Below are 56,072 nucleotides of genomic sequence, written 5' to 3'. Positions count from 1 at the left end.
TTCAAGTGAGGTGACTGCTCCAGAGCATCTCGAGGGTATTGAACGGCAGCGGACGTGGTCCACCACTTCAAACACGCGATCCGTGCCTGCGGCGAGCAAGGCGATACAACACGGTGCCAGCCAGTACCGCGGCCACGGCCCCTGTCAGCGGTACCGATGCCAGCGTTGCATAGCTGATCGTAAGGCTGCCCATGGCGCCCCCGAGCGCGGTGCCCAGGTTGAAGGAGGCGATGTTCAACCCGGCCGCGACCGGGCTGTAGGCGGGAATCAAGCGCTGCGCCTGCTTGAGCAGACGCAGCGTCAGCAGCGTCACGATGCAGAAGAAACAGATGCCCAGCGTGCCGATCAGCAGCATCATCATGGCCGGCATGCTGGCGAACACGTAGAGCCCGAGCAGATTCAACGCCAACGCGCACAGTGCCAACTGAAGGCTGCGGTCCCCGTCCATCGCGTCGCCCAGCGCTCCCCCGAGCAGGTTGCCTGCGATCGCACAGACGCCGAACAACAGCATGCCCAGGCTCAGCCACTGCACGTCCACACCAGTGACCTGCTGCAGATACGGCGAGACGAAGGTGAAGAACGAAAACGTCGCGACGCTCACCAGCGCGCCGATGCCGGCCGTCGTCAGGAGCTGGGGATGGATGATGGCCTGGATGCCCTTCCATGCGCCGCCGCGGGACGGGGCCGAACCGGCAGCTCCCCTCGGCATGCACAGCGCCAGACCCAGCATGCCGACCACGCTGAGGACGCCGATGGACAGGAAGACCACGCGCCACGACCAGAGACTGCCCAGGTACGTGCCGATCGGAACGCCGAACGCCAGCGCGAGGGTCAACCCGATCCACACGACCGACAGCGCCCGGCCGGATCGCTGCGGGTCCACGAGCCGGGTCGCCGCGTCGGAGGCGACCGCCATGAAGACGCCGTGGCCGAGGCCGACCACGAAGCGGATGGCCAGCAGTGTGACCAGATTGGGCGAGGCGCTCATCAGCAGGCTGCCCAGTCCGAGCAACGCCGTGGCCAGCAGCAGGATCTGCCGGTCCCGCCAGTGCGCGACCAGCGCGGTGATGAACGGTGCGCCGATGGCCGCGCCCAGTGCATAGGCGGCAATGGCCGTGCCGACGAGGGATATCCGCGCCCCGAGGTCATCGGCAATGGTGGTCAACAATCCCGCGACCACAAACTCGGAGAGCCCGAACGCGAACGCGCACAGGGAAAACACATAAATGGCAGCAGGCATCGCAGGTCCTATCCAGCAGAGCTGCGGAAGCCTAGTGCCTGGCCATGTGCGGGTGAAGGACGGTTTACATACTGCAGCAAGACGCCGCGCGTCTTGTCACCTCAGGGCAGAGAACGGGTCTGCAGAATCGCCTGTATCAACCGGTCGCGGATCGCTGAGGTCCGGGTCTCGTTCCACGCCATGAACAGCTCCAGCCGTGACACGTCCTCCGCCGCTTCCACCTGGAGCGGACGGAACACAACGTCCTCGCGCGTTTCCGTCGCCAGCGAAGCGGGAAGCAGCGCGATACCGAACCCCGCAGCCACCAAGGCAATCAAGGTCTGCATCTGCCGGCCGTGCTGCACGATGTCGGGCACGAACCCGGCTGTCTGGCACAGGCCGATCAGCTGGTCATGAAATCCTTTGCCGAGTGTCCGGGGCGAGGCGACGAATGCTGCGTCCCTGAGCAATGCCAGGTCGATGCCCGCCTTCGCCGCCAGCGGATGACCGGCCGGCAGCGCGACGCAGATCCGTTCGCTCAGCAGCCTTTCCATGCGCAGGTGCGGCGTCGTGGTGCCCGGTGTCCGCATGAAGCCGATATCCGCCTCTCCCTGCTCCAGGGCGTTGACCTGCTCCTGGGTGCTGGCCTCCCGCATCGTGAAGGCGATGCCCGGGTTGAGCTCGCGAAAGTGGCGCAACGCCTGCAGCAACGAGGCATAGGGGGCGATGTTGATGAAGGTCAGGGTCAGGTGGCCCTCCATGCCCTGGGCCACGCGGCGCGTCTGGGCGACGCCCTCCTCCAGCGACTGCACGGTACGGCGCGCGGTCTCAAGGAAGGCTGCCCCCGCCGGTGTCAACGCGACGCTGCGAGGGGTGCGCTCGAACAACGGGGCTCCGACGGCGCCCTCCAGCTTGCGGATGGCCTGGCTCAGCGGCGGCTGCGCCATGTGCAGCCGCTCGGCGGCGCGATTGAAGTGCAGCTCCTCGGCCACGGCAATGAACTGTTGGAGCAGGCGGGTCTCTATCACTGAAACACCAGACCTCTGGAATGCCGGAATTGAGGGTGTTCAACATACCAAATCTCTACGTTGTCCAGAGCGCGCCAGCAGGCGCCTGCTGGAGGGACTGGTCATGATGCTGCTGCTCGTCAGCGATGCTCGACGAGGGGCCGGACAGCGTTACTTCGTGGCGTCGCGCGCCGTCGCGTCCGCTTCCATCAGCTCCCGGCGCTGGGCCTCGATCCAGGCGTCCCCGGCGGCACGTGCCTGGGCATCGAGTTCCTTGTTCTGCCGGTCGTTTTCCTGGTACTGCGCCCACACCTCGGGCGTGATCGTCTCCAGTCGATGATCGGGGCGCAGCTGGATCGAGGGGGACGCCCCCATGGCCACCGTGAAGTTATCGAACAGCCATTGGCGGCGCAGCTCAGGCGAGGCATACAGAAGGTCCGGCTCCGCATAGGTCCGCATCGGCAGTGCCTGCTCGGCGAGGGGCGTGTCGGACGAAATCCTCGCCAGCCTGACGACCAGTCGCTCATGGTCCCGGTCTTTGTGATACAGGGCGGCGATGTCGCCATCGATCCACAGGACGTACGCGTACCCCGCGATGGGATGGACCTGGAACGGGTGTTCACGGACCAGGATGAGATCACTGCGGTCTGTGTAGAGCGCCCGCCAGCCCGGCGGTGCCGGACGGATGCCGCAGTCGACGGTCCCTGCCGTGATCTTCTCCAGCGTCGCCCTGCCGCGGCTCGCGGAAAGCCGCGTTGTCCAGCAGCGTGAGCTGTCACGATTGTGCGATGCCATCAGAACTGCGTCTTCGTCCAGCACCACCGCATCGGTATGCACAAACGGGGCGTCTGTGGCGGCATGATCCTGCAGCAGCGTCGCGAAGTCCTTATCTGACAGCGCACTGCCATTCTCGTAAACGGCGTACGTGGTGTGGTGCTGGTACTTGCTGCTGTTGATATCCAGCCTGCTTTCCGTCACGGCCACGACCTTCAGCGTGTCTGACGAAAACACGGTCTCCCGCTGGGTGCGTGCACATCCAGTGGTGAGCAGCGCTGCACACAGCAGCAGCGCAGCAGAAAGCAGGACGGAACATGTTCTGGCGTGCATCGCGCTGCTGCCTGCGGGTCGGGATGGGATCCGTGCAAGCATATCCGCTTCGGCCACGGTTACCGGGCAGCACGGCCCCAAAGGGGCCGCACTGCCCTGCCCCGCTGGATCAGAAGCTGTAATCCAACGAAACACCCACGGTACGCGGCTGCATCATCACCGCATTCCAGCGCCGGTACTGCTGCGCGCCCGCGGCAGGAATCGTCCTGCCAGCGGCGACGTAGATGTCCTTGTTGGTGAGGTTGGTGATGAAGAAGCGCACGGTCGTGTTCTGGCTGCTCACTTCGGCAGTCAGGTCAACGGTGGTGTAGCTGGGCAGGTCGAAGGACTGCGTTGAGGCCACCGATGCCGCACGCTCGCCGTAATAGCGCAGCGCGCCACCGACGCTCCAGCCCCATTCGCCGCTCGTCGGGAACTGGTAGTCGGCCTGCAGGCTGCCGGCCCATTCGGGCACCTGCGGCAGCTGGGCGCCGGATTCGGCCTGGTTCGGGCCGCCCGGACGGGCCGGGGGAATCGGAGCCGTCAACGTGGCGTCGGTGTAGGTCAGGCTGCCGCTCAGGCGCAGGCCGTCGACGGGCATCAGCGCGCCGGTGAATTCAACGCCCTGGCTGCGTGCTTCGCCCCCATTGACACCATAGGAGATGCCCTGCGCCGTGAGCAGGTTCAAGCGGATGTCGTCCCAGTCGATCCGGAATGCCGCCACTTCCACCAGCGCACGACGATCCCAGAAGTGGCTCTTCAGGCCGGCTTCGTAGTTGATCAACGTATCCGACTTGACCTGCGCGGGCACCTCCGGGGCGGCCGGCAGGATGGGATTGGGGCTGCCGGCGCGGTAGCCGGTGGCGACCCGCACGTAGGCCATGGTGTCTTCGCCCAGGAACAAGCGCGGGCTGGCGCTCCAGGTGGTCACGCTTTCCGAGGAGTCGGTGATGCGCTGCACGCCATCGCCGCCCAACGGACCGCCGAGTGTCTGGCGGAATTCCTGGTCGTTGCGCGCATGGCGCACGCCCAGGGCCAGATCGAAGCGGTCGGTGAACTTCCAGGTGGCATTGCCGAACAGGGCCTTCTCTTTATACGTGGTCAGCACCGAGGCGGTGAACAGATCAAGCACCGGATTGAATGCCGGGCTCAGTGCACTGCCGCGCTCGATGTAGGCGGCATCTTCATCGGTATAGAACGCGCCGAGCTGCCATTGCAGGCGACTGTCGCCCTTGGAGGTCAGGCGGAATTCCTGGGTCCACTTCTTCAGCTCGATATCCGTGTCCAGGCCGGCGTACGCCATCACCGGGCCCACGCCGGGCTTCTGCCCCAGCAAGGGGATGTACTCCACCGACTGGTCCTGCAGGCGCCATGAATTGGATTTCATCCAGCTGCTGGCGGAGGTGAAGTCGGCCCAGCCCAGATCCCAGTCCACCGTCAGGCCGTACACGTCGTACTTGATCGTGCTCGGCTGCAGGAACAGATACTCGTTTGAGTAGCCGGGCAGCTTCGGCTTGAAGGTGGCCGGGTCGAGCGCGACCGTCGCGAAATTGTCGCCCTTGTTTTCCTGGCGCATCGCGGTGAGCAGCACGTCCACCGTATCGGAGGCCTTCCACAGCAGCGAAAGGCGGCCGGCGTTCTGGTACACATCGTTGGTGTCGCGGCGATGCAGGACGCTGTTGTCGATCCAGCCCGGACTGGTCTGCTCGGCGTAGCTGGCGCGCAGGGCCAACTGACCCTTCACCAGTGGCACATTGACGGCGGCGCGCTCGGAATGGCCCACCCGGCCGCCATCGTCGACAACGCGCATCGTGGCGCCGGCGCGGCCCGAGAAGTACTCCAGGTCCGGCCGTTTGGTGACGTACTTGACCACGCCGCCCAGCGCACTGGCACCGTACAGCGTGCCCTGCGGGCCGCGCAGCACTTCCACGTTCTGCACGTCGTACGGCAGCAGGTCGAACATGCCGGAGGTCGCACCGGACAGTGAGCCATTGGCGGTGAGCGGCACGTCGTCAACGTAGATCGAGGTCGAGGCGGTATTGCCCATCGGGGTGATGCCGCGGATCGAGATCGTCGAGCGGCCCGGCGCACCGAGGCTGGTGATCTGCAGGCCGGGAACCAGCCCGGCCAGGTCATTCATGTTGTTGACCTGGAGGCGGTCGAGCTGCTCTTCGCTGATGACGCTGATGGACATCGGGATATCGGTGACCACTTCCACGCGTTTCTGCGCGGTCGCGGTCACAGTGCCCAACGTATGTACGTCGTCGCGGTTGGGGTTCTCGGCGGCGACCTGTGCCAGTGCCGTGGCGCTGCAGCCCAGGGCCAGGATGCCTGCAGTGCAGGCCAGCGACAACGCGTTCATTCGGAGCGAACAGTGACTCATGTGATGAGACCTCGGTAGCGAAGCTGGACGCCCACGGCAATGGGCACGGAATGCGGCAGTCAGGGCACCCCGTCGTGCTGGGGTGGGGGCCGGCCTGGCAGTGACGCTCCTGGGATGAATGGCTATGCGTAAGCCCATGTAGGACACAATAGTCCTGTTCAGAGAACTGTCAATCCTGCGTCGCAGCATTGACATGAATTCATGCGCCAGGCCCGCCCCGGACCTCAGCGTCCGGCGCCCCAGACCGCTTCGTCACACCAGATCGTGCCGTCGCGATAGAGCACCCCGGGCGTGCGGTCCTGCTTGAGGAAGGTGGGCCCGTCCAGGTCGACGAGATCACACAACTGCCCGACCACGAAGCCCGGCGCAGCGCCCAGGCTGCTGCAGACCATGCACCCGACCATGACGCCCAGCCCGGCCTCGCGCGCCGCGGCGGCGATCAGCAGCGCCTCGGTCAGGCCGCCGCATTTGTCGAGCTTGATGTTGAATACGTTGAAGCGACCCTTCAGGCCGTCGACATCGGCCAGGGTGAGCGCGCTTTCATCGGCGGCCAGAGGAATCGGCGACACGAATCCGTCCAGATCGGCTTCGCGCCCCCGGGCCAGCGGCTGTTCGATCAGCGCTACATCGGCGTCCACCATGGCTGCCACCAGCCGCTCGAGATCGCCGACCTGGTAACCCTGATTGGCATCGACCCCCAGCCATACCTCGGGCCGCGCCTGACGGATCGCCGCGACGCGCGCGATGTCCAGGTCGAGATCACCGGTCAATTTGACCTTGATCGAACGCGCCTGGCGATACGCGACCGCGGCGGCCGCCATCGCCGTCGGCTCATCGGCGCCGACCGTGAAGGTCGTGGGGAGCGGCCGCGGCGGCGGCAGCCCTGCAAGCGCCCATACGGGCTTGCCTGCCTGCTTCGATTCCAGCTCCCAGAGGGCAGCATCAACCGCGTTGCGAGCGCCACCGGCTGGCAGGATCGCTCGCAGTTCCTCGCGCGTGGGGTGTGCCTCGATGGCATCACGCACGGCTTCGAGCTGGAGGCGCATGGTCTCGATGTCTTCGCCCAGGTAATAGACGCCGGTCGCCTCACCGCGGCCGACGTGCGTGCCGTCATCCAGGGTGACAAGGCAGGCCAGCCGGCTGTCGAAGACGTGGCTGGCGATGCGGAACGGTGCGGCCAGACGCAGCGCGTCGACGGCGATGCCGAGGGTGAGGCGGGCCATCAGGCGTTCACTCCGGATGCGGCCATGTCACGCGCCACAGCGGGCGTTGCCAACAGCTTGATCGAGCACATCTGCTTTCCCTGCCTCAAGGTGAGTAATTCTCACATCGAGACATTAGTTCTCCGCGCGGAGAACTGTCAATGGGCGCCGTGTCCGGCGCCCCTCCCTCGTGCCGCGTTACGGATTACTTCGCAGCTACCGGGGCCGGGGCCGGTGCCAGTGCGGCCGCGATCTGCGACAGATACTTGTTCCAGTCGAACTTCTGCCCTTCCGGTGTCCAGCCCAGACGCACGATCACCGCATCCTGCGAGGGAATCACCGCCATGATCTGATGGTTGTGGCCCATCGCCATGAAGGCATCGGGAGGCACGTCCTGCAGCACCTTCCGACCTTCTTCTGCAGCCGCGGCCCGGTTCAACCACAGCTGCGCGCCGTATGAGGGGCGCGGTGATGCTGGCGTGGGCGTCACCGCGAACTGGAGCCATTCCGGCGACAGCAGCCGCTTGCCATCGGCCTCGCCGTGGTTCAGATGCAGCAGCCCATAGCGCGCCCAATCCCGTGCCGTTGCATACCCGTAGGAACTGCCGACCAGGACACCGGACTCGTCCGGCTCGATCAGCGCGCTGCGCATGCCGGCCGGCTCGAACAACCGTGTCTGTGCAAATCGGGTCATGCCTTCCAGGGTGCCGCCGGTGGCCTCGAAGACGATCCGCGACAGGATGTTGGTCGTACCCGAGGAATAGCTCCAGTGCGTGCCTGGCGCATGTTCAAGCGGCATCGCGGCCGCCAGCGCGCCCATGTCACCGGCCTCGAACAGCATCTTGATCGATTCGTTCCCGGGCTTGTAGCTCTCCACGAAGGCCAACCCGCTCGACATCGTCAGCAACTGGCGCAGCGTGATCGCGCCGCGCGGATCGCCTTCGCCCTTCCATTCCGGCACCGGCGCGGGGTCATCCAGCTTGAGCACGCCGTCATCCACCAGCAGGCCAACCAGCGTGCCCATGATGCTTTTGGTAGCCGACCAGCCCAACATGCGGGTGTTCTGGTTGAAGCCAGGCGCGTAACGCTCGGCAACGATCGCCCCACCCTGCACCACCACGATCGCACGGGTGTCCGGGTAACCGCCCACGTTCTGCTCATCGAAGGCCGCACTCACGGCCGCGTCCAGTGCGGCACGGTCGAGCTTCGCTTCTGCGGCGGCCTGCAGCGCCGGCACAGGCCGGTCACCCTGTGGCCAGGGGCGCGCCGCCAGTGGCGATAGTGGCGTGAGCTGGGCCGCCTGGGCCTTGAGCGCCGCGAGCGGCACGTCGCCGGTGGTCAGCGTGCAGCCGACCGCCGGGCGATGCAACGCGGTCCGGCTGGCCGTCCCAGGCGCGGAGGCGGTGACCGTCCCTGCCTTGCGATCGACCGCCAGCGCCACCGTCCTGGTGAATGGCGCCAGTGCGTGGATGTCGTCGCGCAGCACGTCGGCCTCGGCGCGGTTGGCCACGAAGATGCCAGCGCAGGCGATCTGTGCCGAGACCGCGGTGCCCAGATCCTCCGCGCTGGTGATCGGTGGTGCGGCGGCCAGTGCTGGCGCGGAGGCGGCGAGCGCCAGAGAGAGAAGACTCCAGCCGGAGGCGTGTCGGATCATGAGGTGTGTCCTGTGTTTGTTGGAGCGCGCACGTGGATCAGCGCGTGCGGCATGGGTGGCGCAGCGCCGAGCCCGCCCGGGCGCCAGTGTGTTTGCCACCCTCGAAACTCACCACACCGTTGACGATCACGGTTTCGATGCCGGTCGGCGCGCCGGCGGGCGCGTCCCAGCTCGCCACATCGTCCAGCGTGTCCAGATCGAACAGCACGATATCGGCGCGCATCCCCTCGCGGATCAGCCCGCGATCGCTCAACCCCATCCGCTGTGCGGGCCAGCTGGTCATCTTGCGGACCGCGTCTTCCAGCGTCAGCACATGACGCCGCTTCACATACTCGGCGAGGATCCGCGGGAAGGTGCCATACGCGCGCGGGTGTGGCAGGCCGATGGCGCCGTCGCTGCCGTAGTTCACCGCGGCGGCCGCGTCACTGCCAATACTCACCCAGGGCTGGCGCAGCGCGAGCTGCACATCCTCTTCGCTGATCATGAAATACAGCGCGACCGCCCGATTGGGCAACCCTTCAAGCGCGATGTCCCAGGCCGCATCCGCCGGGTCCAGATTCAGTTCGGCACCGATCTCGGCCAGTGTCTTGCCATGGAAGCGCCGGTACTTCTCACTGAAGCTGTTGGCCAGGCGCACGTTCTGGAAGCCACCCGACGCATGCACCAGGTTGGACCAGCCGGGCATCGAACCGGCGGCAACCTCCTTTTTCATGCGCTCGCGCACCTTCGGATCGCGCACGCGCTCGATACCTTTCTCAAGCCCGTCGGCCCAGACCCAGCTCGGCGCGATGATCTCCAGCCCGGTGCCGCCGGCGGTGTAGGGATAGAGATCGGCGGCAACATCGACGCCGCGGTCCCGCGCTGCATTGATCGTCGCCAGTGCCTGGGGCATCAGCTTGCCCCACTCCGGCGCATAGGCAGCCTTCAAGTGGAAGATCTCCACCTTGACGCCGCCCTTCTCGCCGATCTCGATGGCCTCTTCAATGGCCTTGACCACGCCCTCGCTCTCGTCACGCATATGCGTGGCGTAGAAGCCGTCGCATTGCGCGGCCACCTTGGCCAGCGAGACCAGATCGGAGGTGCTCTGGAAGCTGCTGGGTGCATAGATCAAGGCGCTGGAGATACCGAACGCACCGGCCTCCATCGCAATCTTCACCTGCTCGCCCATGGCATCGAGCTGCTTCCTGGTCGGCGCACCAGCGGCATCGCCCATGACGTGCACGCGGGCCTGGGTGGAGGAGTAGTACGTGCCGAAGTTGACCGCGATACCCTGCGTTTCGAGCTGCTTGAAGTAGCCCGGCATCCCCGCCGCAGGCACCGGCGGTCCGCCCTCGCCGCCGATCAGCGTGGTCACGCCCATCCGCAACTTGTTCTCGGCCGCGCCGTCCTTGAGCAGCGCCGCGCCGGACTGATCCATCATGTCGATGAAGCCCGGCGACACATAGCGCCCCGTTGCGTCGATCTCGCGGGTGCCCTTGCCGGGGACCTGGCCGACCTGGACCACCCGCCCCTCCTTGACCGCCACATCGGCACGGACCCACGGATTGCCGGCACCGTCGAGCACGCGTCCACCGCGGATCACCAGGTCATAGTCGGCCGCGGCCGCGTTGGCGGCGAACAGCATCGATACGCCCGCCCAGAGCAGGGTGCGCTTCATCATTGCCTCTCCTTGTTGGTGCGCGCCTGCGCACGCACGTCATCCACGACCTCGCGAACCGCATCCACCACGCGATCAGGCTGATCGATCTGGATGTAGTGGCCGGAATCGCTCACGATCTGTTGCTGCCCGCGGCTGGACAGGGCGGCCTGCTCGGCATGCAAGGTGCGCCATTCCTGCTTGAACCGGGCGCCCTCCTCCGCCGTCAGGCCCATCTTCTTCAGCTCGTCGGGCTTGAACGGCTTCAACGCGGTCAGCACGATCACCGGGCGATCGCCAAACGACGTAACCGCGCGGGCATCGTCCATGGTGCTGTCGAAGCCGTCGAGTTCTGCGGTCGCGCCTGTGACCGAGGCACTGGAGAAGGCAGTGATCTCCGCGGCCTCATCCTTCGGGCGTGGACCATGATCGGCGCGCGAGAACAGGAAGCGCACCAGGCCGGTCCGTGACAGTGCCGTGGCGGTATGCATCAACAGCGACACCTTCTTCGGGTGGACATCGATGCTCACCACGCTGCCGAGCCGGGCGATCTGATCCGGGTGCGAGGGGTCGACCATCACCAGTCCGGCGACCTGATCGCCGTAGCGCCCCACATAGGTCCGGATGTACGGCCCGCCGATGGAATGGCCGACCAGCACCAGCGGATCGGTGATGCCCGCGCCTTTCAACAGGGCGTGCAGGTCATCGGCCACGGCCGACGCACGCTGCGGGGTGTCCTTCGCATCGCTGCGCATGATGCCGGCGCGGTCGTAGGCACAGGCGCGGGTGAAGCGGGCGATCCGGTCGTGCACCCGGGTCCAGTCCATCGTGCCGCCCGTGCCGAGGCCGGACTCGAAGATCACGGTCGGGGTGCCACTGCCGCGACACTCGATATGCATCTGGCGTCCGCCGACATCGACCATCTGGCCGCGCAGTGGATGATCGGTCGCCGCGCTCCGGCGTGCCAAGGCCTCGTAGACCACCCCGATGAGGGTGATCAGGATCACGACCGCCAGCAGACCCAACGCGATCCACTTCACCCACCGACGAAACCGCCGCCAACCCTTCACTGCTGTCATGTCGTGCTCTCTTGAATGGCGTGCTGAAGCCTGCGTTGCGCCGCAGGCGGTTGAGAATCCTCTGACCTGCCTGCCCGGCCAACGCAAACGACCGGGGACAGGTTTAGGCCCATATAGGATATAAGCGTCCTATTTGGAGAATTGTCAATGTGCAGTGCGGGGCGCGGGGCCAGCCCATGGGCCACTCCGGAGGCCACGCTACCCAGCGCCAGACTGCGACAAACCGTCGCAATCGAGCACGAACCGGGCATTTTCGCCGGGAATCCCGACAGACATGCCTTACCATCGGGCCGGTGCGTGCGTCCCTCCTCCACCGCTGGCTTCATGCATGGGCCTTGCTGGCGATTGCGCTGGTGATCGTGGCGCCCATGGTCAGCCGGGCATTGGCGCCGGTGAACGCGCCCGTCATGGAGGCCTCGCCGGCACCCGATCCGCATGCGGCGCATCACGCCATGACGGATGCCGACGCGCATGCGGGCCATCACGCGCATCACGATAGGGATCAGGGAAAGGCCAGCCCCGCTGCCGAAGCGCCTGCCGATCCGCATGCCAGCCATGAGATGGGCGTGGACTGCGAGTACTGCCTGATTGCGGCCCGTCTCATCAGCCTGCTCGTGGCGCTGCTCCTGCTGCTGACGCAATGGCCGGCCGTGTTTCGATCGCTGTCGGGTCTGGTCGACTGTCGCCGCGCCCCCGCACGGGGAACGCTGGGAGCTCGCGGCCCGCCGCTGCTGGCCTGCTGATCCGGTCCTGACCAGGTGCAGCGCTGCTGCGCCCTGCCCTGTCTGCTGATCCGCCGTGTTCGGTGGGGCCAGGCGATGCCGGATTGGAACCGATGCCCCGCGCCATCCGGCGTCTCTGCCGGACCTTGTTCCTGCCCCGGTCGATCTGACCGTGGCGACCGATGCTGTGGACCATGACAACTTCTTTTTCGTATCGACCTTTGGCCAAGGCCATCACGGCCGTGCTTGCCGCTGCCCTTCTTCTTCCCGCCACCGTCGCCGCCCAGAACGGTACCGTGCTGACCCTGGGCACCGTGCAGGCGCGTTCGGCCGCCGAGCGCGAGCTGTCGGCCCGCTCGGTCTTCACCTCGGTGGATCTCATCGGCGGCGATGTCCTTCAACCGCAGAAGGTCGACCATAGCTGGGAGCTGCTGATGAATGCCCCGGGCGTGCAGGTCACCCAGTTCAAGATGGGCACCGACGCCGGCCGCTTTTCCTTCCGGGGTTTCAACGGCGAGGGCCGCATCAACGCGGTCAAGCTGCTGATCGACGGCATTCCGAGCAATGACAATTCGGGCGGCATGCCTTACCTGGATGCGGTGTTTCCGCTGGACATCGCCGCGCTCGAGATCGTGCGCGGCACCAACGATGCCCGCTACGGGCTGCATGCGATTGCCGGTGACGTGAATGTGTTGACCCGCCAGGGCGGCACTGACGGCCAGCTGAGCATCACCGCTGGCAGCTTTGGCACGCAGGATGTGCAGTTGGCCAGAGGGTTCGAGCGCGGCCCCTGGTCACAGAACTATTTCGTCGGCTGGCGCACGTCCGACGGCGAGCGCGACCATGCCGATGGCACCCAGCGCAGCTTCGCCGGCAAGTGGTTCTACACCGACCCTGACGGCCGGTGGCGCGCAGGGCTGACCAGCCGCTACTACAAGAACGCCGCACTGGAAGCCGGCTACCTCAGCTATCCGGAGGTGCAGGCCAATCCGACGCAATCGCCGGCCTACGCACGCGATGACCGCAGTGAGCGCGAGACGGTCCAGACCGCCATGCACATCGATGGCGCACTGGGCAGCGACTGGAGCTGGAACGCCAAGGCCTACCAGAACGACTATCGCAACCAGCGCTGGGTGACGTTCACCGCGGGAGGCGCTCAACAGGAACGTTTCAACGATGAGACCCATCGCGGCCTGCTCTTGAACACCACCTGGCGCCCGGACTCGCGGCTGGCCGAGTTCGTCCTCGATGCCGGCGTGGATGGGCAGTGGCAGGACAACACGGCCCGCCGCTACAGGACCGTCGCGCGCGAGCGCCAGGCGACCCTGCGCGATTGGGACTACACCCTCGATACCCGGGGTGCCTACGTGCAGGCGGTAATCCGGCCGATGGACGCGCTGAAGATCGTACCCGCCTACCGGGTCGATCGCGTGTATGGCGACTTCCACAATGGGGCGACCGGCCTGCGCGCACCGGTCTACGACTATGGCCTGATCAAACAACCCAAGCTGAGTGTGTCCTACGATCTCAGCCCGACCACGGTCGTGTACGCAAACTGGGGGCGAACGTTCCAGATCGGCAGCGGCAATGGCGCGTATCGCACGCAGGTGAACGATCTTGCTCCCTCCCTCAACGAGGGCTGGGAGGCCGGTATGAAATGGGCGCCCGTGCAGGGGCTGCAGACCCGGATCGCGTACTGGGAGCAGCGGGCCAGCGATGAGGTCGCCACCGTCCTGGGCGTCAATGGCGTGGTCGGGGCCAATGAGGTCGGCAACGTGGGCCAGACGCTGCGCCGCGGTTGGGACGCCCAGCTGACATGGCAGGCCAGCGCCCAGTGGCGCGCCTGGGCCGCGTACTCGCGGCAGAAGGCGGTGATCGAGGTGCCCGACCCCAGTGCGCCGCAGACCCGCGGGCGGCAGATCGAGAACGTGCCGAACTGGCTGGCCAGCGCGGGGGTGGACTACGCCCCGACGGCCGACTGGGCCTTCAGCGCCTGGGGCAATGGCCAGGGCGACTACTTCGTGGAACGAACCAACACGCTGGGACGCTACGGCGGCTATGCACTGTTGAACCTGAGCGCCACGTACCGCCTGGACGCCCGCAACAGCCTGGCCCTGCAGTTGAAGAACGCGACAGATCGTTTCTACGTGTATGCCTGGTACGACAGCGGTTCCTCGGGCTACTCACCCGGTGATGGCCGGGCGCTGTACCTGAGCTGGACCCGGGAGCTCTGACATGCCAACCCCCGCTACCCCGCGTGCATCGGATCGCTGGCGTTTCTACCGCGCGGTGTGGCGGTGGCACTTCTATGCCGGCCTGTTCGTGCTGCCCTTCATCGCCTGGCTGGCGTTGACCGGGGCCGTGTACGTCTACCAGAAGCCGATCGATCGCTGGATCCATCACGATCTGAAGGTCGTGGAGACCGCAGCGCTGCCACCCTCGCCTGCCAGCGCCCAGCTGGCGGCCGTCAATGCCGTCAGTCACGGGGAGATCTTCCGTTACACCACGCCGGACTACGCCGACGGCACCATCGAGATCGGCGTCCAGGAGGCCGACGGTCGACGGCAGGTCTACTACGTCGACCCGGGCACCGCGCAGGTGCTGGGGCACCTGCCCGACAAAGGCACGTTCTCGGGCGTGGTGCGGCAGCTCCACAGCCTCGATCTGCTCGGCGATTACGCCAGTGCCCTGATCGAGATCGCCGCTGGCTGGGCCATCCTGCTGGTGGCGACCGGCGTGTACCTGTGGTGGCCGCGCGGGCAGAACGGTGGGATCACCACGGTTCGCGGGCAGCCGCGACAGCGGCTGTTCTGGCGCGATCTGCATGCGGTGACCGGCGTCTGGGTCGGCGGTGTGCTCGTGTTCCTGGCCGTGACCGGCATGCCCTGGTCGGTGGTCTGGGGCCATCAGGTCAATGCCTGGGCGAACGGTCACGACTATGGTTACCCGACCGGGGTGCGGGTGAACGTGCCGATGTCCGCGCATCGGCTTGCCGACACCACCACGCCAGCCTGGTCGATGGCGCAGGCACAGCTACCGGTCTCAGCGGTGCCGCATGCCCAGCACGCCGCTGTCGATGACGGGCATGCCGCACATGGCGGCGGTCCACTCGGGGATCTGTCGCCGCAGCCCGGTGCGCTCGGCATCGACGCGGCCATGCGCCGGTTCAGCGCACTGGGGCTGGCACCGGGTTACAGCATCGCGCTGCCGCGTGGGCCCATGGGGGTCTACACTGCCTCGGTCTATCCGGAGGATCTGTCGCGCCAGCGGGTGGTGCATCTGGACCAGTACAGCGGCCGGGTTCTGCTGGAAATGGGCTACGCCGATTACGGTGCGCTTGGGCGAGGACTGGAATGGGGCATCAATGTCCATCTCGGCAACGAGTACGGCACGGTCAACCGTGTGGTGCTGATCATCGCGTGCGCAGCGATCCTCCTGCTCTGCCTCAGCGGTGCGGTGATGTGGTGGAAGCGGCGGCCCATCGGCGGGATCGGCGTGCCGCCACTGCCGAAGCACGGGCGAAGCGTGGCGGGTGTCTTCGTGCTGCTGTGCATCGGCGGCGTGGTGTTCCCGCTGGTGGGCCTGTCGCTGTTGGTCGTGGGGCTGCTGGACTACCTCGCCACCCGTGGCTGGCGACGGACGTGAAGACCCGCACTTCACGCGGCGCACACTACCCTCTTGCCGTCACACCCCATGGAGCTGCCCCCTCGTGAGCCGGCATTGGCCGCCAACGCGCGCATTAAAAGGACTTACCTGTCTCTCCCTGCTTTGCATGAGTGGCGCTGCCATCGCCCAGCCCGTACCGGACGGCGCCGCTGTTCCCGCCTTGGATTGGCAGCAGTCCCAGCAGCGGCTGGAGCAGGTGTCCGATGCCCTGGCCGCGGCGGATGCGTCGGTGCGCAACAAGCAGGACCTGCAGGACGCCACCCGCCTGCTGCGCCTGCCCGAGATCACCGGTGAAGTGCGCCGGTTGCAGTTCCAGAAGACGCTCACCCTGCCGCTGGGGTCCTTGGCGCCGGTCGCTGAGGCCTTCGGCATCGACTCGCCGTTGCAGTTCACCGAGCGCGACTGGCGCACCCGCCCGGTGGTCACTGCGGTACTGCCGTTGTACACCGGTGGCTTGATCCCGGCCGCCCAACAGGCCGCTGCCGGCGCGACCGATCAGGCCAGCGCCGAGCGCGAATCGCAGCGCCAGTCACTGAGCGTGCAACTGGTCCAGGCCTATTTCGGCCAGCGCCTCGCCGAGCAGGCGGTGGACGTGCGCCGCGAGGTGCGCGATGGGCTGCAGCGTCACCTCGATGATGCCCTGAAGCTGGAACGCGAAGGCTTTGCCACCCGCGCGCAGCGCCTGCAGGCCAATGTGGCCCGCGACAAGGCCGAGCGCGAGTACCAGAAATCGCTGAATGATCTGCAGACGCTGAAGGCCGCATTGGCCACCCTGCTGCGCAGCGGTGGCGACGTCCGCCCGCTGTCGCCCTTGTTTGTGCATCGCGCGCCGATCGGTGCGCTGCCTACCTTCGAACGCGATGCACAGGCCCGGCAACCGCAGATTGCCCGCCTGCGGGCCCTGGTGGCCCAGGCCGAGCAAGGCGTGCGCGTGCAGCAGGCCAAGCTCAAGCCCACCGTGTTCCTGTTCGGCCAGTACGATTTCCGCCGCCGCGACGAAATGTTGACCGACCCGGACTGGGCGTTCGGCATCGGCCTGAAGTACACCTTCCTGTCGCCCACCTCGCGTCCTGCCCAGATCAGCGCCGCCCGCGCGCAGCAGGATCAGGCCGAAGCCGGCCTGCGCGAAGCCGAGAACCAGGTGACGCTGGGCGTGCGCAAGGCCTGGTACGAACTGGATACCGCCCGCCAACAGTTCCTGCTGCTGGACAGCAGCATCGAACAGAACCGCGAGAACCTGCGGCTGCAGGAGCTGGCCTTCCGCGAGGGCCAGGCCACCTCGCTGGATGTGATCGATGCGCGCCTGGGGCTGGGCGGCGCACAGGTGGAACGCGCGCAGGCCGCGTATCAGTACGACGTGGCGCTGGCACAGCTGCTGGAGATCAGTGGACAGATGGACCGATATGAAGAATTCCGCCGCCGGGGCGACGAGGTGATCGCGCATGAATGACACATTGCAGGCGCCGGCCGACGCGCCGCCGCCGAAGAAACGCAAGGCCGGCATCCTCATCGCGCTGGTACTGGCGATCGTCGTCGTGGTCGGGCTGTGGCTGGCCTGGCGCACGCCGGCCGAACAGCTGCAGGGCATGGCCGATGCCGACACCGTCAACGTGGCGGCGAAGATCACCGCGCGGCTGGCCGAGCTGAAGGTGCGCGAGGGCGACCGGGTCACCGCCGGCCAGGTGCTGTTCGTGCTGGACAGCCCCGAAGTGGCAGCCAAGGAGCAGCAGGCCCAGGGCGCGCTGGAAGCGGCACGTGCGGTGGCCGACAAGGCCGACCAAGGGGCACGCAGCGAGGACATCCGTGCTGCGCAGGCCAACTGGAAACGCGCCGAGGCGGGTGCCACCCTTGCCGATGCCACCTATCAGCGCGTGCAGAACCTGTACAACGAAGGCGTGATGACGCGGCAGAAACGTGACGAGGCCTTGGCCCAGGCGCGCAGTTCGCGCGAGCTGTCCAATGCCGCACGGGCGCAGTACGACCAGGCGCTGGCCGGCGCGCGCGACCAGGACAAGCGCGCCGCGCAGGGCCAGGTTCGCCAGGCGCAGGGCGCCGTGGCCGAGGTGGATGCGGCCCGCGACGAGATCAACGGCCGCGCGCCCATGGCCGGTGAGATCAACAAGCGCATGTCGGATATCGGCGAGCTGGTCCCGGCCGGCTACCCGGTCTTCACCCTGGTCGACATCGACCGCATGTGGGTGTCGGTGAACCTGCGCGAATCGCAGATGCGGGGCCTGAAGGTGGGTACCCGCCTGCGCGGCAACGTACCCGCGCTGGATCGTGATGCCGAGTTCGAGGTGTATTTCATCAATCCTGCCGGTGACTACGCCACGTGGCGTGCCACCCGGCAGTCGTCCGGCTATGACGTGCGCAGCTTCGAGATCCGGCTGCGCCCGGTCGCCCCGGTGGAAGGCTTCCGCCCCGGCATGAGTGTGCTGTTCGGGTGGCCGCAGGGATGAGCCGGTCGGTGTGGGCGAGTGCCACAGCCTCGTTCCAGCGCGAGCTTGAGCACCTGCGCCGCGATCGTGCCGATCTGCTGCTGGTCACGCTGCTGCCGGCCGTGATGCTGGGGTTGATGGCATGGCTGTTTGCCGCCTCGGTGATGCGCGATATCCCCATCGCCATGGTCGACCTCGACCGCAGCGCGGAAAGCAGACAACTGGCCCGCATGCTGGATGCCAGCCCCGGCGTGACCATTGCCAGCCAGCCGTCCACCCTGGCCGAAGCGCAATCGCAGCTGCGCCGGCTGGAGGTGTTCGCGGTGGTGCTGGTGCCGCGCGATGCCACCCGGCAGGCGCTGCGTGGTGAACAGGGCACGGTGTTCGCGTACTACAACGCCACCTACCTCACCACCGGCCAATCCGCCGTGCGCGATATCGTCGAAGCCGTCAGCGCCTGGAATGCGCGGCTGCTGGGCGAGCGCATCGGCAAGCAGGTCGGCCCGGCCACGCTGCGCGCCCCGCCGATCGCCGTGCAGTCGGACATCCTGCACAACCCGGCACGCAGCTATGAGCTGTTCCTGCTGCCACTGCTGTTCCCGGCGATCCTGTCGCTGGGGCTGGCACTGGCCGTGGCAGCCAGCCTGGGCCGTGAGGTCCGTGATGGGCAACTGCGCGATTGGCTGGGCGACACCCCGTGGTCGGCGATCGCCGGCAAGGTCGTGCCATACGTGCTGCTGTTCTCGATGTACGGTGCACTTGGGGTGCTCTACCTTGCCCTGCTCCGTGGCGATGGCATCGCCGGCAGTGCGCTGTTGCTGATGCTGGGGCAACCGGTGTTCTACCTGGCCTGTGCGGCGGTAGCCCTGCTGTTTGTCGGGCTCACCCGGGACATGGGCACATCGCTTTCCGCGATCGGCTTGAGCATCGGCACCGCGCTGGCATTTTCCGGCGCCACCTTCCCGGTGGTCGATGCGCCGCTGTTCACCCGGGTCTGGAATCTCCTGCTGCCACTGACCGCCTACGTGAAACTGCAGACCCAGCAGCAGTTCGTCGGCGCGCCTTGGAGTGTCTCGCTGTGGCCGCTGGGCACGCTGCTGCTGATGGGGGTGGTGGCCGGTGGCATCGGTGGCTGGCGGCTGATTGCTGCCGCGCGCAGCGCCGATCCAGCATTGCCGGGCGCACCGCGCGAGGCCGGTGCATGAGCCGCTTCGTCGACAGCCTGCGCCTGACCCTGCGCACGGTGCTCACCGACCGGTATGCCGTCGTGTTGATGGTCGGCGCGGTGGTGCTGTACTCGTTCTTCTACCCGGCGGCCTACCGCCATCAGGTAGCCAGCAACCTGCCCATCGTGGTGGTTGACCACGACCAGAGTGCCACCAGTCGAGAATTGCTGCGGCGGGTGGACGCGCTGCACACGGTCCGCATCGTCGATCAGCCGGCCAGCATCGACCAGGCACGCCATGTGCTGGAAACCGGCAAGGCCGAAGGCATTCTGCTGATCCCGGCCAACCTTGAACGCGACATTCTGCGCGGCAGCCACGGCTATCTGGTGTTGATGGGCAACGGCGCCTACCTGGGCCGCGCCAGTTGGGTGCTCGGCGGCGTGGCCGAGGCCCTGACCGCCTTCGCGCGCGAGGCGGCCGTGTCGCAGGCGGCGTTCATGGGGGCGCCGCAGGCACCGCCGATCACGTTGGTGCAGCGCCCGCTGTTCAATACGCAGGAAGGGTACGGCAGCGCCATCGTGCCCGGCGTGGCCGAGCTGATCGTGCATCAGACGCTGCTCATGGGCATCGGCGTACTGCTCGGCGCGCGACGGTTGGCGTTGGGCCGGCGCCTGCGCTTTGACATGCCGACACTGGCCGGCATGGCGATTGGCTTCGGTGCCATCGGCCTGCTCGGGCTGCTGTATTACGCCGGTTTCACCGCGTGGGTGCAGGACTACCCGCGTGGTGGCAATCCACTCGGGCAGTTGCTGGGCGGCACGTTGTTCATCGCCGCCACGGTGGCGTTCGGGCTGTTCATCGGCAGCTTTTTCGCGACCCGAGAACGTGCCTTCCAGGTGGTCGTCGCCTGCTCCATCCCGCTGTTCTTCCTGGCCAACCTGTCCTGGCCGGCGGTCACCTCCCCGCCCGTGCTGGTGGCCCTGGCCCACCTGCTGCCGACCACGCCCGGCATCAACCTGATGGTGCGGTTGAATCAGATGGATGCCAGCCTGGGTGAAGTCAGCCACGAGCTCTGGACCCTGCTCGCGCTGCTGGCGCTTTACGGTGGTCTGGCGATATGGCGGCTGGGCGCACGCAGGCCGGACTGACCTTGAGCCTCGCTGGTGGCCCAGCGCTGCTAGATCAGCACCTGCCGCGTGCTGCGAAGAAACTGATGGATCTCCTTCTCCACCGACTCATCCAGCATGTAGACCGGACGCTGGCCGTTGGGGCAACGCAGGCTGGGGGTCGTCCCGAACATGCGGCAGATCAAGGGGCGTTCTTCGTAGACCTCACAGCCCTGCTTGCCCAGATAGGGACAGCTCAGCTCCGCCAGCGCGGCAGCGTGCTCGGCATCGCTCTTGACCGGCAGCCGCGCCACTTCCTCACTTGAGGCGGTGACCGGGCCACAACAGTCCGTACACCCCACGATGCAGCGGAAGGTCGGGATCTGCTCGCGCAGCCGCTGGATCGCGTCGCGGGTGGTGTATGGCATTGCGATGGGCCCTGGAACGGCGTCGGCGGTGTGCCATTTTAACGCGTTGGCGCAGTGTTCACGCCGACAGGGTCGGTGGGCCGGCTTGCGGCCACCTGAACGCCGCGGGCGCGCCGCTTGAATCTGTGGCGGACAGACGCATTGAACCAGAGCGCCCGCGGTTGGGCGCTCTCAGGAGAAATGCATGCCGCACCATGAAAAGGTCGCCCTCGCCGGCGTCATCGAACACGTGTTCGCGCACCGCTTCACCCTGATCTGCAACGATCAGGCGTATCTGGCAGACCTCGGCCCCAAAGGGGCAGAGGCGTTTGCGCTCAAGGAAGGCGTTGCCGTCAGGCTGGAAGGGGAACAGCGTCCGTCGGAAATCAAAGTGGCCCGTATCGCCAGGAAGGGCGGCAGCTTTGTAGAGGTGGAGCACAAGAAGCCGCATCACGGCCCCAAGCATCGTCACCCGGAGGGGCCGGCGGATCCTCGTGTCGCCGTGGCCGCAGTGAAGAAGGATGGCTGGACGCCAACCGGCGAACCCGCGCGCAAGCCCAAGCACTTCGAAGTGCTCGCACGCCGTAAGGGTGGCGAGTGGACCGAGCTCCATGTGGACTTCTCGGGTGTGATCTACAAAGAGAAGCACGCCGACCCGGAGAAGTGGGGGCTGTAAAACCCGGTCGGTCTGAAGCACATGGTACCCAGAGCCCTGGAGATTCCGGGGCTCTTCTGCGTGTGGCGCCACACGACCATCACAGGCGGACGCGCATAACATGCGCGCCCCACCGGCATCGGGGCTGACCCAGCGAGCATCGAGCCAACGCACGTGAACCCACCTCCCCCTGCCCCCTTGCCCGTGCGCTCGGCTGATCGCGCGCTTGACGCCGTGAACTTTTTCCTGGCCGATGTCCGCGATGGATTGGGGCCGTATCTTGCGATCTACCTGTTGGCCGTGCACAAATGGGACCCAGCCAGCATCGGCCTGGTGATGACGGTGGCGGGACTCGCTGCCCTGCTGGCGCAGACGCCGGCAGGCGCGCTGATGGATCGGGTCAACGCCAAGCGGGCCACGGTCGTCATCGCTGCCCTTCTGGTCACCGGCAGTTGCGTCGTGCTGCCGTGGATCACCTCGTTCACGCTCGTGGCCGCGACCCAGGCTGTCAGCGCCGTCGCGGGTACCGTCTTTGCCCCGGCGATCGCGGCCATCTCGCTGGGCATCGTCGGGCCACGGGCGTTCGCGCGGCGCATGGGTCGCAATGAGACGTTCAATCACGCAGGGAACGCCGTTGCGGCGGTCCTGGCCGGGGGGCTGGCGTACATCGGAGGCCCGGTCGTGGTGTTCTACCTGATGGCCGCACTCACCCTGGCCAGCGTGGCCGCGGTGCTGATGGTGCCGGCCAAAGCCATTGACCATGAGCAGGCGCGCGGATCGCCGGCCGCACCGGAGCGACAGCCGGGGCCATCCTCCTTTGGCATGCTCCTGCGCGACCGTACCCTGCTCATGCTGGCAGCGTGCTGTGCGCTGTTCCACCTGGCCAACGCGGCGATGCTGCCCCTGGTCGGTCAGAAACTCTCCCATACCAACCCTGCGTTGGCCACCACCTTGACGGCGGCGTGCATCGTCGCGGCACAACTGGTCATGGTGCCGGCCGCGATGCTGGTCGGAACACGGGCCGATGTGTGGGGACGCAAGCCACTGCTGTTGGCCGGCTTTCTGATCCTGCCGATCCGTGGCGTGCTTTACCCACTGTCCGATGCGCCGGCATGGCTGCTGGGCGTGCAACTGCTGGATGGCATCGGTGCGGGTATCTTCGGGGCGCTGCTCCCCGTCATGGTCAGTGATCTGACCCAGGGAACCGGCCGATTCAACGTCACGCTCGGTGCAGTCTCGACGGTCTTCGGGCTGGGTGCTGCGCTCAGTCCGGGCTTGGCCGGGGTGATCGTGCAGTTCGCTGGGTATGATGTCGCGTTCCTGACCCTGGCGGCGATTGCAGCCCTGGCCTTCGTGCTGGCAATGGCCATGCCGGAGACCCGACCTCACACAGGCCGCGCTTCCACGGTGGCAGCACCGACGGACGCGACCTGACGCCAGCCACTGCGTTATTCCTGAGCCATGCATGCACGTCCCCACAACCTCCCTGATCATCTGGATGGTGACCGCCGTTGCCACCAGCGGTGTCATCTTTCGTCCTTGGCGGATCCCCGAGTATGTCTGGGCACTGGGCGCTGCCGTGGTGCTGGTGGCGACAGGTCTGGTGCCCATCCCCACTGCCATCGGGGCGGTGGCCGAAGGCGGCGACGTCTACCTGTTCCTGATCGGCATGATGGTGCTGGCCGAGCTGGCGCGTCACGAAGGCCTGTTCGACTGGCTGGCCATGTATGCCGTCCAGCACGCCAAGGGATCCGGGCGGCGCCTGTTTGATCTGGTCTTCCTGGTTGGCACGCTGGTGACCATTTTCCTGTCCAACGACGCCACCGCCGTGGTGCTCACACCGGCGGTTTACGCGGCCTGCAAAGCGGCCCGCGCCAATCCACTGCCCTACCTGTTCGTCTGCGCCTTCATTGCCAACGCAGCCAGCTTCGTGCTGCCGATCTCCAACCCCGCCAACCTGGTCGTGTTCGGCAGCCACATGCCCTCGCTGCCTGAGTGGCTGCGGCAGTTCAGCCTGCCGTCGCTGGCGGCGATCACCATGACGTATCTGGTGCTGCGCCTGGCTCAGCGCCGTGAGATCGCGCACCCCCTGGCGGAGCGGATCGAGCACCGCGCCCTGTCCGAGGGCGGTCGCCTGTGCGCCATCGGTGTCGGGCTCACCGGCATCGTGCTGCTGGTGACCTCGGCGATGAACGGCCCGCTCGGCGTGACGACCTTCTGCGCAGGTGCGCTCACCTTGGCGGCGGTTCGCCTTCGCCAGCGTCGCAGCCCGCTGCCGATACTGCGTCACGTCGCCTGGGGGGTGCTGCCCCTGGTGGCTGGCCTGTTCGTGCTGGTCGAAGCCGTTGCCCAGACCGGGGTGATCCGCACGGCGGCGCACGCATTGGATGCGCTGGCACGGACCTCGCCTTCGGAAGCCAGCTGGGTGGCAGGGATCGCGGCAGCGGTGGCGAGCAATCTGGCCAACAACCTGCCCATCGGGCTGGTGGCCGGCTCGCTGGGGCAGATGGCGGAGCTGCCGGCGCAGACCCGCGCGGCGCTGCTCATCGGTGTCGATCTGGGTCCGAACCTGTCGGTGACGGGATCGCTGGCGACGATGCTGTGGCTGGTCGCGCTGCGTCGGGAGGGCGAGAACGTCAGCGCGCTGCAGTTCTTCAAGCTGGGCATGCTGGTGATGCCACCGGCATTGATCGCGGCGTTGCTGCTGCTCTGATGATCGCGTGGCGTCGCGGCAATGCCGTGACGCCGACACGCTCAGGCGGCTTTAGGGGTCCACTGGCGCAGCGTGGCGGCTTTGAGCGACTGCTCGCCGCAGCCGGTCGGGCAACGCAGTACCCGCGCGGCCGAGGTACTGACAAAGCCAGCGCCTTCCTGCGCCTTGAAGATCACCTCACACGACAGGCAGCGCGCCACCATCGAATACAGGTGGACGATGCGGCCGCTGCAGGGGTCCTGCAGCGCGCTCACATCCAGCAGGTCGAAGTGGCAGCTGTCGGGCATCGCGCGACGGGGGAACGGAAGGGAAACGGTCGTCTGCAGGTTCACGCGTGCCAGCCTCGATGAAGTGGCACCCACTTTAGTGAGCCCGCTGTGGAGCGTGCGTGCACTGGACGACCGTGTCGTGTGATCAGAGCGTAGCCTGCGCCTGCAGCGTGAACACCCAGCTGTCCGGGCGGCTCTCATACGCCCCGGGACGGGCTACATACTGCACCGCAGGCCGCAGGATCAGCCACGGAGTGACCTGCACACCGTAATTGAGCTCCACGAACTGCTCGTTGCTCTGCACGTCCTTGCCGGTGATGCGCTGGTACTGGGCAAGGCGGTCGGAGATGTCCAGCCGGGTCCACGCCAGGCTCAGCACATCATCCTCGCGGGATGCCACCACACCGCGCCAGCTCAGGCCGGCTTCCCACGAGTACCGCATGAGGCCGGTCCTGGCATCCGCACGCGTGGCCACGCCGAATACCGACAGACCGCGCACGGTGTCGCCTTCGGGCTTCAGCACGCGCTGCGCCAGCTGGATGTACGAACCGCTGCGATGCGACGCGCGCGGTGCGGCCGGATTGCCGATGTCGTCCGCGTTGGACGTGTCCAGGTAATAGCCGACCTTGTAGGTGCCACCGTAATGCTCGCCGGTGTTGCCGTGGCTGTAGCCCACTTCCACGGGCAGGAACAGGCCGGTCTTGCCACGGTCGGACACGCGGAAGCCACTGCCCTCCTGCTTGCGCATCGGCACGACATCGTAAATGCCGGTCTGTGCGTACCAGCCCGAGGGATCAGCCCACTTCACCCGCAGGCCCCACTGGCCGGTCGGATTGTCCAGCCAACCGGAGCTGTAGATCGGGCCCAGCGGATGACCACACTGGCCGTTGTTGTTGAAATTGCAGGTGTACGGCAAGCCGCCGAAGTCGTTGCCCATCGAGTAGAAGCCGCCCTTCAGGCTCAACCGCTTGTCCAGCAGCCAGCGCTCGTAGGAGAGCTCGTTGAAGCGCAGGTTCTGCCCTTGGCCATAGAACGCCTGGTTCTGCACGTAGGAACCGGTCGAGCGGTCATTGACCGCATTGCCGAAGCGGTCGGAGAACACCACCCGCATCGTGCCGTCGAAACCGAAGGCCTTGCCGGTATCGATCATGGCACCGAAATCAACGTGCTCGGCCGTGGACCAGCCGGTACCCTTGTAGCCATCGCTGTTGACGCCCGTGGCGATCACGATGCGTGCGCTCGGGGTCACGCCACGGTCCTGCAGCCAGATGCGGGCCGCCCAGTCCGCACTGAGCGGTGTCTGGGCAATGGTGTCCACGGCCTTGGGTTTGGGGACCTCTGGTTCAGCCGCCCATGCCGGCAAGACGGCCGCGGAGGCCATCAGCCCGAGGCTTACAACGAAGGAGGTGCGCTTCATGCCGAAGCCCTCCGCTGCTTGCGCCTGGTCCACGCGCGTCGCACCAGCAGGATCACCACCACGAAAGCCGCAAGCCCCAGGATGAGCAACGGTAGCCAAAGGCGCGCGATCTTGGCCAGCAGCGGCTTCTCACCGCCGTCGCGGATCAACGCGACCTGCGCTTCGGTGACCTGGTCACCCGGGCCGAAGGTGGTCCGCACGTACGTGGCGACGGCCGCGATGTCCGCGTCACTCAGCGCCTGCACGTACGAGCCCTCGGAGAAATGCGGCATCAGTACATGTTCGCCATCCACTTGGCGGTCGATGCCGCCGATGATGGTGGCGACCAGATTCTGTGGCCGGACCATGCCCACGGTGCTGTTGTGCACCAGCGACGGGTAGTAGCCGTCGTTGCTGCCCTCGCCACGCGAGCCATGGCAGCTGGCGCAGAGGCCGGAATACAGCACCGCACCCGAGGCGATGGGCGCGTCCGTGCCGCGAATCGCGGGCTCGCCCGGCGCCGTGGCGGCATCGCCCCAGGCAAAGGCCGCGCGGGTGGCGTCCTTGTCGGCCACCGCCGGCACCGTCCGCAGATAGGTCACGATCGCGCTGATGTCTTCGTCGCGCAGTTTGGAAAGGCTGTTCGTCACCGCCTCGGCCATGCCGCCACCGGCCTGCCCCTTGCCTTCAGCTCGGCCGGTCTTCAGGTACTGGGCCAGTTCGTCATCGGTCCACCCGCCGATCCCGCTGATCGGATGCGAGGTGATGTTGGGCGCGTACCAATCGCCCAGCGAACCACCGGCAAAGGCCTTGCCGCCCACTTCCTGCATCATCAGGCCGCGTGGACTGTGGCAGCTGGAGCAGTGCGCCAACCCTTCCACCAGGTAGGCACCCCGATTCCACTGGGCACTCTGCGCCGGATCAGGTTTGAAGGGGGTCTTGTCGAGGAACAGCAGATTCCACACCGCCATGGACGAGCGCACGCTGAAGGGGAATGGCAGTTCGGTGGTACGTGCCTCCTCATCGACCGGGGCGACCGCCTGCATGAAGTAGACGTACAGCGCGTGGATGTCCTCGTCGGTCAGCTTGGCGTACGAGGTGTACGGCATCGCCGGATACAGACGGGCACCATCCTTGCGCACGCCCTCCCGGACCGCCTTGGCGAAATCGGCCTCCGTGTAGTTGCCAATGCCGTGGGACGTGGACGGGGTGATGTTGCTCGCCCAGATCTCACCCAGCGGCGAGGCGATCGCGTAGCCGCCGGCGTAGGGCTTGCCCTGCTTCGGGCTGGTGTGGCACGCCACGCAGTCCGCGGCCACGGACAGGTAGCGCCCACGTTCGACGGCGTCGTCGGCGCGCGCGGTGTGGCTGACGCCGGCCAGCAGGCCCAATGCGATGAGCAGGAAGGTCTTCATGCCGCACGCTCGATGGCATCGGCCGCGCGCAGGGCCAGCGCGGCCATGGTCAAGGTGCTGTTGACGACGCTGGCCGAGACCATCGCGCTGCCACCTGGGAGCCACAGGTTCGGGTGATCATGCGCGCGGCAATCGCCATCCACCACGGAATCGCGCGGGTCCGCGCCCATGATGGTCGAGCCCATGATGTGGTTGTTGGCATTGAGCGCCGTGGTGATCACGAATTCTTCGGCGTTGAACAGCTTGCCGATGTGCCGCAGCTGCTCGCAGGATTTGTCGTAGCCCTTGCGCGCGTAGTCGCCCAGCGAGTAATGGATGTCCGGGCACGCCAGGCCGTGGCCATCGACGCGGGTCGTGGACAGCGTCAGGCGGTTGGTCGGGTCGGGCAGCGGCTCCAGGCTGATCGACAGGTCCACGCCGTAGATCGCGCGCCGTCGGATTTCCGCGTCCAGCGCCTCACCGGCCAGCCCCATCTTCAACGCCTGGTCGGTGGCGATCGCCACCCGGCTGATGTTGTTGAGGATGATCTTGGTCGCCGAATACTCCGACCGGAACGCGCCATCGCGTGGCCCGACCATGCAGCTGGACTGCGCCGGGCCACGCCCCAGCCAGATCGGGCGGTCCGCAATGAAGGAGCAGTGGAAGCCGGAGTGGTCCAGCATGTTGCGCCCGACCTGGTCGGACGAATTGGCGATGCCGTTCGGGTTCTGTTCGTTGGCAGCGAGCAGCAGCAGGCGTGGCGTTTCCAGCGCGTTGCAGGCGATCACGAAACTGCGGCCGGTAGCCTTGTGGCTGACCTTGTCGCTGTCATACCAGTGGATGGCGGTGACCCGGTTCTGCGCATCGGTGTCGATTTTGTACGCTACGGCTTCGGCCAGCACCTTGGCGCCCAGCGCTTCGGCAGCATGCACGGTATGGACGCCGTTGTACATGGCGCCGATCGGGCAGATCGGCTGGCAGTTGTTGTTGCCACAGCACGCGGGGCGATCATTCCAGGGCTTGATCATGCGCCCCTGCGGAATCGGCACCAGGTTGTAGCCGTGCGGATTGACTACCTCGGCAAACACCTTGTCGCCGTTGCCCCACGGAATCATGTCGGCCAGGTACGGCCTGGAGCGCTCCGAGGGGCTCTGCTGCGCGGGGTCGTTCGGCCCGGAGACGCCCATGGCCTCTTCAGCGCGGCAGTAGTACGGCTCGATGTCCTCGTAGCTGATCGGCCAATCGCGCCCGACCCCGTAGGCGGACTGCATCTTGAAATCGACCGGCAGATGGCGCCAGCAGGAGGCAGCCCAATGCCAGGTGGTGCCACCGACCGCCTTGATGAAGCCCTGATGGAAGCTGCTGGCATCGGGGCCGGTCAGGCCGACGTAGTCGTTGGCGGGGAAGTACAGTGGCGCCGTGGCGAATTTCGATTGCGGGAACGGCCCTTGGAAATCGCTGCCGATGCGCCGTTCGAAGCTGACGTTGCGCCAGTTCTCGACCACGTCGGAACGGTTCAGACGGGGGCCGGCCTCAAGGACCAGGACCGATTTGCCGGCGCGCACCAATTGGTGGGCGATCAATGCACCGACAACGCCCGAACCGACGATCACGACGTCGGCATCGGCGTCGCCATCACGGAAAACCGGAGCTTTCATGGGAGGGGTTCCAGATCGATAACAGGGGAAAAAGGACCGCGCAGGCTCAGGCGTGGGCGCGAATCGGGGCCGGCGGCTCAGCGGTCCACCAGGCGGGGCCACCTTGGGCGTAGGTCGGCGGTGAAAGACCGTCATCCACGCAGCGCTGCATCAGCGCATCGCGGTAGGACACGGTCACGGCATGCACGCCTTTGCCAACGGTGCCCGTGTACCACGCGGTGATGATGGCCAGGGCCGCGGGCTTGGCATCGCCAGCGGCCGCGATCAGCGCCTGCGCGCCACTGACCTGTCCTGCCAGGGTGACCAAGGCGGGGAACTGCGCATGCAGCGCTGGCTGAAGGGTGGCAAACGCCTGTTCGATCCGGTCGGCCGTGGCCGGGTCCAGATCGGTCTTGCCGGTCAGGGCATGAGAGAGGTCGAGGAAGGCGGTGTCGGTCTTTGCCGCAGGCAATGTGGCAGCCGGCGCTGCCACCGCAGGCGCTTTGTCACGGCAGGCCGCGAGCAGCGACACCGAACCGACCGCAAGAAGGAAGCCTCGTCGTGTGAGGCCCTGCCCCCGACGACGCCCGTCCAATCCCTCGGGAATACTCATGATGTGAACTCTGCTCCGTAACACGCCGGCTCCCCGCCCGTAGACCACGGAACGGCTAAGCATCGACGGCGGCAAGGGTACTCCATGCGGTTGTCGTCAAAGAGTGATCAACGGGGTGATCACGCATCGCCAACGGCGTCGGCGCTACAAACCGGATTCGTCATCACTGCAGGAGAATCGCCATGCGAATCGTGTTGTTGAGTGCCCTCGCGACCCTCGCGCTGTCGGCCTGCAGCCAGGATGAGCGTAACGAGCAAGGCCAGCATGCCGATGCGATCGAGCAGCCTGCCGCCGCGACGGCGCCTGCGGGTGGTGAGGCCGCGCGTAACGTGCCCGGGGGTGGCAGCGGCACGGCGGCCTCCGAGGAGCAGGACTCCGGCCATGGCACCGAGAGCTCCGCGGAGCCGAAACACGCAGCGCCGCCGAAGCCGTAGCACGTCATGACGCCACTCGATAAACCACTGCGCCGGGAAGTCCAGATCGGCGACGAGACCTATACGCTGACCATCGATCCAGACGGGATGAAGCTGGTGTCCAAGGGCAAACGGAACGGCCTCACGTTGAAGTGGACCGAGCTGGTGAATGGTGACGCGGCGCTGGCGACGGCGCTGCAGGCTTCGCTCCAGGTGCGCTGAAGCCCCCAGGCCGGCGGCAACCAGCTGCAATGACCCCCATGGCCATCTGCACATCGGGCTGCATGGGTGCCGCCTGATCAGCACCAAATCCCAGGATCAGGGACAATAGCCTCCCACCGTATGCCCCGGGCTGCTGGCGGATGCCCCCTCAGGGGCCGTCGCGCGGCGCCCCATGCCCGTCATCCTGCCGCTTTTCCCGGATCTGAATTGAATACCACCGCCCTGCCCCCTGCCGACGACGACCTGCCCCTGACCGACCGCCTGCGCACCGCGCTGGACCTGCTGGAGGCCATCGAAGCCGACCGCAGCGTGCTCGATACGCTGCCCGAGGCTGATCGCGTCCGCCTGCACCAGGTGGTGGCCAAGGTGTATCACCCCGAGCCCAAGGCCCGCCGGGCCAAGCTGAAGCAGCAGGCCAAGGCGCGGCATCAGGAAAAGGTGGCCAAATCCGAGGCGCTGCTGGCGCAGACCGGTATCCGCGCCCTGCGCCGCAAGCCGGTATTCAGCACCCCGAACTACTTCCCGCCGCACGCGGCCGGTCTGCATGACGCCTCCAACGGCGAGAATGCGGCACCCACGCCGGAACCGGTGCATTCCCCGGAACTGCGCCACTGCTACGTGTGCAAGCAGAAGTTCACCCAGCTGCACCACTTCTATGACCAGATGTGCCCGGCCTGCGCCGAGCTGAACTTCGTCAAGCGCACCGAGACGGCGGACCTGACCGGTCGCGTCGCGTTGCTGACCGGCGGCCGGGTCAAGATCGGCTACCAGGCAGGCCTGAAGCTGCTGCGGGCCGGTGCCGAACTGATCGTGACCACGCGCTTCCCGCGGGATTCGGCCGCGCGTTACGCCGAAGAGCCGGACTTCGGCGTGTGGGGCCACCGCCTGCAGGTGTACGGCCTGGACCTGCGCCATACCCCGAGCGTGGAGGCCTTCTGCAACGAGCTGCTGGCCACCCGTTCGCGCCTGGATTTCATCATCAACAACGCCTGCCAGACCGTGCGCCGACCGCCGCAGTTCTATGCGCACATGATGGCCGGCGAAACCGCCGCGCTGCATGAGGTACCCGAGACGCTGCGCAAGCTGATCGGCGATTACGAGGGGCTGCGCAGTGCCGAACTGCTCGGCACCACCGCCTCGGCCGCGCTGCCGGTGGTCCAGGGGCGCGATTTCAACGCCGCCAATGGCCTGACCCGTGCCGCCGAGCTGTCGCAGGTGCCGCTGCTGGAGGACGAGCTGGTCGCCCAGCAGCACCTGTTCCCGGATGGCCGGCTGGATCAGGACCTGCAGCAGGTGGATCTGCGCGGTCGCAACTCCTGGCGCATGCTGATGGCCGAAGTGCCGTCGGTCGAGCTGCTGGAAACCCAGCTGGTCAACGCCATCGCGCCGTTCATCATCAATGCGCGCCTGAAGCCGCTGATGCTGCGCACGCCCGAGCGTGACAAGCACATCGTGAACGTCTCGGCGATGGAGGGGCAGTTCTACCGCAACTTCAAGACCACCCGCCACCCGCATACCAACATGGCCAAGGCCGCGCTGAACATGATGACGCGCACCTCGGCGGCCGATTACCAGAACGACGGCATCCACATGAACAGCGTCGACACCGGTTGGGTGACCGACGAGGATCCGGCGGACATCGCGGCCAAGAAGGTGAAGGAAGAACGCTTCCACCCGCCGCTGGATATCGTCGACGGCGCCGCGCGCATCGTCGATCCGATCATCCACGGGTTCAACACCGGCGAACACGTCTGGGGCCAGTTCCTGAAGGACTACGCGCCCACGGACTGGTAACTGCATCCGGAACCGCGTTCGGTGCGTATAGAGTGGACAGCGGGCCGCTTGCGCCCGGCCCCCAGTCGATACGAAATGAGCCCCCCACCCTCCCCCCTGGATGAAAGACGCGCGGTGCTTTGCGCCATGCAGGTCGACGGCGTGGCGTCGTTGCCCGCGCTGGACCGGATCACCGCGCTTGCCGGCTACACGTTCAACGCGCCGGTGGCCTTCGTCTCGGTCCTGGGGGATGTAAAGCAGCGCTTCATTTCCCGGATCGGTCTGCCCATGGCGCAGACCGACATCCGCTCGTCGATCTGCGCCCACGCCGTCACCTCCGGCGGCGTCCTGGTCGTCCCGGACCTCGAGCAGGATCCGCGTTTCCGCGACAACCCGCTGGTGACGCACAGTCCCCACCTGCGTTTCTATGCGGGCGCGCCGCTGGTGGCCAAAAATGGCGTGGCCATCGGTGCGCTGTGCGTCATGGACACCCGCCCGCGCACCTTTGACGAGCGGGATCAGGAGCAGTTGGCCACTCTGGCCGAGCTGGTGATCGCGCAACTCGAACTACGCAACCTCTCCGGCAACCTCGACCCGGTCAGTGGCCTGCCCAGCCGGCACCAGTTTCATACGGATCTGCCAGGCGTTCTTTCGCGCTGCGCGGAAGGAACGGCTTACGCCGTCGCGGTGGACGTGCTGGATATTCCGCGTGCCAGCCAGGTCGGCCAGGTGTTGGGCCTGCGCCCGTTGGAAGCACTGATCCGGCGTGCCGGCGTCCGGCTGCGCACCGCGCTGGAGGACGTGGCGACCGTGTACCACGTCGGAGTGACCCGGTTTGCCTTCGTGGTCGAGATGCCGACGGCAGGCCACGTCGAGAGCCTGGTCCTGGAGCTGAGGACGCGCATGTTGCGTCCGTTGATGGCCGCCGCCGTCCCGATGTCCCCCCGCTTCCATGCGGGTATCTGTGCGGTCGATACGGATGAGCAGGACAGCCATGACCTGCTGCGGCGGCTGCTGGTGAGCATGCAGGGCGCGTTCGATGCGCGGCAGCCATTCTGCTGGTATTCCGCACAGCGCGACGAGAAGATGCACCGCGCCTACCGTCTGGCCTCGGATGCCGAACGCGGCCTGCAGAACGGCGACTTCCATCTGGACTACCAGCCGCGCTTCACCCTTGACGGTCGGCGCCCGGTCTCGGCCGAAGCGTTGATCCGGTGGAACCACACCACCCTGGGGCCGATCAGCCCGGGCGAGTTCATTCCGGTTTTCGAGCGGACCGCACTGATGGATGAGGTGACCAACTGGGTACTGGACACGGCGCTGGATCAGGTCCGGGCGTGGCGCGCCCAAGGGCAGGACATTCCGGTCTCGATCAACCTGTCCAGCAGCTATCTGTCCAATGCCTCGGCCTGGCAGGACATCCGCAGCAAGCTTGAGCACAGGGCGCTGCCGTTCTCGATGATCGAACTGGAGATCACCGAAGGCGAATGGCTGCGTCCGGGGTCGCCGGCCATCGGCCACATCGCGGCGATGGCACAGGCCGGCATCACGGTGGCGATCGATGACTTCGGCAGTGGCTACAGCAATTTCAGCTACCTGTCCGACCTTCCCATCCACACCGTCAAGCTGGACAAGTCACTGGTCGATGGCATCGCCAGCAGCTCGCGCGCCCGCGCCAAAGTTTCGGCCATCCATCATCTTGCGCACGAGCTGGGCTATCTGACCGTGGCCGAAGGAGTTGAGCAGGAGGCGCAGATGGACGTGCTGGCAAACATGGGGATCGACGAAGTTCAGGGCTACCTGCTTGCCCGGCCCATGGCGCCGGCCGCGGTGATGCAGGTGTTCGAACAGGCCGCGATCACACCGCGCCCCGTCAGAGTTTGAACACCTGCTGCAGCTTGCGCGCGAACCACCCGCTGAAGACCAGCGGCGCATCCAGCGCTGACACACAGATGCACGCCACACCGGGGGTGGTCACGGGCTGATGCTCGACGTCGCTGTCCAGATCGGCCACATCGCCGGGGGCGAAATGCCCCAGGGAATCGTCATAGGCGCCGCGGAGAATCTGGGTCAGCTCGCTGTTGCCATGGCTGTGCATGGGCAGGCATTTGCCGGGGGCGATCTTGAGCATGATCAACGAGGGGTGCGCCGGTGCACGGATGCAGTGGACACCCGGGGCCATCCACCGCCATTTCAGCGAGCGGTAGGACGTCCCGAAATGCGGTGCCAGCGCGGCCGGCAGTTGATCCGGATCGTGACCAGCGGCGCTGCGGGCCACCGTTTGGTCATGCACGCCACCCGCAGGCGCGGCAGTATCCAGGCGCTCCAGCATGGTCTGCCGCAGTGCGGCCTGGCGATCCTCTGCCGAAGGCGGCGACAACTGCTGCTCCAGCAGCAGTCCGCCCACCCGTTCGGCCGAGCGCAGGTGCTGCCGGCAGTGCGCGCAGGCTTCCAGGTGCGCGGCAGCGACCACGGACATTTCCGGCGCCAAGGTGCCGGTGGCAAAGCCCAGGACGGTGGTCGGGTCCAGATGGTGACGAGGGTTCACTGCCGCTCTCCCATCAAGGACTGCAGCTGAAGAAACGCACGTCGGATATGGGATTTCACAGTGCCCAGTGGCATATGCAGCTCGTTGGCGATCTCGGCGTGGGTTTTTGCTTCGAAGTAGGACATCCGGATCAATCGGGCCTGCGTTGCGGAGAGTTCGTCCAGCCGCTGCTTGAGCCTGACGTGCTCGGTATGCCGTTCGGCCAGAGAGCCACTGCCGTCCTCTTCCTCCGCCGCCTGCTCGACCACCTCATGGGCATGCACCCAGATATGTTCGCGACGTACCCGGTCGATATGCAGATTGCGCGCCACCCGGTAGAGCCACGTGCCCAGGCTGCTGCGCGCCGGATCATAGAGCTCGGCCCGGTTCCACAGTTTCAGCAGCACTTCCTGGGCCAGATCCTCGGCCACGCCATCGGGCGCCCCCAGCCCACTCAGGTAGCGGCACAGGCGCGGCATGAAATGATCGTAGATGCGCATGAAGCACTCCCGATCGCGCGACGTGGCGACGCCGGCCATGTCGGCCGCCCAGGTTTTCAGCTCCGGGCCGGGTTGAGCGGGAACGGCAATCATCCGGGCTGCCTCGAAGGGCGTCATCCTGGCGGTGGACGGGTCAGTGTCCATCGTAGGCGAGTTCCGGCAGATCGGGGACATGGGCTTCATGGACGTGTGTACGGACGGCCGCGCGGTTTGGATGCAGCCGCTACCGGACCCGGCACCGCGGCCGGGCCAGAGGCGCCACTGTCGATACACCGGCTGCTGATATAGTCAGCCGAGCATGGCGGGCACGGTGCCCGGCCACGAATCGCAGGGAGTGGGTCATGGGTCTTCGTCAGGCAGTGGCAGGGGCAGTCGGTGGCGTTCTGGCCGACCAGTGGAAGGATTTCTACACCGTGCCGACGGGCCTGCCCTCCACGGCAGCGCTGTTCGCGGCGGTGCCGCGCGGCACCAATGCCGGTCGTGGCTCCAACACCAGCGCCTCCTCCAACATCATCACCAACGGCTCGAAGATCGTCGTGCCCGAAGGGTACGGCCTGCTGCTGTTCCAGGACGGCGCCATCACCGGCTTCGTGGCCGAACCGGGCGGCTATGAATGGCGCTCGGACGATACCAATTCGCAGTCGATCTTCGCCGGCGACGGTTTCGTCAGCCCATTGATCAAGCAGAGCTGGGAACGCTTCAAGTTCGGTGGCCAGCCGGGGTCGCAGCAGGCGGCGTTCTTCGTCTCCCTGAAGGAACTGCCGGACAACCGCTTCGGCACGCAGTCCGAAATCTACTGGGACGATGGTTTCCTCGGCACGCAGGTCGGCGCGGTCACGCGCGGCTCGTACACCCTGAAGATCGTCGATCCGATCCTGTTCGTGAAGAATTTCGTACCCGCCAGCTACCTGCAGCCGGGCCAGGTGTTCGACTTCACCGATCTGGACAACGCGGCCGCCAGCCAGCTGTTCAATGAAGTGGTGGGCTCGCTCGCGCCAGCCTTCAGCCTGTATACGAACGACCCGGGCAAGGGCAACCGCATCACCAAGCTGCAGCAGGATTCGCTCGGCTTTGCACAGAGCCTGTCCGCTGCCGTCGAGCAGGGCTACCAGTGGAAGTCCGACCGTGGCCTGGCCATCGTCAAGACCGCCATTGTCTCGATCGAGTACGACGCCAACACCCGCGAGCTGCTCAAGACCGTGCAGCGCGCCGATGCGCTGGCCGGCTCGCGTGGCAATTCCAACCTGCAGGCCAGTGTTGCCCAGGGCATCCAGTCGGCGGGCGAGAACGGCGGTGCTGCCGGCCTGGTCGGCGTGGGCATGGCCTCGGGCATGCTCGGGGTCGGCGGCATGCAGCAGCCGGTTGCTCCGGCGGCGGATGATCCGGTCGCCAAGCTGAAGAAGGCCAAGGAGATGCTCGACCTCGGCCTGATCACCCAGGACGACTACGACAAGCTCAAGGCCAAGGCGCTGGGGCTGTAAGACACCGAGCGCATCGACACCATGTCCGACCCCAAGATGCCACCGCCGATCCCGGCGGCTCCGCCACCGTTGCCGCCCTCTCCGGCGGCGCCGGTCTCCGGCCCGGGCTCGCCCCGGGAGGTCCCGCCGTTGCCGGGCAGTTTCCCGGTGGATCCGGCCACCCTGCCCCAGCCCATCCGCGATGAGGTGCAGGCCCCGGATCCGGTCGCGCTGGACACCGCCGCGGCCGAACTCAAGGACGGCCTCAACCGCTGCCCGAAGTGCGGCTCCAGCGATATCCGGCTCAAGCTGGGCACCGATGTGCTGGTCTGCCAGTTCTGCCGTCACGAATGGCACGGCGAGCGCGTTGAGGAGGCCTTCGGCTTTGGTGAAGGCATCGACCAGCTGCGCGGCACCGTCATCGCCTCGGGCGCGCGTGACATCGCCGCCGATACCGCCAGCCTGATGAGCTTCAAGTGCACCGGTTGCGGCGCCGAAGTCACGATCAATACCGAAAGCACGATGACCGCCCGCTGCCACTGGTGCCGGCATGTGTTCGGGGTCAACGAGCAGATCTCCAACGGCGCGGTGCCCGATGCGGTACTGCCGTTCCATATCAGCAAGGACGATGCGGTCGCGCGGATCCGCCAGTTCGTGGACAAGCGCCGCCTGTTCGCGCTCAAGGCGTTCAAGGATCAGTTCACGCCCGAGAATGTCTCCGGCGTCTACCTGCCCTACATGGTGGTGGACAGCAATGTCAGCGCCAGCGTCTCCGGCAAGGGCGAGATCCAGACGCGGCAGTACACCCGCGGCACCGAGAAGAACAAGAAGACGTATTACGACGCCGACGTGTACCAGGTGGATCGCCAGGTGGATTTCACCGTGGACGATCTCACCCTGGAATCCTCGGCCGAGCGTGGCAACCTCGATACGCAGACCAACACCAACAACATCATCAACGCGATCCTGCCGTTCGATACCAAGAATGCCCTGAAGTGGAACGCCTCCTATCTGGCCGGCTTCACCTCGGAAAAGCGCAACCTCGACGTGGAAAAGCTGCGCCCACGGCTGGAAGACCAGCTGCTGTCGATCGCCCGCGCCCAGGTGGAGGGCTCGGTACGCCGCTACGATCGTGGCGTGCGCTGGGAGCGCGAGCGCGTGGATGTGCACGGGACGCGCTGGGTATCGATGTACCTGCCCGTCTGGCTGTACTCGTACCACCAGCCGGGCCGCAATGGCGGCATGCTGCACTACATCGCGGTGAATGGCCGCACCGGTGAAACCATGGGCAGCGTGCCGGTGCAGCAGTGGAAGCTGCTGCTGGCCGCGCTCACCACCGGCACGATCATTGAAGCCCTCGTTCTCTTCTTCCTGGTAGCTGCCTCATGAGCGATGACAGTGGACTCTGGCTGCTTGCCGCCGGCCCCGCCGGCGCGACGGCGTTGTACTGGGCGTTGTACCGGTACTACCGCAATACCGACAAATCGCATGCGTTCGAGCGTGATACCGCGATCGAGGCCAAGCCGGTCACGGGCGCGGACCGAAAGGTCGATACCGTGACGGGCACGCAGGAGCGACGCATCCGCGGAGACAACGTGGCGGCGTATCGCACGCGGGTACAGCGCGACAGGGACAGCCCCCCACCCTTGTGACGCGTCACGGACGCGGCTCGACGAACCCGGGCGGTATCATGTGGCGTCAGTTTTCCGTAGGACGCCCCCATGCGCACGCTTTATCCAGCGATCACGCCCTTCCTCACCCATCAGGTGGCGGTCGACGACCTGCACACCTTGTTCGTCGAGGAGTGCGGCAATCCTGACGGCATCCCCGTGGTGTTCCTGCATGGTGGGCCCGGCGCAGGCGTATCGCCGACCCACCGGCGTTTCTTCGATCCGTCGCGTTATCGCATCGTCCTGATCGACCAGCGCGGCAGCGGTCGCTCCACGCCGTTCGGTGAGCTGCGTGACAACACGACACAGCACCTGGTCGCGGACGTAGAAATCATCCGCGCCCTGCTGGGTATCGAGCGCTGGCTGGTGTTCGGTGGATCGTGGGGCTCCACGCTGGCACTCGCCTACGCCCAGACCCATCCGGAACGTGCAACCGGCATCATCCTTCGCGGGGTCTATCTCGGCCGTGCCGAAGAGAACCGCTGGTTCGCCGAATCCGATGGCGGTGCACGCTGGGTGTTTCCGGAGCGCTGGGCGCGCTACGAGGCACATATCCCTGAAGACGAACGCGGCGACATGATCGCCGCGTACTGGCGTCGTCTGGACAGTCCGGACCAAGCGACCCGCATCGCCGCCGCCCAGGCCTGGCTGGGGTGGGAAGATCACGCGGCCACGCTGGAACACGACGTCGATGCCGTGTCGGGTGATGACCCACTGCACACCCTGGCCAAGGCGCGCATCGAAGCGCACTACTTCCGCAACCACGCATTCCTCGAGCATGCGCAGCTGCTGCGCGATATCGACCGCATCCGGCATCTGCCCGGCGTGATCGTGCAGGGTCGCTACGACATCATCTGCCCGGCGCGCAGTGCCTGGGACCTGGCCTGTGCCTGGCCCGAGGCCTCGCTGCAGATGGTGCTGTCAGGCCACGGTGCGACGGAACCCGCCACGGCAGATGCGCTGGTGCGCGCGACGGATGCGTTCGCAGAGCGCCAGTAAGGAGGCGTCGTGGATTCGATCTACCTGATGGTGGCGCTGGGCGCCATCGTGGCGGGCTTCGTGCAGGGGCTGTCGGGCTTCGCCTTCGGGCTGGTGGCCCTGTCCTTCTGGGCCTGGGTGCTGGATCCCAAGCTCGCGGCCACCCTCTCCGTGTTCGGCGCCCTGACCGGCCAACTGCTGGCGGCCTTCACCGTGCGCCGCGGCTTCAATCTGAAGACCCTGCTGCCCTTTGTTCTGGGTGGGCTGGCCGGTATTCCGCTGGGCGTCTACCTGCTGCCCATGCTCGACATGAACTGGCTCAAAGCGATCCTGGGCACTCTGCTGGTGCTGTGGTGCCCGGCCATGCTGCTGTCACGCCAGCTGCCACGGGTCACGGCAGGCGGGCGCGCGGCGGATGGCGTGGTGGGGTTTGCCGGCGGCATCATGGGCGGCTTGGGCGGCTTCACCGGCACCCTGCCGACGCTGTGGTGCACGCTGCGCGGTTACGAGCGTGACGTGCAGCGCTCCGTGGTCCAGAACTTCAACCTGTCCATGCTGCTGGTGACGATGGGCACCTATGTCGGCACCGGCATCGTCACCCGCGAGATGCTGCCGATGTTCGCCATCGTGGCACCCGCCATGTTGATCCCGACCCTGCTCGGCACCCGCCTCTACATCGGCATCAGCGACCTGCGGTTCCGGCAGATCGTGCTCAGTCTGCTCACCGTGTCGGGGATCGCGTTGCTCGCCTCGTCGTTGCCGGCGCTGCTGGGCGGGCGCTGAGGCCGCGCTGCGACAACGGCAGACGGTTGCCGACGAAGTTGACCACGTTCTCCATCGCATCGGGATCGACATTGCTCAGCCCGATCACCACGTAGCCGTGGCTCGGCAGCACGATGAGCGCGGCGTTCGCACCGGGCGCCCCACCCTCGTGGCCATACTGATGCTGCTCGCCCTCGCCGCTCACCATGAAGCCGTAGCCGTACCACCCCTTGGTGTTCTGCGGTGAGGTGGCCGCGTCCAATGCCGAGGCCGGGATCAGCCTGCCACTGCGCAACGCCTCGGCGAACCGGAGCAGATCGTGGGCGGTGCTGTAACCGCCGCCCGCCGACGTACCGCGCAATGGCAGGGTCTTGGTCTCGCGCACCCACCGGCCGTCGCTCAGCGTGTAGGGCACCGCGCGGCCTGGCACCAGGGTCGCCTCGGGCGCCGATCCGGTGGCGGTCATGCCCGCCGGCCCGAAGATGTGCTGTTCGACGTAGGCGTCATACGACTGTCCCGATGCCGCCTCGATGATCGAGCCCAGCAGGATGTAGCCGTAGTTGGAATACTGGTCCTGGGTGCCCGGCTGGAAGGCCGGTGCCGCAGCACCATAGACCTCCCAGTAGTCGGCCAACGTCTTGAGTGATGCTTTCCGGCGTTCGAACGCCTCGTCGAAGATCTCTCCCAGGCCACTGGTGTGGTTGAGCAGCTGCCGGATCGTGATGGATGTCGCGACCGCCTGATGGGGATAGTCCCTCAGGTGGCGGGCAATCGTATCGTCCAGTGTCAGCTTGCCAGCCTCGGCCAACTGCAGGATCGCCACCGCGGTGAACATCTTGTTCAACGAGGCGAGCCTGAATGTCGTGGAGCTATCGACCGGAATGCCCTGCTCCCGGTCGGCCCGCCCGCCCTGCCACGCCATCTGCACCTTGCCGTCCTGCGCCAGTAGAAAGGTGCCGGAGAGCTTGTCCTGTGCTGCCAGCGTGTCCAGACGGGCACGGCTCTGCGCGATGAGCGCGGGCATCTCAAGGCGCGCGGGTTTGAATGCGTCGGGTATCTCCACCCCTTCCAGCTGCAGCGTCTTCAGGTACGGCCGGTTCGCAGGATCGATGGCCACGGTGATCAGGATCCCGCGATCGCTTGAGGTGCCGCGCACGATCGCGGCGATCGTATCGGGCGTATCGACGGTCCTGGTCAGTACGTCAAACGGGCCGAAGGTCTCGCGGATGTCCAGATACCGCTGCGCGGTGTGGTCGATCCCGTGGCTCGACAACACCGCCTGCAGCGCCTGGCTGTCACCGGCGTTGTAGGCCGCCAGCCAGCGGCGGAATATCTGCTCGGCCTGCGCAGGGTCGGTGGGCACCCTGGCCCAGGTCGAGGTACTGAAGAGAAGCAGCACCACCATGAGTGTTCTGATCGGCAACATCCTGTGCTCCTTTCCGCTGGGCTGCCACCCGGCAGTCGGACGGATTATGCAGCGGCGCGGGATCACTTGGATCGTGCCGCCTGCCTTTCAATCGTTTTTTGCATGCCCATCCAGCGGGCAGTCAATACTCCCAGCGTGACTGCGATGAGTGTCCAGCTGCTCAAGAAGATGGCAAGCCCTATCCAGATGCTGCTCATGATCCGATGTCCTCGTCGTAGAGCCGTTGATGCGATTTCGTGCGTGGTAGCCGGTCACTTCGCAGGCATTTACTTTATGCGGTGCGTTCGCCCTGCGACATCCAATTAGTTGCAAATATGGCGTGGCTGCCTGCCCTGATTGCGACGACAGCCGCCCCTATCGCGAGAGACGGGGGGCCAGCCGCGGTCTACGCTTGCCTCCCGTCCGCTCCCGTGATGCCCGTGCGGCTGATACCACACGCATCGGCACCCTCCCGTTCCCGATCCCGGCCCATGACCCCTGAAACCGCTGCCCCGCCCGTCATCCCCACCGAACCGCTCACCCCCGCCCCCCACCAGGGCTTTGCAATCCGCATCGTCGGTGCCGCAGCGTTCGCGCACCTGCTCAACGACATGATCCAGGCGGTGCTGCCGGCGGTGTATCCGATGTTCAAGAGCGAGTTTTCGCTCACCTTCGGCCAGATCGGCATCATCGGCCTGGTGTACCAGGTCACCGCCTCGCTGTTGCAGCCGTGGGTGGGCATGTACACCGACAAACGGCCGCTGCCGTATCTGCTGCCGTCGGGCATGATCGCCACCTTCGTCGGCATCGCCCTGATGGCGATGGCCACGAGTTACGAAATGCTGCTCATCGCCGCGGCCATCGTCGGGATCGGTTCGGCCACCTTCCATCCGGAAGCCTCGCGCGTGGCGCGGATGGCCTCGGGCGGTCGCTTCGGTACCGCACAATCCACGTTCCAGGTCGGTGGCAATACCGGCTCGGCGATCGGGCCGCTGCTCGCCGCGGTCATCGTGATTCCGCATGGGCAGCGTGCCATCGCCTGGTTCATGCTGGCGGCCGCGTTGGCCATCACCGTGCTGTTCCGCCTCACCGGTTGGACCGTGCAGCATGGCCAGGCCAAGATGAAGAGCCTGGCCAAGAGCCATGGCGTCGGGCTGAGCCGTGGCAAGGTGATCCAGGCCATCGCGGTGATCGCGGTGCTGATGTTCGCCAAGTTCGTGTATATCGCCTCGTTCACCAATTACTTCACCTTCTACCTGATCGAGCGCTTCGGCCTGAGCGTGCAGCAGAGCCAGATGTACCTCTTCATCTTCCTGGCCTCGGTCGCGCTGGGCACCTTCATCGGTGGCCCCGTCGGGGACCGGATCGGTCGCAAGGCGGTGATCTGGATTTCCTTCCTGGGCGTGGCGCCGTTCGCGCTCGCCCTGCCCTACGCCAACCTGATGGGCACGGCGGTGCTGGCGGTGGTGATCGGACTGGTGATGTCCTCGGCGTTCGCTGCGCTGGTGGTGTATGCGCAGGAGGCCGTGCCGGGCCGCGTGGGCATGGTGTCGGGCCTGATGTTCGGCCTGATGTTCGGCATCGGCGGTATCGGTGCGGCCGGGCTGGGCAACCTGGCCGACGTGCATGGCATCGTATGGGTCTACCACTTCACCTCGTACCTGCCGCTGCTCGGGCTGGCGACGGCGTTCCTGCCGAAGACGACGATGCACTGAGGCGTTTGCCTCAGTGGAAGAACTGGCTCGGCAACTGGCCGAAGCGCTTCTTGAACATCGCGGTGAAGGCGCTCGGACTGGCATAGCCCAGCGCGAGCGCCACGTCGATCACCTTTTCGCCGTGCGCCAACTGTTCCAGTGCACGCAGCAGGCGCGCCTGTTGCCGCCATTGCCCGAAGGTCATACCCAGCTCGCGTGCGCACAGCCGCTGGATGGTCTTGACATCCACGCCGAGGCGGCCGGCCCAGTCCTGCAGGGTGGACGGATCGTCCGGCATGGATTCCAGCTGCCGGCCAATCGCCTGCAGGCGTGGATCGGCAGGCTGCGGCAGGTGCAACGGCAGTACCGGCAGCATCTGCAGCTCATCCAGGATCAACTGCATCAGCCGCCCGTCGCGCGACTGCGCGCGGTATGGCGTCGGTACGTCCATCGCTGCGTGGATCAAGGCGGCCAGCAGTGGTGTCACCGAGACCGTCGATGCGCTGGCCGGCGGCTGGGCGATCGCCTCCGGCAGGATGTACAGGCTGCGCATGCCGACCGCGCCGATGCAGCTGACCTTGTGGCCCGTACCGGCCGGGATCCAGATCGCGCGCGTGCTCGGGACGACCCAGCGCCCTGTCCCGGCCTGGACCACCAGCACGCCGGTTTCGGCATACACCAGCTGATGACGGTCCGGATGGTGATGCAGCGCGATGATCGTGCCGGCGCGATATTCGCGCGCCCGGCAGAATACGGGCGTCTCCGGGCCTACCGGCAGGCGTTTACCTTCGCCGAGACCCGGGGCGATGTCCCTTTTCCGATATGGCATGGCAATACCCTCGCAAACAACCTGCCGGGGGACTCTAGCGCGTCCGGCGTGTTTTCGATATCGGGCCGGCGCGGTTATCGGGGCTTGGAAGGCGCCACCACCTCGATCCACGTGGGCGCGTGGTCGCTGGGCTTCTCCAATGCGCGCACCCACCTGTCCACGCCGGCATCTTTCAGGCCGGGAGCAAGGACCGGATTGAGCAGCAGATGGTCGATCCTCAATCCACGGTCACGGGCGAAATGTTCGCGGAAGTAATCCCAGAAGGTGAATATCTGTGCGTCGCCGTGCACCGCACGCAGGCTGTCGGTCCAGCCTTGGGCGAGCAGTGCCTGGTAGGCCTCGCGCACCTCCGGCTGCAGCAGCGCGTCCTTCCGCCAGGACTTGGGATCGTAGATATCCGCATCGGTCGGGACGACGTTGAAATCGCCGATCAGTGCGACGGGATGCGGCAGCGCGACCAGGCTCTGGGCGTGTTTGTGCAGGCGCTGCATCCAGGTCAGCTTGTAATCGAACTTCGGGCCGGGCTGCGGATTGCCGTTGGGCAGATACAGCCCGCCCACGATCACCCCGTGCGCGGCCGCCTCCAGATAACGGCTCTGGTCATCGTTCGTGTCGCCGGGCAAGCCGCGCCGGCTCTCGATCGGGTCCTGGCCGCGCGCCAGCAGCGCGACGCCATTCCACGCGCGCTGGCCGTGCCAGATGCAGCCGTATCCCGCCTCGCGGATCGCTGCCTCCGGGAAGGCCTCTTGGGTCGCCTTGAGTTCCTGCAGTGCCACGATGTCCGGTTGTTCGCGCGCCAGCCACGCGAGCAGATGCGGCAGCCGGGTCAGCACGCCGTTGACATTGAAGGTCGCGATTTTCAGGCGATTTCTGGCAGGCATGGTGCGTGCTGCATGGCGGCGGAGACAGGCCTCGAGGATTGCCCTGCGTCAATCAATCTGCCGCGAATGCCGGGCGAGCGTGGCGTGACGATGGCGGCGTTGATCGTGCATTGACCCTGGTCGCGTCACAGTAGGCGCTCGTTTCGGACTGGCAAAGGGTATCCATTGCGTGGAGGGTCATGAAAACGTGGACGGTTCTGCCGCGGCGTTTTTACCAGCGCCACCCGACCGAGGTGGCGCCCGAGCTGCTGAACAAGCTGCTGGTGCGCGATGACGGTCGCGCTGGGCGCATCGTGGAGGTGGAAGCATACGCAGGTGACCAGGACCCGGCGGCGCATTCGTATCGCGGCATCACCGCGCGCACCGCCACGATGTTCGGTGAAGCCGGTCATCTCTACGTGTATTTCAGCTACGGCATGCACTGGGGCTCGAACGCGGTGTGTGGCGAGATCGGTCAAGGCTGGGGCGTGCTGCTGCGGGCGTTGGAGCCGGTGGCGGGACTGACGTTGATCCAGGAAGCGCGGCCGGCGATCAAGCGCGCGCGCGATCTGGCCAGTGGCCCCGGTCGGCTGTCGCAGGCGATGGGCATCACCAAGGCCTTGGACGGCGCGGATCTGGTGCGCAATGACCGCGGCATCCGCATCGTGTCCGATGGGATGGCGCCACCGCAGGACCCGGTGGTCGGGCCCCGGATCGGCATCAGCAAGGCAATCGAATTTCCGTGGCGGTGGCACGTGCCGGCGCATGTGCATGTGTCGGGACGCACGGCGGCTAAGAAGACGGGTGGGACAACACCGTGAGCTTTTCGCCGCCCGCCCCCTCCCCGGCCCGCCGCGTACGACGCTGGCTGGTGCGGCTGTTCATCCTTGTCGTCTGCATCGTAGTGGCAGGGGTGGTGTGGAACAGCCCCATCGCCGAATCACCGCGGGCACTCTGGCGCCTGTCACAGATGCCTGCACCCACCGCGCTGCCCGTCCCCGTGGCGGGCGTGGCCGCACGCCAGGTGGCCAATACGTTCGGCGCACCGCGTGGACGCGACCGCACGCACGCCGGCGTGGACATCTTCGCCAAGCGGGGCACCGAGGTGCGCAGCGCCACCCCGGGAATCGTTGCCGATATCCGCGAGAGCGGTCTGGGCGGGCGTCAGGTCTGGGTGATGGGGCCGGCACGCGAGCGCTATTACTACGCCCATCTGGATGACTGGCGCGAAGGCCTGGCGCGTGGCGACATCATCGAGCAGGGCGACGTGCTGGGCTACGTCGGCGATACCGGCAACGCGAAGGGCACGCCGCCGCATCTGCACTGGGGCATCTACCGTGCCGACGGCGCTTACGATCCGCTGCCCCTGCTGAAGGCGTGGCCCGACGCGCCCTGAGCGCGCGTGCAGGGGCCCTTCACAACAAAGCGCACCGGACTAACACCCACGCGCCTAGCGTCGGACACTCAAACCCACCGGCAGCACCTCCATGGCGATCAAGACCGCAGAAGACCTGTTCATCCACGAGCTCTCGGATATCTACAGTGCAGAGAAGCAGCTGACCAAGGCGCTGCCCCGACTGGCGCGCGCCGCCTCCAGTCCTGACCTGGCCGCCGCGTTCACGACGCACCTGGAAGAGACCCAGGGCCAGATCGAGCGCATCGACCAGGTGGTGGAACTGCTGGGGATCCGGCTCAAGCGCATCAAATGCGCCGCGATGGAAGGCCTGGTCGAGGAAGGCAAAGAGGCGATCGACGGTATCGAGGAGGGCCCGGTCCGCGATGCTGCACTGATTGGTGGCGCGCAGAAGGTCGAGCATTACGAAATCGCCTCCTACGGCACCATTGCCGCACTGGCCAAACAGCTGGGCTACAAGGCAGCCGTGCCACTGCTGCTGGAAACGCTCAAGGAGGAGAAGGACACCGACGAGAAGCTGACGCTGCTGGCCCTGGCCGGCGGCGGCAATGCCAAGGCCGCCGCGGCCTGACCTTCCCGTTTCCCCTCGGGCATTGCATTGTGCGGGGAGCCGTCCTCCCCGCGCAGCGCGTTGCCCTTTCCGCGCTTGATCGCCGCCGTTGATCACAACAGGAGCCTGCATGTCACTGCCCCCACCCGTTCTTTACCACGCCTCGCTCGAGCATGCCGACGAAGATGAGGCGACGCATATCCGTGAGTTGACCGAGGTGTTTGCGCGCATGGCGCTGACGGTGGCCGAGCAGGAAGGCCACGCCCACCGCGCGGTGCACGCCAAGGGCCAAGGGTTGTTGAAGGGCCGGCTGCGCGTACTGGACGGGTTGCCGGCCGAGCTGCGCCACGGCCTGTTTGCGCGGCCCGGCAGCTACGACGCGCGGGTGCGATTGTCCTCGCCGCCGGCCGAGCAGCTTCCCGATTCGGTCTCCACCCCGCGCGCGATGGCGCTCAAGGTGATCGGCGTGGACGGCGCGCGTGCGGAAGGCGCCGAGGAGCAGCACACGCAGGACTTCCTGATGGTCAACGGTCCCGCATTCAACACGCCCGGCGTGGCCGGCTTCCTGCGCTCGGCCAAGCTGCTTGCCGCGACCACCGAACGGATGCCGCGTACCAAACGGATGATCTCCGCCACGCTGCGGGGTGCGGAGGCGGCGCTGGAGGCGGTCGGTGGCCAGAGCGCCCTGCTCAAAGGCATGGGCGGGGAGCCGCAGCACCATCCGCTGGGGGAGACCTTCTTCAGCCAGGTGCCGTTTCTCTACGGTCCGTACATGGCCAAGTTTTCGTTGGCACCGGTCTCACCTGCCCTGCTCGCACTGACCGGCGACAAAATCGGCTCGGACGAGGATGCGCAGCGCGACGCGGTGGTGGCCTTCTTCACCGACCTGCCCAATCCGGTCGAATGGGAGCTGCGCGTGCAGCTGTGCCGCGATGTGGAGCGCATGCCGATCGAAGATGCGTCGGTTGCCTGGGCCGAGGCGGACAGCCCGTTCCTGCCGGTTGCACGCCTGAGCGTGGCGCAGCAGGAGGCGTGGCAGCCTGACACCTCGCCGGGCGTCGAGGATGCGCTCGCGTTCGCGCCGTGGCACGCGCTGGCCGAGCATCGTCCTCTCGGCGGACTGAATCGTGCACGCCGCGTGGTAATGGCCGCCTCGCGTCAGTTCCGCTCCCGATTCAATGGATGCCCGATCCACGAGCCCGTCGGCTGAAACGCGCCGGCCCCGTTACGGATCGCGGAGCACCTTGCCTGCCGCGTCCCGCATGGCAGCCGTGATGCCCTGAAGCGTGGTCGAGCGGATCGCGGCGTGCTGCCAGTACAGCGGCACGTCGATCCAGCGCGCTGGATCAAGCTCGACCACGGCGTTTCTCTGCAGCGCAGTGGAGGCGAGCGACTCGGGCACCAGGCACCAGCCCAGCCCAAGTGCAGCGGCCTCGACAAAACCCGTCGACGTAGGCAGGTAGTGCACCGGCGGGGACAGCGTGGCGCGCGTAACGGTGCGTAGATACCGCGCCTGCAGCCGGTCCTTGCGGTTGAAGACGATCATCGGGGCAGTGGCCAGGGATGCCGCGCTCACGCCCACACCGAAATACGCCGCTTTGAATGCCGGCGCCGCGATCGCCAGATAGCGCATCGTGCCCAGCGGATGGACATTGCAGCCCTGCAGGGCCTTGGCATCCGCCGTCACCGCGCCCAGTGCCGAGCCGTCTCGCAGCAGATCCAGCGTGTGGTCCTGGTCGTCCACGCGCAGGTCGAAGGTATAGCCATGCGCAGCATGCAACGCGGCCAGCGCGGGAAGAAACCAGGTTTCGAGCGAGTCGTCGTTGACCGCCAGGCAGACGTTGCGATGCTGCACCTCCGCATCCGGCAGGAAATCGGCGAGCACCTCTTCTTCCAGGGTCTGCATCGGACGTACCCGGCGCAGCAGCTGCTCACCGGCAGGTGTGGGGCGGCACGGTGCCTGGCGCACGATCAGGACCTGGCCGAGACGGTCCTCCAGCGCCTTGATCCGCTGGGAGATCGCGGACTGGGTGAGGTTGAGCCGCCGCGCGGCGGCCTCGAAGCTGCCCTCCTCCAGGACGGCCAAGAACGCGGCGAGTTGGGGATGGAGCAGGCTCATGGCGATCTCGGCATCAGGAATGCTTATCGTGCCACAGGAAATGTAGCTGGGCTTATCCGCCTCCTGCGGCCACCCTGCACGCCCCTTCCGTGGATTTCCCCATGCAGCCAGCTGCCGCCCTCGCCGGATTTCTCACAGGCGCCGGTCTCATCATCGCCATCGGCGCCCAGAACGCCTTCGTGCTCCGCCAGGGCCTGAAACAGCAGCGCGTCGCGCTGGTGGTCGCGGTCTGCGCAGCCGGCGACATCGCCCTGATACTGCTGGGGGTGGCCGGCATCGGCGCAGCCGTGGCGCGTTTCCCATTGCTGCTCGAGGTCCTGCGCTTCGGTGGGGCGGCCTTTCTCGCGGTATACGGCCTTATGGCAGCGCGCCGGGCCTGGTCCGGCGGTGGCGGGCTCGATGCAGCTTCTGACATGCAGGCGGGATGGCGGCGCACGCTGCTGGTCTGCCTGGCATTCACCTTCCTCAATCCGCACGTCTACCTGGACACGATGGTGCTGCTCGGCAGCCTCTCGACCCGCTACCCGGGCGACGCCCGCTGGCTGTTCGCGGCAGGCGCGTGCCTGGCCAGCGTGTCGTGGTTCACCCTGCTGGGCGTCGGGGCGCGCTGGCTGCAACCGTGGTTCGCGCATGCCAGGGCGTGGCGCTGGCTGGACGCGGGCATCGCGGTCTTCATGCTGACGCTGAGCGTGCTGTTGCTGCTCCGGCCCCTGCAGTAACGCTTACGCAGGGGTATGCAGCTCCATGGCCCGCATCACGATCGGCTTGGCCCAGTCCGGGGTCTGCAGCAGCTCGATCGCCGAGGCAGGATAGTGCAGCCCGTTGCGATCCAGCTGCAGCACCGGCAGCGGTTCGGCGCCATCGGCATCGGCCGGGGCGCTGTTGTCGTAGACATGCAGCTCGGCCAAGTGCGGCAGCAGGGCCAGCAGGTTTTCGCGCGAGGAATCGTAGCGGGCACGGATCTTGTCGGCGGGGATGTCATGCCCGCCGCGGCTGACCCGGGCCGCGACACGTTCCATGTGCAGCTCCACGCTCTGCAGGCCGCAGAACCAGATCGCCACGTCGTGCTGCTCGCACGCCTCACGCAGCAGACGCGGGATGGTGTTGCCGCCCAGCGTGGTTTCGAACGCGAAGTCGGTGCCCTCGTCGATCGCCTGCCGCAGCCGGCGCGCGCCTTCATTCCAGGCCGCAGCGTTGGCCTCGCCCAACGACCACCCCGTCTCCACCAGGCGGCGGGTGAACGTATCCGGGTTGAACCATGTCAGGCCTTCTTCTTCCAGCCACATGCCCAGCAGCGAACTCTTGCCGGCGCCATTGACACCGGCCAGCACCAGAATCCGTCCCATTGGTCAGAGCGGACTGCCGAGGGCGACCTTGCGGCCGCGTCGGATCGGCTGCCCCAGTACCTTGCCCAGCCCACCATCGCGGCCAAGGCTGGCGAGGGTGGTATCGAACGCGGCGCGCAGGCGTTCCAGCTCGCCCATGCGCTCATCGAGGTCGCCGCCGGCGGCCTTGGCCAGCAGTTCCTGGTAGGTCTTGATGTCCACTATCACCGCTTCGGGATGATTGTGGTTGGTGATCACCAGGGCCTGCTTTTCGCGAACGGTGCGCATCAGGCTGGGCCAACCGCGGGTTTTCACCGACGAGGCCGTGGCCTTCTCAAGGCCGGGCAGATCCAGTGGCAGGGTCATGGCACGCTCCAGGACGGGATGGGCCCACTATACCCCTTCTGGCCAAATTGGACATAAATCCCATTTTGGCCAGAAGGAGGGTCCAGAGGCTCGTCAGCGGGACATCGAGTACGGCTGCTCGGCGCCCTGCCCCGGCCAGGCCATGTTCGGCTCGGCCTGGAGCGTGAAGCGCAGCTCGCCGCCGGCCAGGATCTCGTCGTGGCGCAGGAAGGTGCGCTGCAGCGGGTGGCCATTGAGGGTCACCGAGCCGACGTAGTCATGGCCCTTGCCCAGCCCGTCGGTGACGATGGTGAAGGTCTTGCCGTTGGGCAGGTGCAGTGCCGCCTTGGGCAGGAACGGACGACCGATGATGTATTCGCCGCTGCCCGGGGCCACCGGGTAGAAGCCCAGTGCGGTGAACACGTACCAGGCCGACATCTGGCCCAGGTCGTCATTGCCGGCCAGGCCATCGGGACGGTCGGCGTACTGGGTGTCCATGATCTGCTTCAGGCGCGCCTGGGTGCGCCACGGCTGCCCGGCATGGGCATACAGATAGGCCACGTGGTGGCTGGGCTCGTTGCCGTGCGCGTACCAGCCGATCAGGCCGGTGATGTCTTCCATATGCTCGAAGATCGAGGGGTCGACCTTGGCCTCGAACACCTGGTCCAGACGGGCCAGCAGCGCGTCGCTGCCCCCGTGCGCGGCGGCCAGGCCGGCCACGTCGTGCGGCACATACCAGGAGTACTGCCAGGCGTTGCCTTCGGTGTAATCCGTGCCGTAGCCGCTGGCGCTCGGGTCGAACGGCGTGCGGAAGCTGCCATCGCGCTTGCGCGCCCGCATGAAGCCGGTGTCCTTGTCATAGGCATTGCGCCAGTTCGTGGCGCGCTTCTCGAACTCCCCGGCAACCTTCGTGTTGCCCATGGCCTTGGCCATGCGCGCGATGGTCCAGTCGTCGAACGCATATTCCAGTGTCTTGCTGGCGGCCTCGCCTTCTTCATCGATCGGCACCCAGCCCAGCTCGCGGTACTGCGCGATGCCATCGTACGGGCCGTAATTGGCGGTGGCCACCATCGCCGCCAACGCCTTGTTCTCATCGAACCCGCGGATGCCCTTGAGGTAGGCATCGGCGATCACCGGCACGGCGTGGTAGCCGATCATGCACCAGGTCTCCTGGCCGTGGAACGCCCATACCGGCAGCATCCCGTAGGCGCTGTTGTGCTGGTGCGCGAGCAGCGAATTGATGAAATCGCTGTTGCGTTTTTCCGGCTGCACCAGGGTCAGCAGTGGATGCAGGGCGCGGTAGGTGTCCCACAGCGAGAACGTCGAGTAGTTGGTATAGCCCTCGGCGCGGTGCACGGCATTGTCCGAGCCGCGGTACTGGCCATCGCTGTCCATGAACACGGTCGGCCCGAGCAGGCTGTGGTACAGCGCGGTGTAGGCGCTGCGGCGGTCGTGCTCGGGGCCGTCGATATCCAGTACCGACAGTGCCTGCGTCCACTGCGCTTTCGCCTCGGCGCGGACACGGTCGAAATCGAAGCCGGGCACTTCGCTTTCCAGGTTGGCGATCGCACCGGCCTCGCTGACCGAGGAAATCGCCACGGTCACCACCAGCGGTGTATCCAGCTTGCCAAAATCGAAGGTGCCGACCAGCTGGCGCCCTTCAATCTGCGCACGCTGGGCCGGGCTCTGGTGACCCGGCGGCGGGAAGCCCTTGTAGGCGATGTCGGTCTCGGTGTTGTGGAATGCGTGACCGGTCAGCGGCCGCGAGAAGCGCATCGCGAAATACAGCTGCCGGCCCGGTGCCCAGCCGCGGGTCTCGCGGAAGCCGGTGATGGTGCCGTCCTCGCGGGCGCGCAGGCGTGACCACATGATCTTGCCCGGGTAGTCGTACAGACTGGTGCGCAGGTCCAGCAGCACGCGTGCGGGCTGGTTGGCCGGATAGGTATAGCGATGCACGCCGACGCGGGTGCTGGTGGTCAGCTCGGCGCGCACCTTCGGATCATCCAGGGTGACGGCGTAGTAGCCTGGTTCGGCGCGCTCGTCGTCGTGGCGGAAGCGCGAGGTATAGCCGCTGCCGGGTTTGTCGGGGTCGCCCCGCTCCAGGCTGGCATCGGTGCGCACCGGCATCAGCAGCACATCGCCCAGATCGGAATGGCCGCTGCCGGAGAAATGCGTGTGCGAGAAGCCGACGATGCTGGTGTCGTCATGCCTGTAGCCGGCGGCCCAGCCATAGGCCTTCTCGCGCGGCTGGATACGGGTGTCCGGACTGAGCTGCACCATGCCGAACGGAACGGTCGCGCCGGGATAGGTGTGCCCCTCCCCGGCCGTGCCGATGAACGGATCGACCGCCGCATAGGCGCGTTCGCCGACCTTGGCCGGTGCCGCTGTGGCAGTGCTGGCCACCAACATCGCCCCTACCGCGAGCCCCAACCACCGCACCGTCCCCGTTTTTGTCATGGCGTTGAATTTAGATCGATTCAGGTGAGGTCGATCCTAGCACTGGCCGATCGGGCTGACATGTTGCGGTGCGGGTGTTGCCGGCGCCGGGCCGATCGCCCGGCGCCATTGGTGCGCCGTTGATGATGGACGCGGACCGGCGTTACGCCGGACGCGCGTCCTCCGGCACGGCGGCCACCGGCAGCGTCGGCTGGGTCGCATCCACCGTGACCGGCTCGTCGCTGCGCATCAGCGCACGGGCTTCGGCTTCGCTGGCCACCGCCGGCGGCGAACCACGCAGCGGCATCCCGGCCGTCTCACGCACGAACAGCATGGTGATCACGCCGATCACCGCCGCGCCCATCAGGTAGTACGCCGGCACCAGCGGATCGCCGGTGCGCTCCACCAGCCAGGCGGTCACCAACGGCGTGGTGCCACCGAACAGCGAAACCGATACATTGAACGCGATCGACAGCGCGCTGTAGCGCACCGGCGTATAGAACAGCGCCGGCAGCGTGGACGGCATCGAGCTGGTGAAGCACACCAGCGCCACGCCGAGCAGCATCAGCCCGAGGAAGATCAGCCAGTCATTGCCACTGCCGACCAGCTTCAGGCACGGGATCGCCAGCAGGAACAGCGCGATGCAGGCACCGATGATCATCGGGCGGCGGCCCAGGCGATCGCTGAACAGCCCGCCCAGCACATTGAGCGGCATCATTACCAGCATCACGATGATGATCAGCAGCAGGCCTTTGCTCTCGGCATAGCCCATCGTGACGCTGAGATAGCTGGGCATGTAGGTGAGCAGCATGTAATCGGTGACGTTGAACACCAGCACCAGGCCGACACAGATCAGCAGCTGGGCCCAATGCACACGGAACAGCGCGCCCAGGCCGGGGCGTTCGTGATCGCGCTTCTCGGCCTCTTCGGCATACGCGCGGAACGCCGGCGTCTCTTCGAGCTTCATGCGCATGTACAGGCCAAGCAGACCCAGCGGACCGGCGACGAGGAACGGGATGCGCCAGCCCCAGTCCAGCATCTGCGTGCTGCTCAGGGCCATGTGCAGCGCGGTGACCGTGCCGGCACCGGCGATGTAGCCGCCCAGCGTACCGAACTCCAGCCAGCTACCCATGAGGCCACGATTGCGGTCGGTCGAATACTCGGCGATGAACGTGGCCGCGCCGCCATACTCACCGCCGGTGGAGAACCCCTGCACGATGCGGGCAAGCAGCAGCAGCGCCGGCGCCCAGATCCCGATGCGGTCGTACGAGGGAATCAGGCCGATGCTGAAGGTGCCGGCGGCCATCAGGATCATGGTGGCCGCGAGCACCTTCTGCCGCCCGTACTTGTCGCCCAGCGGCCCGAACACCAACCCGCCCAGCGGGCGCACCAGGAAGGCGACGGTAAAGGTGGCAAAGGTGGCGATCAGCTGTGCGGTCGGGCTGCTGTCGGGGAAGAACACCTGGCCAAGGGTCACGGCGAGGTAGCCGTAGACGCCGAAATCGAACCACTCCATCGCGTTGCCGAGCGCGGCGGCGCCAACGGCCTTCTTCAACATGGGACGATCAACGACGGTGACTTCGTCGACATGCATCTGGCGGCGGCGTTTGAACCAGCCGAAATGAGCGTGTGCGGCAGGCAGGTCCTGCATCTGCTTTCTCCTGGAAGCAGGCCATCACGGCGCCCGAGGTCCCGCGCACGGCACAGGAAATACCGCCTCTGATGACACAGCGCGATGCGCGAAGAGGGGTTGCAACAGACGATCCCGGACGGCCGCGTGGACTCAGCGACGCTGCGGGATGGATGACCAGGAAGCGGGCAATGGCCCGGGGGTGATCAAGCGAGCCATGTTACTACATTTGGCCAGCGCGAGCCCCGTACTGCCCTGTCTGGCAGCGTGGAACAGCGTGTTTCAAGCTGTTTGGGTACGCTTTTCACGCGATGCATACACGCCTGCGCAACGCGGGAAATGGATTGTACTGACTGTGATCGCACGGCGGTTGAGAGTGGGCCGTGTGTTACTGCCCGCTCTCAAGCGCATCGATCAGTGGCGCCAGATCCTCGCGTTCATGCGGTCGCACCGCCCGCGCGATTTCGTGGCCGTCGCGCAGCAGGATCACGGTCGGCCACAGCTTCACGGCAAAGGAGCGGCCCAGTGGCCGCCCCTTCCCGTCCTCGACCTTCAGGTGTGTCGCGTCGTAGCCACCCAGAAACTTCTGCAGCAGGGGCTGGGCGGCACTGCAATGGCCGCACCAACCGGTACCGAATTCCAGGAGCACCCATCCGCTGCCCGCATCGATGTCGGCACGGGTGATGTCCGATGGGCTGTACTCACGAACGAAGGTCATGAGCGATTCTCAGGACAGCGCGCGCTGGATATCCTCCAGCGGCGCGTTGGTGAAGTCCTTGGCCAGATCCTTGAGCAGACGCTCCTGGGTTTCCTTGTGCAGCAGCGGGCGGATACGGCCCAGGGTCTGCGGGTCGGCGATCAGGATCAGGTGCGCGTAGCGGTTCTTCAACGCGTCTTCGTTCAACTGCGCCGCCACCTGCTTGGCAAACGTCGCCTCGTTGAGCTGGGAAATCGACATTTCCTGGGGCACCGAGCCGGACGGCCCCTGCCCGGATGCGCCGGTATCGCTCACGGCCTGCAGCTGCAGTTCCCCCTCCTGCTTGAGTTGCAGCTTGTGCGCGGTGCCAACGTTGGTGAACACGCGGGCCGAGCCGCCATCGGCTACAACGACCAGGGTACCTTCGGGAATCTGCTGACTCATCATCTACTCCTTATGGGGAAAACCGAGCGCGGGTGCACTCGGGTTCCACCGTAGGCAACGGCATGTAAGCACCGTGCATACGGATGTATGCACAGCGTATGCAGGCCCTGTGCGCCCTACTCCCCCGGGGATGCCGGCAGCGGCATCTGCAGGTGCCTGGCGAAGAAGCGCGCCATCACCCGGTAGGCCTGCTGGCTTTCCGGCAAGCGCGCGTCCAGGTGGAAGGCGTGGCCCAGGCCGTCCCAGACGTGCAGGTCCGACTCGCGGCCGAGGTCCACCAGTCGGGAATGGGTGTAGGCGACGTTGCTCATTTCGGCCGCGCGGGTGGCGGTGATGAACAGCGTGGGCGGAAACCGGGCCAGTACCGCATCGGAAAACACCGGCGACACCAGTGGATCCCGGAAATCGACCTTGCCGTAGTACAGATCTTCCATGATCGGCAGCGTGCCATCGGCATGCGGCAGCAGGGCGTCGGTCACCGCTGCGGCCACATAGCGCGAGTCGCCGCCGTAACGGGCATCGCCGCCGGCGCAGAACAACCCGGCCGCGGCCGGCATCGGCAGCTTCTCCT

53 protein-coding genes and 1 pseudogene (2 of these 54 running past the window's edge) are annotated in these 56,072 nt (G+C 66.5%); 26 read left to right on the top strand and 28 right to left on the bottom strand.

All coding sequences use genetic code 11. The annotated features are described in order from the left end of the window. Positions 1–9, top strand: partial view of a hypothetical protein gene (locus tag ABE571_RS00695; RefSeq protein WP_346492998.1) — the end only. 1,179 nt of this gene lie to the left of the window's left edge; the window shows 9 of its 1,188 coding nt (coding positions 1,180–1,188); the start codon falls outside the window, past its left edge; its stop codon occupies positions 7–9. A 58-nt stretch (positions 10–67) separates the two neighbouring features. Here ABE571_RS00695 and ABE571_RS00690 read toward each other — a convergent pair whose 3' ends face one another. The 8 genes from ABE571_RS00690 to ABE571_RS00655 form a co-directional block, all read right to left on the bottom strand. Next, complete coding sequence (locus tag ABE571_RS00690) at positions 68–1,240, bottom strand: MFS transporter (RefSeq protein WP_346492997.1); 1,173 nt, start codon at positions 1,238–1,240, stop codon at positions 68–70. Positions 1,241–1,341: 101 nt separating this feature from the next. Further along, positions 1,342–2,247: a LysR substrate-binding domain-containing protein gene (locus ABE571_RS00685; RefSeq protein WP_346492996.1), complete on the bottom strand. Its 906-nt coding sequence runs from the start codon at positions 2,245–2,247 to the stop codon at positions 1,342–1,344. 150 nt (positions 2,248–2,397) lie between these two features. Continuing rightward, positions 2,398–3,333 (bottom strand): hypothetical protein, encoded by a 936-nt coding sequence (locus tag ABE571_RS00680; RefSeq protein WP_346492995.1) that lies wholly within the window; start codon positions 3,331–3,333, stop codon positions 2,398–2,400. Positions 3,334–3,442: 109 nt separating this feature from the next. After that, positions 3,443–5,695, bottom strand: a complete 2,253-nt coding sequence (locus tag ABE571_RS00675; RefSeq protein ID WP_346462390.1) for a TonB-dependent receptor — start codon at positions 5,693–5,695, stop codon at positions 3,443–3,445. Between the two features lie 224 nt (positions 5,696–5,919). Beyond that, positions 5,920–6,918: a dipeptide epimerase gene (locus ABE571_RS00670; protein ID WP_313218426.1), complete on the bottom strand. Its 999-nt coding sequence runs from the start codon at positions 6,916–6,918 to the stop codon at positions 5,920–5,922. A gap of 184 nt (positions 6,919–7,102) precedes the next feature. Then, positions 7,103–8,551: a serine hydrolase gene (locus tag ABE571_RS00665; RefSeq protein ID WP_346492994.1), complete on the bottom strand. Its 1,449-nt coding sequence runs from the start codon at positions 8,549–8,551 to the stop codon at positions 7,103–7,105. A 37-nt stretch (positions 8,552–8,588) separates the two neighbouring features. Next, the gene (locus ABE571_RS00660; RefSeq protein ID WP_313209820.1) at positions 8,589–10,208 is read right to left on the bottom strand and encodes a D-aminoacylase; all 1,620 of its coding nucleotides are present in this window, start codon (positions 10,206–10,208) and stop codon (positions 8,589–8,591) included. Further along, positions 10,208–11,266 carry an alpha/beta hydrolase gene (locus ABE571_RS00655; protein ID WP_346492993.1) on the bottom strand — a complete coding sequence of 353 codons (1,059 nt, stop codon included), beginning with the start codon at positions 11,264–11,266 and terminating at the stop codon, positions 10,208–10,210. Before ABE571_RS00655 ends, ABE571_RS00660 begins: the two co-directional genes overlap by 1 nt. 344 nt (positions 11,267–11,610) lie before the next feature. Between ABE571_RS00655 and ABE571_RS00650 the strand changes: the two genes are divergently transcribed. From ABE571_RS00650 to ABE571_RS00620, 7 genes are all read left to right on the top strand, one after another. After that, positions 11,611–12,009 (top strand): hypothetical protein, encoded by a 399-nt coding sequence (locus ABE571_RS00650; protein ID WP_313219202.1) that lies wholly within the window; start codon positions 11,611–11,613, stop codon positions 12,007–12,009. Between the two features lie 173 nt (positions 12,010–12,182). After that, entirely contained in the window at positions 12,183–14,222 is a 2,040-nt protein-coding gene (locus tag ABE571_RS00645) for a TonB-dependent receptor (RefSeq protein ID WP_346492992.1), read from the top strand. A 1-nt stretch (position 14,223) separates the two neighbouring features. Continuing rightward, positions 14,224–15,633 carry a PepSY domain-containing protein gene (locus tag ABE571_RS00640; protein ID WP_346492991.1) on the top strand — a complete coding sequence of 470 codons (1,410 nt, stop codon included), beginning with the start codon at positions 14,224–14,226 and terminating at the stop codon, positions 15,631–15,633. Between the two features lie 127 nt (positions 15,634–15,760). Further along, positions 15,761–17,104, top strand: a complete 1,344-nt coding sequence (locus ABE571_RS00635; protein ID WP_313209833.1) for a TolC family protein — start codon at positions 15,761–15,763, stop codon at positions 17,102–17,104. Next, positions 17,097–18,113, top strand: coding sequence for an efflux RND transporter periplasmic adaptor subunit (locus tag ABE571_RS00630; RefSeq protein ID WP_346462400.1), 1,017 nt, complete (start codon positions 17,097–17,099; stop codon positions 18,111–18,113). Before ABE571_RS00635 ends, ABE571_RS00630 begins: the two co-directional genes overlap by 8 nt. Next, positions 18,110–19,297, top strand: a complete 1,188-nt coding sequence (locus ABE571_RS00625; protein WP_346492990.1) for an ABC transporter permease — start codon at positions 18,110–18,112, stop codon at positions 19,295–19,297. The genes ABE571_RS00630 and ABE571_RS00625 overlap by 4 nt, the downstream gene beginning before the upstream one ends. Continuing rightward, the gene (locus ABE571_RS00620; protein ID WP_346480963.1) at positions 19,294–20,406 is read left to right on the top strand and encodes an ABC transporter permease; all 1,113 of its coding nucleotides are present in this window, start codon (positions 19,294–19,296) and stop codon (positions 20,404–20,406) included. Before ABE571_RS00625 ends, ABE571_RS00620 begins: the two co-directional genes overlap by 4 nt. A 29-nt stretch (positions 20,407–20,435) precedes the next feature. Here the strand turns inward: ABE571_RS00620 and ABE571_RS00615 are convergent, their stop codons facing one another. Next, positions 20,436–20,792, bottom strand: coding sequence for a YkgJ family cysteine cluster protein (locus ABE571_RS00615; protein WP_313218440.1), 357 nt, complete (start codon positions 20,790–20,792; stop codon positions 20,436–20,438). A gap of 184 nt (positions 20,793–20,976) precedes the next feature. On the opposite strand from ABE571_RS00615, the gene ABE571_RS00610 reads away from it, so the two are divergent. The 3 genes from ABE571_RS00610 (at position 20,977) to ABE571_RS00600 (ending at position 24,139) form a co-directional block, all read left to right on the top strand. After that, entirely contained in the window at positions 20,977–21,447 is a 471-nt protein-coding gene (locus ABE571_RS00610; protein WP_265308006.1) for a hypothetical protein, read from the top strand. Between the two features lie 213 nt (positions 21,448–21,660). Next, a complete protein-coding gene (locus ABE571_RS00605; protein ID WP_346492989.1) occupies positions 21,661–22,860 on the top strand; it encodes an MFS transporter in 1,200 nt (399 codons plus the stop codon). 31 nt (positions 22,861–22,891) lie between these two features. Continuing rightward, entirely contained in the window at positions 22,892–24,139 is a 1,248-nt protein-coding gene (locus ABE571_RS00600; protein ID WP_346480961.1) for an arsenic transporter, read from the top strand. A gap of 41 nt (positions 24,140–24,180) precedes the next feature. On the opposite strand, the gene ABE571_RS00595 is transcribed toward ABE571_RS00600, so the two are convergent. The 5 genes from ABE571_RS00595 to ABE571_RS00575 all read right to left on the bottom strand — a co-directional run bounded on the left by ABE571_RS00595 (position 24,181) and on the right by ABE571_RS00575 (position 29,448). Then, complete coding sequence (locus ABE571_RS00595; RefSeq protein ID WP_346462409.1) at positions 24,181–24,471, bottom strand: hypothetical protein; 291 nt, start codon at positions 24,469–24,471, stop codon at positions 24,181–24,183. 82 nt (positions 24,472–24,553) lie between these two features. Then, positions 24,554–25,825, bottom strand: coding sequence for a carbohydrate porin (locus tag ABE571_RS00590; protein ID WP_346492988.1), 1,272 nt, complete (start codon positions 25,823–25,825; stop codon positions 24,554–24,556). Continuing rightward, entirely contained in the window at positions 25,822–27,219 is a 1,398-nt protein-coding gene (locus tag ABE571_RS00585; protein ID WP_346492987.1) for a cytochrome c, read from the bottom strand. Before ABE571_RS00585 ends, ABE571_RS00590 begins: the two co-directional genes overlap by 4 nt. Further along, on the bottom strand, positions 27,216–28,856 hold the full coding sequence (locus ABE571_RS00580; protein ID WP_346480958.1) for a GMC family oxidoreductase: 1,641 nt from the start codon (positions 28,854–28,856) through the stop codon (positions 27,216–27,218). Before ABE571_RS00580 ends, ABE571_RS00585 begins: the two co-directional genes overlap by 4 nt. A 46-nt stretch (positions 28,857–28,902) precedes the next feature. Continuing rightward, complete coding sequence (locus ABE571_RS00575) at positions 28,903–29,448, bottom strand: sugar dehydrogenase complex small subunit (protein WP_346480957.1); 546 nt, start codon at positions 29,446–29,448, stop codon at positions 28,903–28,905. Positions 29,449–29,630: 182 nt separating this feature from the next. Between ABE571_RS00575 and ABE571_RS00570 the strand changes: the two genes are divergently transcribed. From ABE571_RS00570 to ABE571_RS00555, 4 genes are all read left to right on the top strand, one after another. Beyond that, a complete protein-coding gene (locus ABE571_RS00570) occupies positions 29,631–29,882 on the top strand; it encodes a hypothetical protein (RefSeq protein WP_313209861.1) in 252 nt (83 codons plus the stop codon). A 6-nt stretch (positions 29,883–29,888) separates the two neighbouring features. Further along, positions 29,889–30,083: a hypothetical protein gene (locus ABE571_RS00565; protein WP_313209863.1), complete on the top strand. Its 195-nt coding sequence runs from the start codon at positions 29,889–29,891 to the stop codon at positions 30,081–30,083. Positions 30,084–30,290: 207 nt separating this feature from the next. After that, complete coding sequence (locus ABE571_RS00560) at positions 30,291–31,877, top strand: SDR family oxidoreductase (RefSeq protein WP_346492986.1); 1,587 nt, start codon at positions 30,291–30,293, stop codon at positions 31,875–31,877. Between the two features lie 126 nt (positions 31,878–32,003). Further along, the gene (locus ABE571_RS00555) at positions 32,004–33,740 is read left to right on the top strand and encodes a sensor domain-containing phosphodiesterase (protein ID WP_346492985.1); all 1,737 of its coding nucleotides are present in this window, start codon (positions 32,004–32,006) and stop codon (positions 33,738–33,740) included. On the opposite strand, the gene ABE571_RS00550 is transcribed toward ABE571_RS00555, so the two are convergent. Together ABE571_RS00550 and ABE571_RS00545 are read right to left on the bottom strand one after the other, a co-directional pair. Further along, on the bottom strand, positions 33,730–34,404 hold the full coding sequence (locus tag ABE571_RS00550) for a ChrR family anti-sigma-E factor (protein ID WP_346480954.1): 675 nt from the start codon (positions 34,402–34,404) through the stop codon (positions 33,730–33,732). The two genes, ABE571_RS00555 and ABE571_RS00550, sit on opposite strands and share 11 nt — an antisense overlap. Continuing rightward, a complete protein-coding gene (locus ABE571_RS00545; protein ID WP_346492984.1) occupies positions 34,401–35,027 on the bottom strand; it encodes a sigma-70 family RNA polymerase sigma factor in 627 nt (208 codons plus the stop codon). Before ABE571_RS00545 ends, ABE571_RS00550 begins: the two co-directional genes overlap by 4 nt. Before the next feature lie 197 nt (positions 35,028–35,224). Between ABE571_RS00545 and ABE571_RS00540 the strand changes: the two genes are divergently transcribed. The 5 genes from ABE571_RS00540 to ABE571_RS00520 all read left to right on the top strand — a co-directional run bounded on the left by ABE571_RS00540 (position 35,225) and on the right by ABE571_RS00520 (position 39,774). Beyond that, a complete protein-coding gene (locus ABE571_RS00540) occupies positions 35,225–36,364 on the top strand; it encodes an SPFH domain-containing protein (protein WP_121036873.1) in 1,140 nt (379 codons plus the stop codon). 21 nt (positions 36,365–36,385) lie between these two features. Continuing rightward, positions 36,386–37,732: a TFIIB-type zinc ribbon-containing protein gene (locus tag ABE571_RS00535; protein ID WP_313218460.1), complete on the top strand. Its 1,347-nt coding sequence runs from the start codon at positions 36,386–36,388 to the stop codon at positions 37,730–37,732. Then, entirely contained in the window at positions 37,729–37,995 is a 267-nt protein-coding gene (locus ABE571_RS00530) for a hypothetical protein (RefSeq protein ID WP_313209877.1), read from the top strand. Before ABE571_RS00535 ends, ABE571_RS00530 begins: the two co-directional genes overlap by 4 nt. Positions 37,996–38,064: 69 nt before the next feature. Continuing rightward, positions 38,065–39,012 carry a prolyl aminopeptidase gene (pip, locus tag ABE571_RS00525; protein ID WP_346462427.1) on the top strand — a complete coding sequence of 316 codons (948 nt, stop codon included), beginning with the start codon at positions 38,065–38,067 and terminating at the stop codon, positions 39,010–39,012. Positions 39,013–39,021: 9 nt separating this feature from the next. Beyond that, positions 39,022–39,774: a sulfite exporter TauE/SafE family protein gene (locus ABE571_RS00520; RefSeq protein ID WP_313209881.1), complete on the top strand. Its 753-nt coding sequence runs from the start codon at positions 39,022–39,024 to the stop codon at positions 39,772–39,774. Here ABE571_RS00520 and ABE571_RS00515 read toward each other — a convergent pair. Together ABE571_RS00515 and ABE571_RS00510 are read right to left on the bottom strand one after the other, a co-directional pair. Then, a complete protein-coding gene (locus ABE571_RS00515; protein WP_346492983.1) occupies positions 39,713–41,179 on the bottom strand; it encodes a serine hydrolase domain-containing protein in 1,467 nt (488 codons plus the stop codon). The genes ABE571_RS00520 and ABE571_RS00515 overlap by 62 nt on opposite strands. Before the next feature lie 62 nt (positions 41,180–41,241). Continuing rightward, positions 41,242–41,376: a hypothetical protein gene (locus ABE571_RS00510; RefSeq protein WP_313209886.1), complete on the bottom strand. Its 135-nt coding sequence runs from the start codon at positions 41,374–41,376 to the stop codon at positions 41,242–41,244. A gap of 273 nt (positions 41,377–41,649) precedes the next feature. Here ABE571_RS00510 and ABE571_RS00505 point away from each other — a divergent pair, with 273 nt between their 5' ends. Next, positions 41,650–42,873, top strand: coding sequence for an MFS transporter (locus tag ABE571_RS00505; protein WP_313218466.1), 1,224 nt, complete (start codon positions 41,650–41,652; stop codon positions 42,871–42,873). A 10-nt stretch (positions 42,874–42,883) separates the two neighbouring features. Here the strand turns inward: ABE571_RS00505 and ABE571_RS00500 are convergent, their stop codons facing one another. Together ABE571_RS00500 and xth are read right to left on the bottom strand one after the other, a co-directional pair. Beyond that, the gene (locus tag ABE571_RS00500; protein WP_346482372.1) at positions 42,884–43,681 is read right to left on the bottom strand and encodes a helix-turn-helix transcriptional regulator; all 798 of its coding nucleotides are present in this window, start codon (positions 43,679–43,681) and stop codon (positions 42,884–42,886) included. 104 nt (positions 43,682–43,785) lie between these two features. Beyond that, positions 43,786–44,562, bottom strand: a pseudogene (gene xth, locus ABE571_RS00495) (exodeoxyribonuclease III); the annotation flags it as partial. Between the two features lie 179 nt (positions 44,563–44,741). Here xth and ABE571_RS00490 point away from each other — a divergent pair. The 4 genes from ABE571_RS00490 to ABE571_RS00475 all read left to right on the top strand — a co-directional run bounded on the left by ABE571_RS00490 (position 44,742) and on the right by ABE571_RS00475 (position 47,715). Then, complete coding sequence (locus ABE571_RS00490) at positions 44,742–45,362, top strand: DNA-3-methyladenine glycosylase (protein ID WP_346492982.1); 621 nt, start codon at positions 44,742–44,744, stop codon at positions 45,360–45,362. After that, positions 45,359–45,937, top strand: coding sequence for a M23 family metallopeptidase (locus ABE571_RS00485; protein WP_346492981.1), 579 nt, complete (start codon positions 45,359–45,361; stop codon positions 45,935–45,937). The genes ABE571_RS00490 and ABE571_RS00485 overlap by 4 nt, the downstream gene beginning before the upstream one ends. 91 nt (positions 45,938–46,028) lie before the next feature. After that, positions 46,029–46,526 (top strand): ferritin-like domain-containing protein, encoded by a 498-nt coding sequence (locus ABE571_RS00480; RefSeq protein WP_313209899.1) that lies wholly within the window; start codon positions 46,029–46,031, stop codon positions 46,524–46,526. A gap of 109 nt (positions 46,527–46,635) precedes the next feature. Beyond that, a complete protein-coding gene (locus tag ABE571_RS00475) occupies positions 46,636–47,715 on the top strand; it encodes a catalase family protein (protein WP_313209901.1) in 1,080 nt (359 codons plus the stop codon). A gap of 15 nt (positions 47,716–47,730) precedes the next feature. Here ABE571_RS00475 and ABE571_RS00470 read toward each other — a convergent pair whose 3' ends face one another. Continuing rightward, positions 47,731–48,624, bottom strand: a complete 894-nt coding sequence (locus ABE571_RS00470; protein WP_346492980.1) for an ArgP/LysG family DNA-binding transcriptional regulator — start codon at positions 48,622–48,624, stop codon at positions 47,731–47,733. A 101-nt stretch (positions 48,625–48,725) separates the two neighbouring features. Between ABE571_RS00470 and ABE571_RS00465 the strand changes: the two genes are divergently transcribed. Then, positions 48,726–49,343, top strand: coding sequence for a LysE/ArgO family amino acid transporter (locus ABE571_RS00465; protein WP_346480946.1), 618 nt, complete (start codon positions 48,726–48,728; stop codon positions 49,341–49,343). Positions 49,344–49,346: 3 nt separating this feature from the next. On the opposite strand, the gene ABE571_RS00460 is transcribed toward ABE571_RS00465, so the two are convergent. The 7 genes from ABE571_RS00460 to ABE571_RS00430 form a co-directional block, all read right to left on the bottom strand. Then, positions 49,347–49,970 carry an AAA family ATPase gene (locus tag ABE571_RS00460; RefSeq protein WP_179458840.1) on the bottom strand — a complete coding sequence of 208 codons (624 nt, stop codon included), beginning with the start codon at positions 49,968–49,970 and terminating at the stop codon, positions 49,347–49,349. Positions 49,971–49,973: 3 nt separating this feature from the next. After that, the gene (locus tag ABE571_RS00455) at positions 49,974–50,315 is read right to left on the bottom strand and encodes a type II toxin-antitoxin system prevent-host-death family antitoxin (protein WP_261996700.1); all 342 of its coding nucleotides are present in this window, start codon (positions 50,313–50,315) and stop codon (positions 49,974–49,976) included. A gap of 93 nt (positions 50,316–50,408) precedes the next feature. Continuing rightward, positions 50,409–52,703 carry a GH92 family glycosyl hydrolase gene (locus ABE571_RS00450; protein WP_346492979.1) on the bottom strand — a complete coding sequence of 765 codons (2,295 nt, stop codon included), beginning with the start codon at positions 52,701–52,703 and terminating at the stop codon, positions 50,409–50,411. Between the two features lie 190 nt (positions 52,704–52,893). Beyond that, entirely contained in the window at positions 52,894–54,381 is a 1,488-nt protein-coding gene (proP, locus tag ABE571_RS00445; protein ID WP_346466403.1) for a glycine betaine/L-proline transporter ProP, read from the bottom strand. 367 nt (positions 54,382–54,748) lie between these two features. Next, positions 54,749–55,078 (bottom strand): thioredoxin family protein, encoded by a 330-nt coding sequence (locus ABE571_RS00440; RefSeq protein WP_313212148.1) that lies wholly within the window; start codon positions 55,076–55,078, stop codon positions 54,749–54,751. 9 nt (positions 55,079–55,087) lie between these two features. Next, entirely contained in the window at positions 55,088–55,501 is a 414-nt protein-coding gene (locus ABE571_RS00435; protein WP_313212149.1) for a host attachment family protein, read from the bottom strand. Positions 55,502–55,617: 116 nt separating this feature from the next. Then, positions 55,618–56,072, bottom strand: partial view of an alpha/beta hydrolase fold domain-containing protein gene (locus ABE571_RS00430; RefSeq protein ID WP_346493114.1) — the final stretch only. It continues 598 nt past the right edge of the window; only the last 455 of its 1,053 coding nucleotides appear in the window; its start codon lies off the right edge, out of view; it ends in the stop codon at positions 55,618–55,620.

Source organism: Stenotrophomonas sp. TWI273 (genome assembly GCF_039674765.1).
Classification (GTDB): domain Bacteria; phylum Pseudomonadota; class Gammaproteobacteria; order Xanthomonadales; family Xanthomonadaceae; genus Stenotrophomonas.
The sequence above is the reverse complement of the archived record's forward strand: the minus strand, read 5'-3'. Positions and strand labels throughout refer to the sequence as shown.

What these genes read in the sequence shown, in the direction of transcription:
- ABE571_RS00680 (WP_346492995.1), bottom strand. Translation starts at nt 3,333, where the DNA reads ATGCACGCCAGAACATGTTCCGTCCTGCTTTCTGCTGCGCTGCTGCTG.
- ABE571_RS00640 (WP_346492991.1), top strand. Translation starts at nt 14,224, where the DNA reads ATGCCAACCCCCGCTACCCCGCGTGCATCGGATCGCTGGCGTTTCTAC.
- ABE571_RS00500 (WP_346482372.1), bottom strand. Translation starts at nt 43,681, where the DNA reads ATGCCATATCGGAAAAGGGACATCGCCCCGGGTCTCGGCGAAGGTAAA.
- ABE571_RS00665 (WP_346492994.1), bottom strand. Translation starts at nt 8,551, where the DNA reads ATGATCCGACACGCCTCCGGCTGGAGTCTTCTCTCTCTGGCGCTCGCC.
- ABE571_RS00530 (WP_313209877.1), top strand. Translation starts at nt 37,729, where the DNA reads ATGAGCGATGACAGTGGACTCTGGCTGCTTGCCGCCGGCCCCGCCGGC.
- ABE571_RS00660 (WP_313209820.1), bottom strand. Translation starts at nt 10,208, where the DNA reads ATGAAGCGCACCCTGCTCTGGGCGGGCGTATCGATGCTGTTCGCCGCC.
- ABE571_RS00630 (WP_346462400.1), top strand. Translation starts at nt 17,097, where the DNA reads ATGAATGACACATTGCAGGCGCCGGCCGACGCGCCGCCGCCGAAGAAA.
- ABE571_RS00465 (WP_346480946.1), top strand. Translation starts at nt 48,726, where the DNA reads ATGCAGCCAGCTGCCGCCCTCGCCGGATTTCTCACAGGCGCCGGTCTC.
- ABE571_RS00460 (WP_179458840.1), bottom strand. Translation starts at nt 49,970, where the DNA reads ATGGGACGGATTCTGGTGCTGGCCGGTGTCAATGGCGCCGGCAAGAGT.
- ABE571_RS00675 (WP_346462390.1), bottom strand. Translation starts at nt 5,695, where the DNA reads ATGAGTCACTGTTCGCTCCGAATGAACGCGTTGTCGCTGGCCTGCACT.
- ABE571_RS00615 (WP_313218440.1), bottom strand. Translation starts at nt 20,792, where the DNA reads ATGCCATACACCACCCGCGACGCGATCCAGCGGCTGCGCGAGCAGATC.
- ABE571_RS00505 (WP_313218466.1), top strand. Translation starts at nt 41,650, where the DNA reads ATGACCCCTGAAACCGCTGCCCCGCCCGTCATCCCCACCGAACCGCTC.
- ABE571_RS00620 (WP_346480963.1), top strand. Translation starts at nt 19,294, where the DNA reads ATGAGCCGCTTCGTCGACAGCCTGCGCCTGACCCTGCGCACGGTGCTC.
- pip (WP_346462427.1), top strand. Translation starts at nt 38,065, where the DNA reads ATGCGCACGCTTTATCCAGCGATCACGCCCTTCCTCACCCATCAGGTG.
- ABE571_RS00470 (WP_346492980.1), bottom strand. Translation starts at nt 48,624, where the DNA reads ATGAGCCTGCTCCATCCCCAACTCGCCGCGTTCTTGGCCGTCCTGGAG.
- ABE571_RS00635 (WP_313209833.1), top strand. Translation starts at nt 15,761, where the DNA reads ATGAGTGGCGCTGCCATCGCCCAGCCCGTACCGGACGGCGCCGCTGTT.
- ABE571_RS00450 (WP_346492979.1), bottom strand. Translation starts at nt 52,703, where the DNA reads ATGTTGGTGGCCAGCACTGCCACAGCGGCACCGGCCAAGGTCGGCGAA.
- ABE571_RS00535 (WP_313218460.1), top strand. Translation starts at nt 36,386, where the DNA reads ATGTCCGACCCCAAGATGCCACCGCCGATCCCGGCGGCTCCGCCACCG.
- ABE571_RS00490 (WP_346492982.1), top strand. Translation starts at nt 44,742, where the DNA reads ATGAAAACGTGGACGGTTCTGCCGCGGCGTTTTTACCAGCGCCACCCG.
- ABE571_RS00565 (WP_313209863.1), top strand. Translation starts at nt 29,889, where the DNA reads ATGACGCCACTCGATAAACCACTGCGCCGGGAAGTCCAGATCGGCGAC.
- ABE571_RS00510 (WP_313209886.1), bottom strand. Translation starts at nt 41,376, where the DNA reads ATGAGCAGCATCTGGATAGGGCTTGCCATCTTCTTGAGCAGCTGGACA.
- ABE571_RS00440 (WP_313212148.1), bottom strand. Translation starts at nt 55,078, where the DNA reads ATGACCTTCGTTCGTGAGTACAGCCCATCGGACATCACCCGTGCCGAC.
- ABE571_RS00610 (WP_265308006.1), top strand. Translation starts at nt 20,977, where the DNA reads ATGCCGCACCATGAAAAGGTCGCCCTCGCCGGCGTCATCGAACACGTG.
- ABE571_RS00600 (WP_346480961.1), top strand. Translation starts at nt 22,892, where the DNA reads ATGCACGTCCCCACAACCTCCCTGATCATCTGGATGGTGACCGCCGTT.
- ABE571_RS00690 (WP_346492997.1), bottom strand. Translation starts at nt 1,240, where the DNA reads ATGCCTGCTGCCATTTATGTGTTTTCCCTGTGCGCGTTCGCGTTCGGG.
- ABE571_RS00480 (WP_313209899.1), top strand. Translation starts at nt 46,029, where the DNA reads ATGGCGATCAAGACCGCAGAAGACCTGTTCATCCACGAGCTCTCGGAT.
- ABE571_RS00515 (WP_346492983.1), bottom strand. Translation starts at nt 41,179, where the DNA reads ATGTTGCCGATCAGAACACTCATGGTGGTGCTGCTTCTCTTCAGTACC.
- ABE571_RS00590 (WP_346492988.1), bottom strand. Translation starts at nt 25,825, where the DNA reads ATGAAGCGCACCTCCTTCGTTGTAAGCCTCGGGCTGATGGCCTCCGCG.
- ABE571_RS00475 (WP_313209901.1), top strand. Translation starts at nt 46,636, where the DNA reads ATGTCACTGCCCCCACCCGTTCTTTACCACGCCTCGCTCGAGCATGCC.
- ABE571_RS00670 (WP_313218426.1), bottom strand. Translation starts at nt 6,918, where the DNA reads ATGGCCCGCCTCACCCTCGGCATCGCCGTCGACGCGCTGCGTCTGGCC.
- proP (WP_346466403.1), bottom strand. Translation starts at nt 54,381, where the DNA reads ATGCAGGACCTGCCTGCCGCACACGCTCATTTCGGCTGGTTCAAACGC.
- ABE571_RS00625 (WP_346492990.1), top strand. Translation starts at nt 18,110, where the DNA reads ATGAGCCGGTCGGTGTGGGCGAGTGCCACAGCCTCGTTCCAGCGCGAG.
- ABE571_RS00655 (WP_346492993.1), bottom strand. Translation starts at nt 11,266, where the DNA reads ATGACAGCAGTGAAGGGTTGGCGGCGGTTTCGTCGGTGGGTGAAGTGG.
- ABE571_RS00455 (WP_261996700.1), bottom strand. Translation starts at nt 50,315, where the DNA reads ATGACCCTGCCACTGGATCTGCCCGGCCTTGAGAAGGCCACGGCCTCG.
- ABE571_RS00540 (WP_121036873.1), top strand. Translation starts at nt 35,225, where the DNA reads ATGGGTCTTCGTCAGGCAGTGGCAGGGGCAGTCGGTGGCGTTCTGGCC.
- ABE571_RS00555 (WP_346492985.1), top strand. Translation starts at nt 32,004, where the DNA reads ATGCAGGTCGACGGCGTGGCGTCGTTGCCCGCGCTGGACCGGATCACC.
- ABE571_RS00570 (WP_313209861.1), top strand. Translation starts at nt 29,631, where the DNA reads ATGCGAATCGTGTTGTTGAGTGCCCTCGCGACCCTCGCGCTGTCGGCC.
- ABE571_RS00575 (WP_346480957.1), bottom strand. Translation starts at nt 29,448, where the DNA reads ATGAGTATTCCCGAGGGATTGGACGGGCGTCGTCGGGGGCAGGGCCTC.
- ABE571_RS00585 (WP_346492987.1), bottom strand. Translation starts at nt 27,219, where the DNA reads ATGAAGACCTTCCTGCTCATCGCATTGGGCCTGCTGGCCGGCGTCAGC.
- ABE571_RS00435 (WP_313212149.1), bottom strand. Translation starts at nt 55,501, where the DNA reads ATGAGTCAGCAGATTCCCGAAGGTACCCTGGTCGTTGTAGCCGATGGC.
- ABE571_RS00645 (WP_346492992.1), top strand. Translation starts at nt 12,183, where the DNA reads ATGACAACTTCTTTTTCGTATCGACCTTTGGCCAAGGCCATCACGGCC.
- ABE571_RS00545 (WP_346492984.1), bottom strand. Translation starts at nt 35,027, where the DNA reads ATGGACACTGACCCGTCCACCGCCAGGATGACGCCCTTCGAGGCAGCC.
- ABE571_RS00580 (WP_346480958.1), bottom strand. Translation starts at nt 28,856, where the DNA reads ATGAAAGCTCCGGTTTTCCGTGATGGCGACGCCGATGCCGACGTCGTG.